Raw genomic sequence first — 46,068 nt, 5'->3', positions numbered from 1 at the left:
AGAAAACCCCTTATCAAAAACAGCCCATTTAGCCCCGATGGAAACGGAAATCCTTTTTGGGAAGGCATTCGGCCGCAAAAGTTGGAGCCGATAGAGGGAAACGGCCCTTGTTTATTATTAAAACTTAAGGTTTCGCATCTGCCCATGATCATATTCCATACTTATATTATATGTACAAAAGCAAACCCGACGGCTTTTCAAAAACTGTCGGGTTTGATATTACGATTTTACTTTTTACTTAATCGAAGCGAATTGCTTTTACTGGGGATATTTTGGTTATTATATAAGAGGGAATTAATAGCACCAAAAAACAAACACCAACAGTAAGCAGATTTAATAAGAGTATATAAAGCCAATTTAGATAAACAGGAGCTTGATTTACATAATAGTTTTCAGGGTTTAACTGAATTACTCCGAATTGTTGCTGAATCAACAGAATTGAAATCCCTATTAAATTTCCCCAAAATAGTCCTCTTAAAATTAAATAAAAAGCATTATATAAAAAGATTTTACGAACTGACCAGTTATTTGCTCCCATCGATTTTAGAATTCCAATCATTTGAGTTCTTTCTAAAATAAGAACTAGCAATGCTACCACCATATTAATGGTAGCAACTAGAATCATGACTCCTAGGATGATTACAATATTAAAATCGAACAACTGAAGCCAATCGAAAATATAACTGTATTTTTCTACAATGGTTTTCGTATCCAGATTAGATGATGTTTCTTCGTAGATTTTATTTCCTATTGATTTAATTTCATTAAAATCTTTGACAAAAACCTCAAACGCTCCAACTTCGTTTTCGTTCCATTTATTAATTCTCTGAATATGTCGGATGTCGCCAATAATATATGTTGCATCAAAATCTTGAAATCCTGAATTAAATATGGCTGCGATTTTAAACCGACGACTGTTTGGAAGCTTACCTTGCTCCTCTTTAATAAAAAAAGTATTGAATTGATCTCCGATTTTCAAATTTAAGCGATCAGCAAGAAATCTCGAGATGATAACATCTTCATTCAATGCTTTTGTAAAATCTGGCACTTTACCATCTACGATATATTCTTTAATATTATTCCAATCGTAATCTGCACCAACTCCTTTGAATATTATTCCTTCAAAAGCATTTTCGGTTCTAATTATTCCCGCTTTGCTAGCTACAGCTTGAATATGACTTACTTCTGGAACTGATTTAAAATTAGGATAGAAATCTTGCTTCTTCGAAATTGGAACTGTTGTAACTTCTGAATTGTTATTATCGTAATTAGAAATTATAATCTGGCCATTAAAAGCAGAAACTTTTTCGCGAATTTTTTTCTGCAAACCAATTCCAGTCGCTACAGAAACCATCATCATGATAATTCCGATTGCGATTGCCGAAATAGCAATTTTTATAATGGGTGCCGATATACTGCTTTTATAATCTTTTGCAGTAATAAGTCTTTTGGCTATGAAATATTCTAAATTCAAATTACGAGTTTTCTTTATGTTGTTTAATTATTCCTTTCCCAAAAATACACCTTAAAAAAGGAAATCAATATATTCTCAGAAACAATTACTTGTTTTTATCTATAATGGCAATTTCTTTTTCATTTCTTCTACAATATTAAATGCCGCTGGACATATTTCGACATTTTTCAAAGTTAAGTTTGAAATCTGGTAAAATTTGTTTCGATCTGTATGAGGAAACTCTCTACAAGCTTTTGGGCGAACATCATAAATCATACAATAGTTTTCGTTATCCAAAAATGTACATGGAACGCTTTGCAAAACATAATCTTTATCCTCATCAATTCGTAAATACTGATCGATAAACTGTTGCGGCTTTTGTCTAAAATGTTTTGAAATTCGCTCAATATCTGCCAAAGTAAATAATGGTCCTGTTGTTTTACAGCAATTAGCGCACTTTAAGCAATCCGTTCTTTTAAATTCAGCATCGTGCAAATCTTGCATAATGTAATCTAAATTTTTAGGCGGTTTCTTTTTAAGCTTATCGAAATACTTTTTATTCTCGTTATGCTTATCTTTGGCTAACTTACTTAAGTTATTTAAAATCTGTTTCAAGTTTACTGTTTAAAGTTGATTTGCAAAATTAAACAACTTTGAACTTGAAACCTTAAACTTTGAACTAAAACAATGAAAGATCTTTTTGGGAAGGCGATATTTGATTTTTACACCAAAAACTCACCTGAAGACATTATCACCGAAACTTCAATCTCTGAAGAAGACGAAATGAGTGTTGAATATCTTTTCCGCACTTATAACGAAATGCCTAAAATTGAGCAAAAAGCTTTACAATTGGCTAAAGGAAAAATATTAGATGTAGGATGTGGCGCGGGAAGCCATACTTTATCGCTACAAAATGAACGCAATTTAGAAGTAACCGCTATTGATATTTCAAAAAAAGCAATTGAAACCTGTCGCCTTAGAGGAATAAAAAATGCTAAAGTTGAAAATGTTTTAGATTTTGAAGGAGAAAAATTTGACACGATCCTGCTCTTAATGAATGGCACAGGTATTTTTGGCCAGTTAAAAAACTGCAACAAATACTTATCTAAATTAAAATCTCTTTTAAATCCTGGCGGACAAATTTTAATTGACAGCTCCGACATCATTTATATGTTTGATGAAGATGAAGACGGCGGCAAATGGATTCCGTCTGAGAACGATTATTACGGTGAATTAGTTTTTAATATTAGTTACAAAGGAGAGAAGGAAGAATCTTTTGACTGGTTGTATTTGGATTATAATACGCTTCAAAATGCAGCAATTGCTAATGGTTTAAATTGTGAACTAGTCCTTGAAGGTGAACATTATGATTATTTAGCTAAGCTTTCAATTTAAAACAAACCATAAAAAACCATGAAAGAATTAGATTTAGAGAAGTTAAAATATCCTATTGGAAAATTTATTATCCCTCAAGATTACACAAAAGAATATCTATCTGAAAAAATTAAAGAAATTGAAACTCTTCCAGAAAGATTAGCAAAAGAAACTATTCACTTAACCGACGAACAATTAGACACCCCATATCGTCCTGGCGGTTGGACCGTAAGGCAAGTCATTCATCATTGTGCCGAAAGCCACATGAACTTTTACGTCAGAATTAAATGGACATTAACCGAAAACAATCCCGTTATTAAAGCTTATGATGAAGTTCTTTGGTCTGAATTAAACGACAATTTGACAATGCCTATTCAACCAACACTAGATTTATTAAAGGGACTTCACTTTCGATTGGGCTATATTATGAGAAATTTATCTGAATCTGATTTAGAAAAAACTTTTATACATCCTGCAGATAATTCAGAAAACAAACTCAAAAAAATTATTGGAATGTATGCTTGGCATGGAAATCATCACTTAGCACATATTATAGCTTTAAAAAAATACAAAAACTGGAAGTAATCGAATGTTTACTTTTTACACAGTTGTATACTTATAAAAACAAAAAAATCTCTTCGCGTGAAGAGATTTTTTGTTTTATGGAATATTAAGATATTTATGCGTTTGTAATGAAACTCTCCATTTTGGATTATTCATAACATAATCAACAATCAGCGGAGTCATTTCTTCTTTTTTACTCCATTCTGGTTGCAAGAATAAAATCGCATTATCATTTACTAATTCTGCTTGTTCTTCTGCAAAAATAAAATCGTGTTTGTTATAGATAATCACTTTTAATTCGTGCGCATTATCATATACTGTTTGAGTAGGCAACTTATTCTTTTTTGGCGAAAGACAAATCCAGTCCCAAGTTCCCGACAATGGAAAAGCTCCAGAAGTTTCAATATGTACCTTTAGATTTTTTTCTTTTAAACGTTTTGTCAAAAGCGTCATATCCCAAGATAAAGGCTCTCCACCAGTTACAACAACTGTATCAGCATACTTCGCAGCATTCTCTACAATTAAATCTACACTTGTTGGCGGATGAAGCTCAGCATTCCAGCTTTCTTTTACATCGCACCAATGGCATCCCACATCACATCCTCCAATTCTAATAAAATAAGCAGCTCGTCCCGTATGAGAACCTTCTCCTTGAATGGTATAAAACTCTTCCATCAAAGGAAGCATTGCTCCTTTATTTACTTCTAATTGTATTTCTTTTGGTAACATTTTAATATTTTAAGAGTGCAAAGATAGTCAATAATATACGGAACAAAAAAACCGATAGTTTTTTGAACTATCGGTTTTTATATATTCCTTAAAATCCTCTAATTATTTTAAAGCTTTTATAGATTGTGTCGCATATGAGTTTGCTGGATCTAATACTAAAGTTTTATTGAAATACTCAATAGCTTTAGCTTTATCTGTGTTAGCATAAGCAGCAGCAATACCATTGTAAGCTTCAACAAATTTCTTAGCTACAGCTGGCTTAGCTACTTCTTCAGCGCCTTTTGCAGAAATTTTAGCAACATACTCTTCGTAGTTTTTAATGATCAAATCATCTTTGTCTAATAAAGAGTTGATTCTAGCTTTGTACAAGTATGCTTCATCATAACTAGGAGCAGTAGTTAAAATTTTATCAAAAACTGCATCTGCTTTTCCTAAAGCAACAGCATCACGGCTTTCTTTTGGTTTACTAGCATTACCATAGTATAAAGAAATTCCATAATAAACACTGTCATCTAAATAATTTTTAGATTCTGGATTACTTGCTCCAAGTTCAAAAATAGCTGCAGCTTGCGCATACTGTTTTTTACTGAATAATTCTTTTCCAAAATCTGCAAATTCTTCTACTACTAAAGGCTCTAATTCAACCGCTTTTTTAATATCAGCCAAACCTGAATCAAAAGCAGCTTGATCTACTGTACCATCAGCAGCAGTTCCTTTTTTAATTTTAGCCAAACCTAGGTAGTAGTAGTCTCTTCCGATAACTTTGTTTCCTGGAGCTTTAATAAAATCTTCGATAGATTTAATAGCAACATCAACATTTCCGTTTTCGTAAGCAGCATATCCTAAATATCTGTAAATTCTAGGATTTACTTTATCCTGAGCAATCATTTTGTTTGCAACAGTTTCTAATTGTTTGTAATCTTTAACCAAGATCAAGAAATCTGCATGACGCATTTTAGAATCAAGAGAGTAATCTGTCAAACTTAAATACTTCTCATAGTTTGTAATTGCATTTTGCAAGTTAACTTTAGCTGTAGAAGGTTTGTTTCTTGCCCATTTGTAATATGTTTCAGCAAGCTCTCTGTAAACTGGTCCGTAGTTTGCATCTAAAGCGATAACCTCATTAAAAGATTTAATTGCTTCATCATAAGATTTAGCACCTTTTAATAAAACTCCTAATTGCATTTTTGCTCTCAATAAAGTATTATCAGCTGTAAAAGCATCACGATAAGCTTTGTAAGCATCATTTTGATTGTTTGCTCCATAGTACGCATCTCCAATAGCCAATAATGCTTGTGCATTTTGAGGATCAACTAATAAAGCTCTTTTTAAAATATCAGTTGCACTTTTATAGTCTGGATTATCAGAATTCATGTAAGCTCTAGCAATGTAAATAAATTCATTTACATCCTTTTTCTTCATGTCTTTAGTCGCTAAAGTAAAATTAGCTTGAGCTGCAGCTGTGTTTTTAGCATCAAGATCTAATTGACCCAAACCAATATAGCTTAAGTTTTTCTTGTCTGAAGCTTGTAATCCATTATTGTAATAGATTTTTGCAGAATCGATAACAGATTGATTCAAATAAACATTTCCTAAAACAAAATTTGCTTCACCGTCTGAAGGTTTAGCTTTGATGATTGATTTAAGGATAGTTTTTGCCTTGTCAAATTGTTCAGCATCGATTGCCTTCTTTGCTTGGTTGATATCCTGCGCTTTAGTTGCCGTAGCCGACACAACTAATGCAAGACTAAAAATTTTAAATTTATTCATCTTTATTGTAATTAATTTATTCTTTATCTTTTATAATTTCACTTCTAATTTTCAGTTTTCGTCCTGGAGTTTTGTATGGCAACAATCCTGATTTCAAAACTATGCGTTGTCCAATATCTCCAGCAATGAATGAAGCAAAGCCCATTCCTAGTCCAGAATAACCTTGACAATTGACAATAAACAAATCACGTGCCAAAGGATATTTCCCTATTTCTAAGTCGTTTTGGGTAGGACTATAATATTCATTACTATCCAAACCTTTAACATAAAGGACATTTATTTTATTAATTGTCTCTTTCATATCAGGTGTTGGCTGATAAAACCAATTAACGCCAATAACACCAATCATACCGTCGTTTTCAGAAACAAATTTGATCACTTCATTATTTGTTTTAAATGAGAAAACACCAGATTTAGGTATTTCATTCACTTTCGCTAATTCTTTCATGTAACGAACCGTGCTTGAATTAGGATTATCGAAAACAAGGCCTTTAATTTTGCCATCCGTTTTACCCTGCATGAAATCAATCACACTTTTCAACGCAATTAATGTATCATTATTGTTTTTATTAGAAATAAAAGCAATAGCATCATGAGCAAAAGGAGTTACTCTTGGTTTAATTTTGCTTTTGTCAAAGCGAGCAATTTCTTCAGGAGTCAAATCTCGCGTTGTAATTGCAACTTTAGCTTTTTGATTTAATAAATCATTAATTACTTCAGCTTCAGATTTTGGTTTTACTGTAATTTTTGCATCATAGTAAGTACCTTCAAAAACAGCAACCTGATCGTCTACAATTTGCTCTACCGTCTCATCAACCGCAATATCAAGTGATCCTTTTAAAATGGTTTCTTTTTCAGTTTCACTTTTGCTTTTTTGGTTGCACATGGCAAACAAAAAGACAAAAACAACCAAACCTAAAGCCTTACTATATTTCAACATAATTATTCTTCTTTTGAATTAATTAATCTTAAAAATCTTATTCCAGAATATACAATCAGTAATCCACCAAAGGCATATCTATATTTCGGTTCCATGTTAAGTGGAAGTTTTTCCCAAAACATAATCATTAAACCGAGTACAAGATATATTAAAAAAAACAGTATTCCTAAAACAAGAAGAAATCGCTCTTTGAGCGATTTCTTCTGAATATTATTAAGCATATCTTTTAACATTATTCTGCAGATTGAATAGTAATAGGAAGAGAGTATAATACCCTAACTTTTTTACCATTTTGCTCGCCGGGAGTCCATTTTGGACATTTTTTAAGAACACGAATTGCTTCTGCTCCTGTACCATAACCGATATCTCTTAAAACTTTAATATCTGTTAATGACCCGTCTTTTTCAACTACAAACGTAACGTAAACTTTACCTTTTAAACCTTCTTCTTCTGGAGTTTTGTAGTTGTTTCCTACGAATTTGTAGAATTTCTCAATACCTCCTGGGAAGTCTGGTTTTACTTCGATACCGGCTGTATTATATACAGTGTTATCTTCTTGTACCACCTCTGCTACTGGTCCTTTTCCAACTGGTTCATCAACAGTTAAAACTGCATCTGGATCTCCTTTGATAGTCTCAGCACCAACTTTTTTGTCTTTTAATTCAACAATTTTTGGTGGGTCTTCAGTTACTTCTTCCGCTTTTGCAACCACAGGTTTAACGAATTTAACCTGATCCACTTTTGGTGGTGGTGGCGGTGGTGGTGGCATGTTAGGCTTAATTTCCTCTTTTTTAGGAGGCAATTTTACCGCAGCCATCTTAACCTCTTTAACCTCTTCTTCTTCTGTTGAGTCTGGTAACAAACTCGCGATAAGAGGAGCAGCAACAGCAGCACTAAAGATAAGAGAACCAATAACAAGTGCTTTCACAGTTGTTTTTCCGTTTGATTTTCTCAGCTCGTATGCTCCATATATCTTATTACGTCCTTCGAATACGATATCAAGCCACTGATTTTTTATAATATCTAATTTCATACTTCTTGATTTTTAAGTCGACAAAACTTAAGATTGCTCTTATTTTTTATCTATCACTTTTGCTTCTTCTGGTGTAAACTCAGGAACAATTGCATACGTCTCAACTCCAGTGATAGCCATTTCGTCCAAGATATCAACCAAATTACGGTAATTTGATTTTTTCGTTGGTTTAATGATCACAATGATTCCGTTTTTAGGTTTCCCTAAAGCAGCAGAATAAGCTAAAACATTTTTCTTTTGTTTTAACAATTCTCTACGGATTCCATCTTTACCATATGCAATATCTTTTGGCCCCACTTTTGGTGTTGCCAATAACCCCATATAGTAAACCATTTTGTTATCGCCACCTAACATTACTGTCATAGTACGATTCTCGTCTACTTTGGTATCCTCAGTTTTCTTATTTGGATCATCATCTTTATTTGGCAATGACAAATCCATCGATTGAGGTTTTGACAACGAAGTAGTTAACATAAAGAATGTAATCAATAAGAATGCCAAATCCACCATCGCTGTTAAATCGACTTTCGAATTCTGCTTTTTACTTCTTACTTTACCACCTTTACCACCACCGCCGTCGCCGGTATTTAATTCAGCCATCTTAGTGTATATTTTTTAATTAAAAGTCTCTTCCTCTTTTACCTGTAACTAAGTTAAAGGAATTGATTTTCTGATCTTGCAAAATATCCATAATTTTTCTAATTCTTGGATATTCTTCTTTAGCATCTCCTTTAATCGCAATCTGCAATTCTTTGTCATCCAAATCAATTGTAGCTCTTCTAGAGATTAGAAGCCATTCTTTTAATTGATTATCTAATGAATCCAAAGGAATTCCAGGCTGGTTTGCTTTGGTTCTATCCGCCGCTTTCATATCAATGATTTGCTTTAAACCTGTAATTGGCACACCAAAATCGTCCATAAGAGCAAATTTGGTTTTATCTTCTTCTGAAAATTCAATACCATATTTTGCACCCATTCCTTCAAGAGTTCTTTTACGAACTTCTCTTCCTTTGATGTCAAAAAATACTTTCCCTTTTCCTATTGTAATAATAGCCAAATCGGTATCTGGCAGTTTACTTATTGCAACGGAAGCAGGCATATCTACAGGTAATGCCTCTGGCACTTTAGCAGTAGCGGTTAAGATAAAGAACGTAAGCAAAAGGAACGCTACGTCACACATCGCAGTCATATCTGTCGATGTAGACTTCTTTTTCATTTTAATTTTAGCCATTATCTTTTATTTTATTTTTTTGATAAAAAATCAAAAATTAATTATTGTCTTAAACTTCCTCTGAATTTTCTGTAAGTATTCACGATTGTAGTACCAGCCTCATCGATAGAGTAAGTTAAATCGTCAATTTTAGCAGTAAAGAAGTTGTAAGAGATAATTGCTAAGATAGAAGTAGAGATACCTGTTGCAGTGTTGATAAGTGCCTCAGAAATACCTGTTGCAAGAGCAGCTTGGTCAGGAGTACCAGCAGAAGCTAACGCACCAAACGCTTTAATCATACCAGATACAGTTCCTAATAATCCTCCTAATGTACCTAAAGATACTAAAGTAGAGATAATAGTCATGTTTTTCTCTAACATTGGCATTTCTAATGAAGTTGCCTCTTCAATTTCTTTGTGGATTACTTCTGAAGCTTCTTCGCTGTTGAATCCTTCTTTTTTAACATCTTGGTATTTTACTAAAGCTGATTTAATTGCGTTTGCAACTGAACCTTGTTGTTTGTCGCAAGAAGCAATAGCAGCTTCGATGTTTCCTTCTTTAATACTACCTTGAACGCTTTTCATGAATTTGTCAAGGTTAGTTTTTCCTGCAGCTTTACCGATAACAATAAATCTTTCAATAGAAAAAACAACAACCATTAAAAACATACCTAATAATACTGGTACGATGAAACCTCCTTTATATACTTGTCCTAATGTATTGATTGGATGTCCTGTTTCTGGATTACCTCCTTCGAAGTTCGCAGAATCCCCCATGATTACTTTCCAAATAAACACCCCTACTAAGATACACGCTACAATAATGATTCCAGTGATCATTCCTCCGCCATTTGAAGTGCTTTCTTTTTTAACTTTAACGTTTGCCATTTTTTTTAATTTTAATAGTTTTAAATAATTTTTATTTTTTAGTTATATTTAACTTGTAGAGGAGCAAATTTATACGTTTAGTTTAAATAAAAAAACTTTTTTTAATTTAATTGACCGAAATTTAACTTCAAATTAAAAAATATCTCATTAAATTGCCATCATCATTTTTTAGATAAAACAAAAAAAAGGACGATAATTAGAAAAATTACAACGTTTTAGTAAATATTCAAAGATTCCTTTGATATCTTCTTAAAAAGCTGCGAATTTTTTTTTTATTAAATTTTCAATCAAAAAAAGCTTTTTCTTACTAAAAAAAACCACATAAAAAGTGCCCAAAAACAAAGCAATACTCATATAACAATCTAAATTACAAATAAAAACATGAATAAAAAAGAGAATTTTATTGCTGATATAAATACGGGGTATTCCTCGAAGGGAGACAGCATTATACTTGGAGGCGCAATGCTTGATGGTGAGCCAATTGCAGAGGCACATGTCAAAATTCCGCTGAAAACTTTAAATCGTCATGGATTAATTGCCGGTGCAACCGGAACAGGAAAAACCAAAACAATTCAGGTTTTTTCGGAGCAGCTTTCTAATGCTGGAATTCCTGTTTTAATGATGGATATTAAGGGCGATTTTAGTGGTATAGCCAAAGAAGGTAAAGAAGAAGGTTTTATTACAGAACGTCATGCTAAAATAAATATACCTTATAATGTAGCCGCATTTCCTGTTGAACTAATGTCTTTATCTAAACAGAATGGAGTTCGTCTGCGTGCAACGGTTTCTGAGTTTGGACCAGTTCTTTTTTCGCGAATTCTAGATTTAAACGATACACAGGCTGGAGTTGTTGCAGTTATTTTCAAATATTGTGACGATAATCAAATGCCTTTATTAGACTTAAAAGACATTAAAAAAGTAATTAATTATATTACTGAGGAAGGTAAAGATGAAATTGCTGCTAGTTATGGAAAAATTTCAACTGCTACAACAGGCACAATTCTTAGAAAAATTATAGAATTGGAACAACAAGGCGGAGATTTGTTTTTTGGCGAATTGTCTTTTGAAACCGACGATTTAATGCGAATTGATGAAAATGGCAAAGGTTATGTTAATATCATACGTCTGACAGATATTCAAGATAAACCAAAATTGTTCTCGACTTTTATGTTAAGTCTTTTGGCTGAAATTTACCAGAAAATGCCTGAAAAAGGAGATGCTGGCCAACCCGAATTGGTTATCTTTATTGACGAAGCGCATTTAATTTTTAATGAAGCTAGTAAAGCGCTTTTGGAGCAAATAGAAACAATAGTAAAATTAATTCGTTCTAAAGGTGTCGGACTTTATTTTGTTACTCAAAACCCTATGGATGTACCTAGTGGAGTCTTGGCTCAATTAGGATTAAAAATTCAGCACGCGTTGAGAGCCTTTACAGCAAACGATCGTCAGGCAATTAAAAAAACAGCGGATAACTATCCTACTTCTCCTTATTATAAGACTGATGAATTATTAACGAGTTTAGGAATTGGAGAAGCTTTGGTAACTGCTCTTAATGAAAAAGGTATACCAACTCCTCTTGTGGCCACAATGATGCGTGCGCCAATGAGCCGAATGGATGTTTTGTCTGCTGAAGAAATTGACGAGATAAACGGTAAATCGAAATTAGTAAAGAAATACGCTGAAGAAATTGACCGTGAAAGTGCTTTTGAAATTTTAAACAAGAAGCTGGCACAAGCTTCTGAAGCCGCAGCAAAACAAGAAGAGCAAGCTCCTGCGAAATCATCAAAAGCAGAACCGAGCACTACAGAGGTCGTTACCAAATCTGTTTTGAAAGTGGTAACAAGCGCTACTTTTATAAGAGGTGTTTTTGGAGTTTTATCAAAATTCTTAAAAAAGTAAAAAATAAACCCGACAGGTTTTAAAATCTGTCGGGTTTTCTTTATGACAAAGGTTAATTTTACTTATTCAAATACGGTCTAGAAAAAACTTAAGCCTGTTCTAATAAAGCGAGAATTTTATTTTCTACTTCTGGACCGTTCCAAATATTTTCGATATTTTCCATTCGAAGCACTTCTTCCATAATTCCGTTTTGATAATCTCCAATTGCTAAAGCTTCGGCATACGGACGATCGCTGAAAGTAACTCGACTGTAAAGCGGAATCCATTTGTCTGGATGCTTGTCTGAAAAGATTTTCTCAATTTTCTTTTGCAACAAGAATTTTTCATCTGCTGTTTTGGTACTCATTTCTAAGAAATTTCGATACGAAAGCTCTGCAATTGCATCTGCGTTTGGTTTTCTTGAGATCTGATATTCAGCAAATATTTTCTTCCAATCGTCTTGGTACTTTTCAATCATTTCGTTTAAAACGGTAATATCTTCAAAACCTGCATTCATTCCTTGTCCGTAAAATGGAACTATCGCATGGCAAGCGTCTCCAATCAAAGCAACTTTGTTTTCGTAAGTCCATGGAAAGCACTTCATCGTAACTAGAGTACTTGTTGGGTTTTTAAAGAAATCATTTGCCAATTCTGGAATAACTTCAATAGAATCTGGAAAATTTTTCTCGAAGAAATCTTCGACCATCTTGCGGTCTGTTAACGATTCAAAAGAGTTTTCTCCTTCAAAAGGCATAAATAAAGTACAGGTAAAACTTCCGTCAAGATTAGGAAGCGCAATTAACATGTACTCGCCTCTGGGCCAAATATGAAATGAATTTTTATCTAATTTATGTGTTCCGTCTGGATTTGCTGGAATATTCAATTCTTTATATCCCATATTCAAAAATTCTTGAGAATAATTGAACATGCTCTGGCGCTGCATTCTGTGGCGAATTCTAGAGAAAGCTCCATCGGCACCAAAAACCATATCAAACTTTCTTTCTTCCCACTCTCCTCTTTCGCTTTCTCCAATATGAAGTGTGGCATCGTTCAAAGTAACGTCCCAAACTTTTTGTTCAAAATGGAATTCAGCTCCGGCTTCTTCAGCAAGATCGATCATTTTTCTGTTTAATTTTCCTCTTGAAATAGAATAAATAGATTCGCCTTCCTGACCGTAATTCTGAAAGTTCAGTTTATCTACCAAATGTATGGCACGTTTATCCATCGGAATCGCGATTTCTCGAACCGCATCGCCAACACCTACTGCATCTAAAGCTTTCCAGCCACGGTTAGACATTGCTAAATTAATAGAACGTCCAGAAAAATTTATTTTTCGAATATCGGGACTACGATCATAAACATGAACAGAGTGACCCGCTTTTTTAAGATAAATTGCCAGAAGCGACCCTACAAGTCCAGAACCAACAACAGCAATTTTTAATGAAGTTTGCATCGAGGAAAATCTAATATTGGGTCGTAAAAATAACTAATAATAATACATGAGCCGTAAAATAAATGAACAAATTGTTCGCAAATAGTAATTTGAAAAGGCTATTTCAGTTTTCTTGATTTTAAAAATATAACAAATTGTTATTTTATTTAGTTTATTTGAAAAAATTAAACAACTAATTTCGTTTTCTATCTAATTCATTCAATAAAAACAAAATTCATGAACAGCGAAATTTTACAATCGGAGATTATTTTAGAAAATGAAAAAGCTCTTTTAATTCCTTTTGAAAGTGAAAGAAATATCGAACTCAAAAAAATTATTTTTGATGATGCTATCTGGAAATATATGGGAATGTATGTTCGAAACGATCAAGATTTTGAAAACTATATTTCAAGTACATTAAAACAAAAAGCGGACGGAATTTGTTATCCTTTTTTAATTATTGATAAAGCTACAGGCAAAGTTGCAGGAAGCACACGATACGGTTACTTAAATCACGCGAGCCAAAAATGCGAAATTGGTTGGACTTGGTACGGAAAAGAGTTTCAAGGAACGGGCTTAAATCAAGCGTGTAAATTTGAACTGCTTAATTTTGGTTTCGAACAAATTCAATTTAGAAGAATACAATTTAGCGCAGATCTAGAGAATAAAAGATCACAGAAAGCTATTGAAAAATTGGGAGCTGTTAAAGAAGGAATTTTCAGAAATAATTATGTTGACTCTGAAGGAAAAAGTAAAGATGACGTTTATTTTAGTATTATATTGGAGGAGTGGGCGAAAACTAAAGAAGACAATTTCTCACACCTTATCTAAAAAAACAGGAGCCGACTTTTAAAGTCGGCTCCTGTTTTTGAGTTAATTTATCTTTTAAAAATAGATTACTTTATTTCTTCAAAATCTCCTGGTTTCCAACTTCCATCAAAAGCAGCTTTTTCTGGTCCATAAATACGTATGTAAACAAACCAACCTTTATTTGGAATTGTTTTTATCCATTGTCCTTCTTTGCCTGCAGGTGCTTTTGGTCCAAAATACAAATCAACTGTTTTGCCTCCTATTTTATCTTTAAGCTCAAACATAGAACGAAGTGCTGCTTTATTTTGGTTTGTAGCAATCTGGCTTCTCGTTTCGGCATCATAAACTGTAGCAGACCAGAAAAGTTTTGCTGGTACAGGTGTAGGAAGTGTAAGTTTATAGGTCTTACTTCCATCAACATATTTTCCTGTATTGTCTTTCAATCCTAACCAATATAAAGATCCTGAACCTTCCTGACGTCTAAACATAGCTGGAGAAGCACCAATTGCCTGGTAGAACCAAGTTTCTCTCGCATCTATATCAACATAATTCTCGGTATTAAAATCTCCATTTTCAGGGCGAAGCCCAACCCATTCCCATTGGCGATCTTTCCAAACTATACGATCTGGACGGCGATCGGCAAACGATTGCACACGCATTTGAGCATTAGCAATTTTTGCTGCTTTTGAAAGTATACTTTTCATACGCTCATCTGGCGTAAAAGGCTTTCTTTTTGCAATTCCAAGCACTGCCAATTCTCCATAATAATTGCGATATCCATCATAAGATGGTTCACGATCGATAATTTCTTTTAAAACTTCCCAATACTTAAAAGTGGTCTCATATTTTAACGGTGTACTATTTTGCGGTTTGTCAGTCAATTGAAGCCATGTTGGTTCTTTCCAATCAGAAGTTTTATTGAACGGATAAACTTTTACTGTTGTTAAGCGTTCTAAAGCTCCTTTTACATCTCCACCAACAGGAAGCGAACGCACGCCAACAGTTAGATTATCAGATGAAGCATGCCAAATATAATATCCAGATGATGGAATTGGCCCTTTATAACCAAATGGAAGAATTAAATGCTTGCCTCCTTTTCCTGCATCTGGCCCAGGAATTCCCATATCGGCAACCCAACGCTGATTAACATCCATGGCAACAACAATAAGCGGACCTGTAGGAATATCGACAACCATAGGACCTTTGGATAAATCTAAAACTACTGGTGCATAAGGTGTATCTGAATTTAATGTATACCCTATTTGACCTGGTTTTGTATCTAATGTTCCAAAAACGGAATTAGCCTTTACTCCTATTTCAAGATTTCCTAGACCAATTGCTGCGCCAGAAACGGTTGGGTAGAAAAATTTATAGGTTTGAATCGCACGATTAAGATCGGCATCATCGTATGCTTTTTGTATAGTTGCCTCTGTTGGATATCCACCAACAAACTCATAGCCGACTACACTTGAAGAATCTGCAGAAACGCTTTCATTATTTACTTTGATTTCTTTCTTGCAGGCCGTTGCGAGAAGAAATAATGAAAACAAACAAGGAATGATTTTTTTCATAATAATTAGATTTAAACTTGAATTAGGGGTAAAATACCAATCAAATTTAAATCTAGTTCATACAAAATTAGCCACTTGCCATCTTCAAATAGGTTTCAAGTTATAAAATGAAACCTGTTTTTTATGGGTATTCATTTTTGCATCATTCTCTTTTTAACCTAAATTTGAAATCAAATTGACAAATCAATCTAAAAAAAATGCAGCTATATTCAGAACATTATGTAACCGTAAAAGCGGAACGGTTTGTCAATAAAGTTTGGTGTCTCGATAATAGCGTCGGCGAAAGCCTAATCGAAAACAAACTTGTTCTGCCAAATGGCTGTTTTAATCTAGCTCTTATAACCGGAAATTCTATTGAAGTTCATACCAGTAAAGCCAAATATCAAATGAACGAAGGTGTTTACTTTTGTTCGCAAATGACTAATAAAGTTTTGGTCAATATACATCCTAAAACTAAAGTTACCATTATTCAGCTTCACACTTGGGCGCTTTCAATGTTTCCAAAATACGATTTAAGCAATTTTACAGACTCAATTATTAAAATTGATGCTACAGAACTTCCTTTTAAAATTCAGACCAATTCTAACATCGAAATTGTATTAAATACAATAAATACCTACTTTGAAACTTTGTCTGATTTAAATTCGGAAAAAAATACCATTGAAAAAATTTGCGAGATAATACGACTTCGTGAAGATGAAATTTCAGTTTCTGAAATCAGTACAGCATTAAAATCTTCACAACGATTGCTTCAGATTAAGTTTAAAACTGCAACTGGATTAACGATTAAAAAATATATTCAGATTTTGAAATTTAGAAAATCGGTAGATCAAATGGTAAATTCGGATTTAGAAAAACTAAAACTGACTGATATTGCGCTTTACAATAAATATTTTGATCAGTCGCATTTTATCAAAAAGTTTAAAGACGTAACTAAAACTACTCCAAAAACTTTCGATCCCGATTCTTATTTTCTTTCTCATAAAAGATAAGTTTTTCGCATTTGTACAATTTTACGAGTTTTGATTGCTTTACTTTTGCTGTATCATCAATCAATATCAATTACAAATGAAAATCAATCAATCTTTTTTTCAGTTAAAATATCTCTTAGTTGGAATTTTATTTATCCAAATTCAATTTGGATTTTCTCAAGAAGCTAAAAATTCTGCTTTATACAAAACCATTATGTCAAAAGACAGTCTTCTTTTCAATATTGGCTTTAATACCTGCGATATAAAACAATTTGAAAATCTTTACACAGAAGATTTTGAATTTTATCACGACAAAGACAGCATTTCCGACAAAGCACGATTTTTAAAAACATTTCAAAGCGGAATCTGTTCTCCAACAAGAAAATATAATTATCGAAGAGAATTAATAGACGGAAGTACTGAGATTTATCCTTTATACAAAAACGGCATTTTATACGGTGCGATTCAAATGGGAACGCATCGTTTTTATGAAAGCTCTGCTGGAAATCCAGAACAAGCAGGAAGTTTTGCCAAATTTACCCATTTATGGCTTTTAAAAAATAAAGAATGGAAATTAGCAAGATCGCTTAGTTACAATCATCAAATAACAAGTTCTACCGCTGGCATATCAAATCTTTTTGACAATGATCTGGAAACCGAAAAATGGCTGAAAGAAAATAATATTCCAGCTTTGGGAATTGGAATTATTGCAGACGGAAAACTAAAACAGGTAAAAGTTTTTGGCGAACTCAAAAAAGGCGTTTCAGCACCATATAATACAATTTGGAATGTAGCTTCGTTAACCAAACCTGTAACTGCCATAACTGTTTTAAAATTAGTAAGCGCCGGTAAATGGGATTTGGATGAACCGCTTTATAAATATTGGATCGATCCTGATATTGCGAAAGATCCTAATTTAAAATTACTAACCACGAGAATTGTTTTGAGCCATCAAACGGGTTTTCCTAACTGGAGGTCTTTTAATGAGTCTAAAAAATTAGATTTCAAATTTAAACCCGGAACTCAATACCAGTATTCTGGAGAAGGATTTGAATATCTGCGAAAAGCGGTAGAGAAAAAATTCCACAAAACATTAGATCAATTGGCTTCAGAGTTAGTCTTTGAACCTTTGAAGATGACCGATTCTCAATTAATTTGGAATGATAAAATAGATCTTTCGAGATATGCAGTCAATTTTGACAAAAACGGCAATGCTTATGAACCGACAAAAAATAAATCTGCAAACGCAGCAGACGATTTATTGACCACGATTGAAGATTATGGTAGATTTTTATCGAGCGTAATGAACGGTGAAGGGTTAAGTGAAAAAGTTTTTAAGGACATGATTTCGCATCAAGTTCAGACCAAAAAAAACAAATACTTTGGTTTAGGCTTTGAAATTTATGATTTAGGAAATGAAAACTACGCTCTTTCGCATGGTGGCGCAGATCAAGGTGTTCAGACTATTGTTATTTTACTGCCAAAGACGAAACAAGGTTTAATCATTTTTACCAATGTTGATGATGGTTACAAAGTTTACGAAAATATTGTTGTTCATTATCTTGGAGAAAATGGCAGAAAAATAGTCGATATCGAAACAAAATAATTTTCCACTTCAATCAGATATTAACTTTAATCTGAAAACATGCTAAATTTATTTATCCTTCTGCTAATGTTTATAAGTAAAGTTTTGACATCTTAATATTGCTTGAAAATATTTGTTAGTTATGAGCATAGGCCTACTTTTATAGTACTTGGTCTGTGCTCTACTTTTTTTATTCTGAAAAAAAATAAAAAATTTAGCTAAATCCTGAAACCAAATCGCAAATCATTCGTCTAACATTTTAGAGCCTAAATTTATTTCATGAAAAAAATCGTAATTTCGAGATAACTTTCTGAATATCTTTTAGTTGATAAGCTTCAATCATCAATCAAAAAACGAATCATTCATTAATCTTAAACCATAATCAATCCATTATGAAAAAATCAATCAAACTTGTTGCACTTTTTGTCGCTTTTCAGTTTTCATCCTTTAGCACCTTTGCTCAAGATAAAGCACAGCAAATTGAACAGCTTTTAAACAAATACAACGAATACGGACAATTTAACGGTTCGGCTTTGGTAGCTGAAAACGGAAAAGTAATTTTCAAAAAAGGTTTTGGTTCTGCAAATATGGAATGGAATATTCCGAATCAGCCAGACACCAAATTCAGATTAGGTTCTATCAGCAAACAATTTACGGCACTTTTAGTTGTAAAATTGGCCGAAGAAGGAAAAATAAAATTGGATGTTCCTATTACAACTTATCTTCCAGATTATCCAAAAGAAAATGGCAGTAAAATCACAATCCATAATTTGCTGACTCATACTTCTGGAATTCCAAATTATACTAATGCACCAAACTTTTTTAAAGACAAAGCAAAAAATCCTTATACTCCAGAAGCTTTCGTAAAGACATTTTGGGATTTGCCACTTGAGTTTACTCCTGGCGAAAAATTCAATTACAGCAATTCGGGTTATTTCTTGTTAGGTTATATTATCGAAAAAATCACAGGTAAGACATATGAGCAGAACTTACAGGAAACTATTTTCACACCTTTAAAAATGGTTAATTCTGGTTACGATCACAGCGATTTAATTATAAAAAACAGAGCTGCTGGATATGAGAAGGAAGGAAATAAAATTGTGAATGCTGCTTATATCGACATGAGTATTCCGTACGCTGCTGGATCTTTGTATTCTACTGTAGAAGATTTGTATTTGTGGGATCAAGCACTTTATACCAATAAATTGCTTTCTGCAAAAAGTATGGAATTGTTATACAAACCATACATAAAAGCTTGGAATGGTTTTTACGGATACGGATGGTCAACTTATGAAATTCTGAACGGAAATGATAAATTAACCGTTATTGAACACGGAGGTGGCATCAACGGATTTAACACAATCATCTCGCGCATTCCGGCAAATAAAATTCTTATTGTTTTATTGAATAATACTGGTGGAACTCTTTTAGGCGAAATGAATACGGCAATTCGTTCTATTTTGTACAATCAGCCTTTTAATCAGCCGAAAAAATCATTGGCTCTTGATTTATTAGATGTTTACACAGAAAAAGGTGCCGTTGCAGGAACTGATGCTTTTAAAAAGCTAAAAAATGATCCTACTTATGCAATTAAAGAAGGTGATATGAACCGAGTTGGATATCAATTATTGCAAACTGGAAAAAAGAAAGAAGCTATTGAGGTTTTCAAAATCAACGTAGAAGCTTTTCCTAAATCTGGAAATGTTTACGATAGTTTAGGCGAAGCTTATTTAGCAGACGGAGACAAAAAAATGGCAATTGCTAATTATAAGAAATCTGTTGAATTGGACCCAACCAACGAAAGCGGTAAAAAAGTTTTAGAAGAACTTTCTAAAAAATAAACTGAGAATACTTTTATCTAAAAAAAATTCTCAAACGACTCCGATAAAGTAGAATCAAAATCTATTTTATCGGAGTTTTTTGTTACAACTTGGAACACTCAAATTTGGCAATTTATTTTTTAAAATACTATTTTAGCCCTACCCAAAACAACTGAATAACCTATGAAAAATCTAAAAAACTACAGTTTTCTTTCTGTATTGCTATGCCTTTTTATTTCTTCTAAATCTTTCTCGCAAAACAATCAGCCATTGATGCCAACCCAGCAAAATAAAATTATAATTGATAAAATTATCGAAGCTGCTCATTATAAAAATTATGTAATTGATTTTTGCTTAGTGAAAATAAATGAAGCTTCTGCAAAAGAAGGCTGGAACGATCAAAAAGCAATGGAAATTACTGAAAGCATAAATTATAAAAATTTCAGAGATGCGATTTATAATATTTTTGCTAGACACAATGAAGTCGAATTGGAAACTATTTTAAAAGCTTACGAAAAAGACACGGCTTATCAATCTCAAAATTTCATGACGACAAGTAAAGTTCTTTCTAATAATCTGAACATTTTTGCTAATGATATTGTTAAGGGAAAATATCTTTTGAAGTAAGGTTTAGAGAGACAAAGAGACAAAGGTTCAAAGTTTTTTATTTGCAAACAGATCTTTGTCAAAGTTTGAAACTTTGACAAAGATTATCGAACCTATGATTTGAAATCTGAAACCTGAAATAAAATTTAATTCTTCGGTTTTAAAACCAATTTAGTAGAAGTTTTTATAATCTCTTCTTTGTTCAATTTCATTTTTCTGAACTTTCCTTCGTTGTACATTTCAGCTTGATCGCTATAATGTTTACTGAAAGGATTTCCAGATTGTCCTGTCGGCAAAATACTCCAACTGTTTTCTACATCGGAAAAATCAACAATTCTTCTTGTTGAAGGTCCGCCTTTGGTATAATATTTTCCTTCGTCATTAAATCCGAAAAATAAATTATTAATCACTTCATTTGAACCAGGAGAATTAAAAGGCCCAACATTAAATAATCCGCGAAGTGCTTTGACTTTTCCTAATGGATGTTCATGTTCTACTGTATGCACTTTTCCCCAATTCCATTCTGAAATATTTTGCCCTAACTGATTTTGTAAAGCAATAACAGCATCATGAAATGATTTCGAAACAATCTCGGTTCTAGTTTCTTTTACATTTTTCGTTTTGATATTATCCCACCAAACCGAATTTTCATTTTTTATCTGATTGGCAATAACTTGTTTACCAAGAGAAATTCCCAAGAATAAATTGAAATTATCTTTTCCCATTTCATCTTCAAATGTATTTTTTAGGTATAGATAAATCCATTTGTTGTAAATCGTTGGCGCAACATCTTCTAAATTGGTTGTTCCTTTCCAAGATTTTAAAACGTTCAAGACTTCTTTTTCGTTATTCGAAAGCGGTTTATTATCTAAAGTTGCAATTAAATTTTTTGTCGTTTCAACAGCAACATCAGAAGTATTATCATAAATCATTTTACTGATGGCTTCTTTATCCCAATCAGATTTTGCATCTAGAATTCCTGAAATTCTTTTAGCGCGATCTTCTGGCAAATAATATCCTGGATACAAATAACCATTATCAATAGCTTCTGGCTGATTATTGGCCGAATAAACATATCCCCATGCTGGATTTTCTGCTGATGGATTTTTTTCGAAATCTAAAAACTTCGTAATATCGTCTTTTCCGCTTGAACCGTCTAGAATCAAATGCGTATTAACGCCTTCATTATGTCTATATAATTTTCCACTTGCCCACCAAGCTACATTACCTTTTGCATCACCATACATTACGTTTAATCCTGGCGCTGCAATTAAAGACACAGCCTTTTTAAATTCGTTTGTATTTTTGGCATGCGAAAGTCCGTAAGCAGCGTCTAGAATCAAGATTGGTTCTCTAGTATAAGTCCACGACATTGCAATTGGATTTTTCTTATCTAAACGATCTATAAAATCATTCATAATTGGTCCGTGGCGAGTAATTTTAACCGTCAAGACAACATCCGAAGAATCTTTTACTTTTATCGTTTTTTTTCTGATTTCATATTTATCGAAACCAGTTGGCGTTTGATATTGCGAAACATCGTTTGCTTTATTTTTTTCTTGATAAAAATCGATGTCATCATTTTCAAACATGGTCAAACCATATGCATAATCTCTGTTATGTGCCAAAAGCGGGAACGGAGTTCCTGCCAAATAACAGCCGTACAATTCATGTTTTGGTGTTACAATATGCGCTTCATACCAAGTTGCAGGCTGCGAAAATCCAATATGCGGATCATTAGCAAAAATAACTTTTCCCGTTTTTGATTTATGTGGCCCAACAACCCAGCTATTACTTCCAACAAATGGAGGAATTGGAGATTGATCCAACATGGCAGTTATAGATTTTGAAATCTCAGTATACTCTTCCGTTTTCTCTTTTGAGATTTTAATTCTTGTATTATTAAATTCTCCTTCAATTCCTAAATCTTTCAAATAAGTGGCTCCATATTTATTTTTTATATCGGTCAATAACGGATCTGTTTTCTGTGCCATGGCAAAACTGAAAGACATATATCCAAAAATATTATAAACATCTTTTATAGTAAATTTTTGCTTCTTTACACCCACCAAAGTAAACTCGATTGGCGTTACTCCTTCTTCTAGATATTGATTGATTCCATCTAAATACGCTTGAGTCAATTTATAACTTTCGCTGTTTTTATCCAATTTTGCAATGGCTTTTGCCGAAGCTTCTTCGATTCCGATTCCCGCAAAAAACTTATCGTTTTTAAGCGCGACACCTCCAAAAATTTCAGAAAGACGTCCTGGAGCAATTCGGCGTAACAATTCCATTTGCCATAATCTTTCCTGCGCATGTACATAACCTAAGGCGGTCATCGCATCTTTTTCAGAATCTGCATAAATATGAGGCACTCCAAAATCATCAAAATAGACCGTGGTTTCTTTTTCGAGATTTTTTAATTGTACTGAACCTTCATATTTCGGTTTTAAATGAAAAATATAAGCACACAAACCAATCGCAAGAATCACCACAAGAACCAATACGGTTAACAAGATTTTTTTAATTATTCTCATATTCTAAAAAAGGATAAAAATTCAAAATGATATAACTTTTCTGTAAAATTTTATAAGAAACAAAGCTCTTTTAAAGTCTAAATTTATGTATTTAAAATTAATACTATAAATGTCAATCTATAAAAAAATAGCGATTGTTGTAATTTCTCTGTTTGCAATTGTAATTCTTGCGAATGTTGGCTTGAATTATTGGATCAAAAAACAACTTCCGATTATTATTCACGAAAAAAACAAAACGGCTTATAATATCAATTACGAAAAAATTGAAGTCTCTCTTTTTTCTAGAAATATTAACGCACAGACTTTATTGGTTAGTCCGAAAAATGAACCGAAAGACAGCAAAAATGGACTTTTTTCTAAAATTGAATCTATCACTATAAAACATTTCAATATTTGGGATTTGGCTTTTCGCGATATCATTCAGGCAGAAAGTATAATTATCAATAAACCGCGAATCATTTTATACAAAAAAGGCGAAAAATTAATCAATAACAGCAAAAGCATTGAAAAAGAAATTATTGATCCGTTTCGAAAAATTATTGCAGTTTCTAATATTTACCTCAACGAAGGATCGGTTGATGTTGTTTCTTTAGATACAGATAAACCGATTTTTAGTATAAAAAAAATACTTTTAAAACTGGAAGGCATTTTAATTACCGATGCTACTTTAAAAGAAAAAATTCCGATTCAATATAAAAAATACGCTCTCGTTTGCGACAGTTTGTTTTACAGACCAAATGGTTTTTATTACATCAATATTGGAAAAATAAGCACCGAAAAGAATTTCTTAAAGATTAATAATTTCTCTAATCTTCCTCAATTTGAGCGTAGAGAATTTCTAAAACGTCTTGAAAAAGAAAAAGATATTTACAATTTAAAATTCGATTCGGCTCAAGTCGCAAAAATGGACTGGGGTTTCAAAAATAACCAGTTTTATTTCAAAGCGAATTCACTGGTCATTCACCATTTTGATGCTAATATTTACCGCGGAAAAATGTTGAAAGACGATCCAAGCAAAAAATATCTGTACAATCATTTATTGCGAAATCTAAAATTTCCGCTTCAAGTTGACACTTTACAAGTTTTGAAATCGAAATTGGTTTACGAAGAAGAACTCGATTTTGCTAAAGGTCCGGGAGTTTTAACTTTCGATAAATTCAATCTGCAAGCAACTAATTTGAGAAGTGGTCTTGGTTTGAAAAAAACAGATGATGTAAAAATCAAAGTCAAATGCATTTTCATGAAAAATTCCCCTCTTGATGTCGATTGGAGTTTTAATGTTTTAGACAAAAGTGACGGATTTCATATTCAAGGTGTGATTTCAAATTTTGATGTTGGAGCTATGACAAGATTCACTAAACCCTATATCAACAGTACTTTTACCGGAACTTTCAATAAATACCGTTTTAATTTTTATGGAAACGACAACGGATCGAAAGGAAATGCCTCTTTAGATTATGAAGATCTGAAAGTCAAATTATACAAAAAGAAAAATCCTGAAAAAGAGGCAAAACTTAAAACGGCTGTTGCTAATTTACTGGTAAAAAACGATTCGAAAGACGGAGCCAAAACTGCAGAAATCGAAGTAGAAAGACTTCAAGACAGATCGTTCTACAACCTTTTATGGAGAAGTATTGCAGAATCTTTGAAAAAGATTTTGATTTAGGATATTATTCTTTAGCCACGAATTGCACAAATTGACACTAATTTTTTATCCGTATTGTGAAAAAAAGAAAAATTCGAGAAAATTTGTGCAATTCGCAGCAATCTTTTTGCAGTATCCGCAATCCCTTTCAAACCTGACATTTATCAGGTTTTAGGAGGAAATATTTTTTTTCATTTGCTTCTATTTTAATCCGAATACAAATGACAAAAAAAAATCTGCATACTTTTCATATTCCGGTAATGGGATTGGCTTATACGATAGATAGTCCGATTAGAGTCGCGCAGTATGGAATTTCATCGGTTGTGGCTCTCGCAGACGATGATTTAATTGAAAAGATGCGTAATTTTTACAGCACAAAATTCAACATTCCTTACGAAGAAATCACTCAAAAATTTCATGATTACCGTGCTGAGAGAATTACCTCTTATTTAAATTTAGTCGATAAAATTGTAAAAGAGAAATTCGAAAACTTCAAAACAGAATTGGCAGAAAGCAAAACGGCTTTAGAAAATTTCGTATCGATGCTGCCAAATACTTCTGATATTAAAAAAGGATTTCAGAATTTATTAGATGATGGAATTGCTTTTAAAGAAAACATTCAAAATTACATTGAAACACATCTTTTTCCTGGTGAAATCGATGTGAATATCATGACAAAATTGGACAAGGATAATTTCATCAAAAATGAACAGCTTCCAATTGAATTTAATGATGCTCATGCCGCTTTAAGAGGTTTTGCAAATAGTAATTTGGAATCTTCTGTTGTACTTTCTGCAGGAATGAATCCGAGATTGTTTGGTTATTTTGAAAACTTCAAAGATTTTTTTCCAAATGAAAATAATGAACTAAAGAAGAAAATCATCTTAAAAGTAAGCGATTTTAGATCGGCTATGATTCAGGGAAATTTCTTAGCAAAAAAAGGACTTTGGGTTTCTGAATATCGAATTGAATCGGGATTAAATTGTGGCGGACATGCCTTTGCAACTGACGGGCTCTTATTAGGTACCATTTTAGAGGAATTCAAGCAGAAAAAAGATCAATTGATACAATCTGCCCACGAATTAATGATTAAAGCTTTACAGGCAAAAAATCAGCCTATTCCTGAAAATCCTTTAGAATTAAAAATTACCGTTCAAGGCGGAGTTGGAACAGCAGCAGAACATGAGTTTTTACTAGACGAATATAATGTTGATTCTGTAGGTTGGGGTTCGCCATTTTTATTAGTTCCCGAAGCAACATCAGTAGATCAAGAAACTCGTAATTTATTGATGAAAGCCAAAGAAGATGATTTTTACTTAAGTAATATTTCACCTTTGGGAGTTCCATTCAACACTTTGAAAGGAACTACAAACGAATTCTTAAAACAAAAACGAATTCACGAAAATAAAGCAGGCAGTTCATGTCCGAAGAAATTTTTAGCTTTAAGTAAAGAATACGATCCACATGGAATTTGCACGGCATCAAAAAAATATCAGGATATTAAACTGGAAGAATTAGAAGCAAAAAAGGATTCAATATCTAATGATGAATTTGAGAAGAGTAAAATCAAAATCACCGAAAAATCATGTTTATGTGTTGGTCTGGCCAATGCTTCTTATCTAGAAAATGATATAAAAATAAAAGGTCAAGCGCAAGGCGTTGTAATTTGTCCAGGCCCAAACTTAGCTTATTTTGATCAAGAAGTTTCTTTAAAAGATATGATTCATCATATTTATCAAGGAAAATCGATCATTAGAACCGAGCGCCCAAACTTGTTTATAAAAGAGCTTAAAATGTATGTCACTTATTTTAGAAACGAAATTCAATCTGTTTCTGGAGAACTTACAACAGCTCAACTTAAAAAATGGAATTCTTTTAAATCTAATCTGTTAGATGGAATTGAATATTATAAAAATTTATTTGAATCGACAACAGTCTTTAAAGGTCATATAGAGCAACTCGATTTTTGTAAATCAGAATTAGTTGGTATTAAAATTCCCGTTTCAGAGTTGGTTTAAAATTGAAAACCCCAAATTATTTCTAATTTGGGGTTTGTTTTTATTTCTAAAATACAATTATTCTTTCTTCTTGTTTTTGCTATCAATAACAGCTCCAGTTCCAGTTCCGACTGCAGCTCCAGCTAAACCACCAATAATGGCGCCTTCGCCTTTTTTCTTACTGACAATTGCTCCAGTTGCTGCACCAACTCCTGCACCAATTACAGCACCTTTAGCCGTTGCACTCCAGCCTTTCTTTTTAGGTGTCGCCGCCGGCGCTGCTGCACTATTTGCTTGTTGATGTACTACTATAACTTTTTCTTTTTGAGCTTCGATTTTCTCCTCATTTAATTTCGCCATTTCAGTCTTCATCGAATCGATAACACGCTGTTTGTTAATTTCAACTTTCATTGAATCAATGCTGGCTTGCTTGGCTTTATTTACATCTTCTTTGCTCTGATTTTGGCAAGAAGTTAAAAATATCACGGTTAATAAAATATATAAGCCTTTCATGATCATAAGTTTTAAAAAATTATACATTACAAAGTTCTTAATATCTGCTATAATGATTATTACAGAATTTTTTGGAAAGTTTATAAGATTTGAAGTTTTTGAGGTTTCTCACTGCGTTTTAGTTTTCAAGCTGAATGAAATTAATCTCACAAAGGCGCGAAGACGCAAAGTTTTATATCTTTTAAATTTAATAGCGTTCAGCTTTAGCTGGATGAAAAAGTAATCAAAAGAAAAAGACTTTAGTCAAACTGCACTAGTTTGGCTAAAGCCCCTTTAACTTCATCTTTAATACCCCCAGCTAAAGCTGAAGGCTATTGAGAAAAAAATCTTTTTTAATCCTTTTAATCTGTGGCTTCAAAAAACTTTGCGCCTTCGCCCCCGATAGCTATCGGGATTGCCAAATTATTTTTTATTTCCCTAAAATCCCTTTTTTTAGAATTTGCCCAAAATCATACATGTCTTCATAAGAACAATACAAAGGAACAGGCGCCAGACGAATTACGTTTGGTTCACGCCAATCTGTAATAACTCCGTTTTTCATTAAATAATCAAATAAAGCTCTTCCTTCTCCGTGCAAAAATACCGATAATTGAGAAGCTCTTTCTTCTGGATTTGAAGGCGTGATAATTTCAAAAGTACTTTCTACTTCTTTATCAATTTCATGAAGAATAAACTCTAGATAAGAAGTAATATGATCACGTTTTTTGATTAATGCATCCATTCCAACCTCAGCAAACATTTCTACTGAAGCTAAATATGGCGCTAAAGACAGAACTGGAAGATTACTAATCTGCCATCCATCTGCTCCGTGAACTGGATCAAAAGTTGGTTCCATTTTAAAACGGCGTTCTTTATTGTGTCCCCACCAACCTGCAAATCTTGGCAAATCTGAGTTATGATGTTTTTCATGAACAAAACAACCCGAAGCATTTCCTGGACCCGAATTCATATATTTATAACTGCACCAAGCAGCAAAATCTACATTCCAATCGTGAAGTTCTAATTTGATATTTCCAGCAGCGTGAGCCAAATCCCAACCTACTTTTGCTCCAACTTTTTGTCCTGCAGCAGTTATGGTTTTAATATCAAAAACTTGCCCTGTATAATAGTTCACTCCACCAATTAAAACCAAAGCCAATTCATCCCCAACTTCTTCAATTTTGGCTAAAACATCTTCCAGACGAATATTATGTTCTCCTTCTCTACGTTTAATTTCTACAATTGCATCTTCTGGTTTGTATCCGTGAAAATTCACCTGACTTTGAAACATATATTGATCTGATGGAAAAGCTTTTTCTTCACAGATAATTTTATAACGTTTCCCTTTTGGCTGATAAAAAGAAACCATTAATAAATGAAGATTTACAGTCAAAGTATTCATCACCGTAACTTCTGATGGAAGTGCACCCACAATTTTACTCAATGGTTCAGCAAATCTTTCTTGATAATCCCACCAAGGTTTTTCAGCATAAAAATGACCTTCGACAGCTAGCTCTGCCCAATCATTCATTACTTCATCTATATAAGCTTTGGTACGTTTTGGTTGTAATCCTAAAGAGTTTCCAGTAAAATAGATTACTCGTTTATCATTTACTTTAGGAAAAATAAATTGTTCTTGATAATCGTTTAATGCGTCTTTCGAATCTAGCTCTCGTGCAAATTCGCGTGTATTTTGAAAAGTCATTGTCTTTTTTGTTTTGTCTGCTAAAATAACAAAAATTGTTTGTTTTGTTTCAGGTTTAAGATTTCAAGTTGAAATGCGTTGTGTTTTTTTTTAACCGCAAAGTTCGCAAGGATTTTTTATCAAGGTTAACGTTTATAAGCGTTAAGTTCGTAAAGCTTTGCGTTCTTTTGCATTTGGCAAGCATAGGCTCAATAAAAAGTCCTTGTCTCTTTGTTATTTAACCGCAAAGTTCGCAAGGATTTTTTATCAAGGCTATTGGTTACAAACGCTAAGTTCGCAAAGCTTTGCGTTCTTTTGCATTTGGCAAGCACAAACTGAGCAAAAAAACCTTGCGAACTTTGCGGTTAAAAAAAACACTAAGTATATCAACTTGAAACCAGAAACTTGAAACCATTAAAAAACAGAAAACCCGACAGCTTCTTAAAAACTGTCGGGTCTTCTTTATAATATAAATTCTAATTAAAGAATCAACATCGCGTCTCCGTAAGAATAGAATTTGTATCCTTCTTTGATTGCTTCGTCGTATGCTTTTTTCATTAAATCGTGTCCACAGAAAGCAGAAATCATCATTAATAATGTTGATTTTGGTGTGTGGAAGTTTGTAATCATACAGTTTGCAATACTGAAATCGTGAGGAGGGAAAATAAATTTATTCGTCCACCCTTCGTATGGATTCAAAGTATTTGCAGAAGAAACAGAACTTTCAATTGCGCGCATAGAAGTTGTTCCTACAGCACAAATACGTTTTTTCTTTGCTTTTCCTTCGTTTACAATATCACAAGCTTCTTGAGTAATAATCAATTCCTCAGAATCCATTTTGTGTTTAGATAAATCTTCAACCTCAACTGGGTTAAAAGTTCCTAAACCTACGTGTAAAGTTACTTCAGCAAAGTTCACTCCTTTGATTTCTAATTTTTTCAAAAGGTGCTTAGAAAAGTGTAAACCAGCAGTTGGCGCCGCTACAGCTCCTTCTTCTTTTGCATAGATTGTTTGGTATCTTTCTGCATCTTCTGGAGTAACGTCTCTATTGATGTATTTAGGAATTGGAGTTTCTCCAAGTTCTGTCAATTTGTTTCTGAATTCTTCATAAGAACCATCGTATAAGAAACGTAATGTTCTACCACGAGAAGTTGTATTGTCGATTACCTCAGCAACTAATGAATCGTCATCACCAAAATAAAGTTTATTACCAATACGGATTTTTCTAGCTGGATCTACTAAAACGTCCCAAAGGCGTTGCTCTGAATTTAATTCTCTTAATAAGAAAACTTCAATTCTAGCTCCAGTTTTTTCTTTGTTTCCGTACAAACGTGCAGGAAAAACTTTTGTATTATTTAGAATTAAAACGTCTCCGTCATCAAAATAGTTGATAACGTCTTTAAACATTTTATGTTCGATAGTGTTTTTTTTACGGTCAATTACCATTAAACGAGATTCATCTCTATTTTCTGCTGGGAATTCAGCCAAAAGTTCTTTCGGTAAATTGAAATTGAAGTGTGATAATTTCATATTTGAATTGTTGATTTTAGAGTGTCGTTTTTAGATTTGTTTATCTAAAATTTTAAATCGGTTGCAAATATACGATTGTGAGATAGGCGTTGTCAAGTGTTTTGACGTTTATTTTCAAAAGTCCTTGATTTTGTGAGGTTTCGAGATGCGTTAAAAGTGCTTTTTTTCTATAAAAAAGATTTTCAACATATTATTGTCATTTCGACGAAGGAGAAATCTTAGTAAGTAACTCCATTCCAATAAGCTAATCTTTGTAGAGCTTCTTGTGGAGATTTCTCCTTCGTCGAAATGACAAACTTTATGAGTACAATCAAATTCACAAATAAAAAAGCCTCTGGTTAAAACCAGAGGCTATGTTTTATCGAACTTTAATTTAAATGAATTTATATGGTTCAAAAATTACAATTCTGAAATTTGAAAGTTCAAGGCTTTTAAATCATTCCAAAAATCTGGGTATGATTTAGAAACTACTTCGGCATCATCAATAATAATTGGAACTTTTATTGCTAAAGGTGCAAAAGCCATTGCCATACGGTGATCATTATAAGTTGCAATGTGAATATCGTGCTTTATATTATCAGACTTTACTAAAGTCAAACTGTCATTAGTAACAGAAATATTAGCTCCTAATTTTGTAAGCTCAATTTTTAAAGCTTCTAGTCGGTCTGTTTCTTTGATTTTTAAAGTATGAAGTCCTGTTAGGTGACATCCGATTCCTAAACCTAAACAAGTCACAACAATAGTTTGAGCGATATCTGGCGTATTATTCAATTCGAAATTTACATCTTGATAATTAAATCCAGCTACTTTCTCCAAAGTCATTTTATTGTTTTGGAAAGTCGTTTTCACTCCCATTTTTTCGTAAAGAGAAACTAATTCTGAATCTCCTTGAAGGCTATTTTCTTTATAACTGCTTAAAGTTATTTTTGCAGCATCTGCCAAAGCTACAAGACTAAAGAAATAAGAAGCCGAACTCCAGTCAGATTCTACAACCATTTCTTTAGATTCAACTGCTTCTTTCGGGAAAACTTTAATTACGTTTCCTTCAAAGCTTGTTTTAATATCTAAATCATTAAGCAATGCCAAAGTCATTTTGATATACGGAATCGAAGTAATTTCTCCTTCTAGAGTCAATTCTAAACCATTATCTAATTTTGAAGCCACTAATAAAAGAGCCGAAATATATTGGCTGCTCACATTTGCTGCCAAGTTTACTTTTGAAGCCGTAACTTTTTTTCCTTTAATTCGAATTGGCGGATATCCTTCTTCTTTTTCATAAGAAATCTCAACACCCAATTGTCTTAAAGTATCAACCAAAATTTTAATTGGACGCTCCTGCATTCTGCTAGAACCTGTCAAGACTACTTCTCTTCCTTCGTTAACCGAAAAATAAGCAGTTAAGAAACGCATTGCAGTTCCAGCGTGATGAATATCTACAATTTCGTCATTTCCTGCTAAAGCTTTTTGCATCACTTCGCTGTCATCAGAGTTTGAAGTATTGGCTAAAGTGATATTTGGAAATAATGCTTTTAATAACAATAAACGGTTCGTTTCACTTTTTGAACCTGTAATATTTAGTTGCGAATCATCAATAGTAAATATTGAATTCGTGCTTAGTTTTAAATTCATTTTTTTTATTGTAAGTTGTGACTTATGAATTATGAATAATTAGAAACATAATTCAGCCACGCAATTTACCACTCCCCATTCATAATTCAAAATTCAAAACTCATAATTCAAAACTTATGAGCGATATTTCACAATTATTTCAATTTATCATTGTTTTTATGACGATCTTTATCTCTAACCGATTTTAGATCCATTTTTTTATCAAAAGCAGCCTGTAAATCTATTCCTGTCTGATTTGCCAAACACAGCACAACAAAAACAACATCTGCTAATTCTTCTCCTAAATCTTTGTTTTTATCGCTTTCTTTTTCAGATTGTTCTCCATAACGGCGGGCAATAATTCTGGCAACTTCACCAACTTCTTCTGTTAGCTGTGCCATATTGGTCAATTCGTTAAAGTAACGAACTCCGTGTTCTTTTATCCAAGTATCAACATCTAACTGTGCATTTTTCAAATCCATCTTTTATATCTTTTTAAGAATTATTTTTTCATTTTGGCTTACGATCATCTTCTGAAAAAACTCTTTTATCATTCCGTAATCCTCAGCTGCAAAAATACTACTGTTGATTTCTTTTTGGCTCACAATTTGAATTTTGTTTTCTGTAGCCGAAAAATTTAAGATAAAGGACATCTTCTTGTCCTCTGATGTTATTCTGACTGGTTTTGGAAGTGATTCTACAGTATAACCTTGCGGTATTTCAATATTAAAATTGAACTTTTCTAAGTTTTTATATCCAAAATAGACAGGCATTTGTCTTTTTTCCTGATTGAACGGATTTTTACCTTGAGTAAAAAACAATAGAGGATTTACGAAAATCTTCCCTTCAATAATATCTGAACGGCTGCTTGAATCAAAAGAAAAAGTCTCTATAACCGATTGATCTAAATTTGACTTCTGATTTTCTATTTTATAATTTGAGACAGACAAACCTCCCAATCTATTTTCAAATTTTTCAAGATAAGCATCTTCTGATTTTGCATTGTTTTCTACTCTAAAGCTGTAAGCATCGTAGTCTGTATGTTGAATCCTGCCTTGGCCATTCATTTTACCATCAGGATGTATTTTAACTATAAGACTATAAATTTCTTTAGATAGTATTATTGGATCTAATTCGATTTCCTCAGAAGCTCCATCTTTTTTGATCAGCCTTCCTTTCCAATTTAATACATTTAATGGTAAAATATTGGGAGCTGTGAGTTTATGAGATGCATCTAGAAGAATTCTTTTACCATCAATTTCGGCTGCTGCTATAACATAATTAAATCCTGTTCTTGTTGGATAAACCGGAAGTCCGTTTTGAATTGTGCTTACCAAAACAGGATTGGCTTCTATACCAGCCGCACGAAGCATATTTATCAAAATAAAATTAATTTCAGCAACATTTCCTGTCTGATCTTTATACGCTTTTTCGACTCCTTTTTCTGTGTAGCAACTATTAATCTCATTCCAATTCATTCGATTTTTGACATAAGTAAAAATGAGATTTAATCTTTCATTTTTATCCTCTACATTTGGCAGCAATTTATTTAAGTCATCTGAAAATAAAGAGGCTTGATTAAGCTGTTTACCAAAACTATCATCTTTAAAAATAGTTTTTGCAACCCCTTCCCATGTTAAACTGTAATCTTTTATAGGCTGATCTGGAAGTCGAACTCTCTCTAGTTCTTGCTGAATGCTTCCGCGATAATTTTCGAGATTATTAATGTATGGTTCCTCTTTTAAAGTGGGAACATCTTTTCCTGTATAAAAGGTTTCAATTTGTTTATAGCTAAATGAGCTTGTCTGACTATAAGCGTTATCAAAACTCTGACTGCCATTTGTGAATTTAGATTCTGTTTCGAGTGGAATTCCTCCAATTAAAATTGGTTTATAAATATAAAATTCTGGAATTTGAGTTTTATAATAAAAATAGTCTACCGGAATATTAAACTGAATATCAAAATCTGGAAATTTCCCAAGATTCTCAGATCTTAAAACATACTTGTATTCTATAACAGAACCTACTTTTACATTTGGCAATGTAATAGTCTTTTCTTTCCAGTATTGATTAATTTTATTTTTGAATGTGCCTTGATTGTCTAATTTAGTTTTTACAATGTTTTCGTTTTCCAAATTATATGTAACCGCTTCAGAAAATTCTAAACGGTCCTCATTTAATTTTTCATAACCAATATAAAAACGCACTTTCTGGTCGGCCCAGCTTAAACCTTCTTTTTTATAAATTTTGATTTTTACCTCACAGACATGATTGGCATAAAACCCAACATCTTTGTTATAACCAAAATAAGTCCTTCCTTTTTTAAACAAGATAGCGGCGGGTGCGCTGCTATCTTTAGGATGAACTTTCTCTTTTAATTCTGCAATTGTTACTTTGCCTAATTCATAATTTTGAGCTTGAATTGTCATTGTACTCCAAAAAAAGGGAATACAAACTAGGAGAAATCGCAACATAATTAAATACGTTTTAAAACTATTTTTTCAGTCTGTTTTGTGATCATTTCTTTGTAGTAATCTTTCAGAATTCCGTATTGTTCTCTAGATATTATAGAGGAGTTAATTTGATGTGACACTAATAATTGCAGTACATTGTCGTTGACTGCAATATTGTATCTAAAAACTCCAAGATCTTCCTCCATAACCAATACGCCTGCAAGAGGAACTGTTTCTAGAGTATATCCTTCTGGAATTCGAATACTAATATTGTACTTTTCTAAAAAAGGAAATCCAAAATCTACGGGATATTCTCTTGTTTCTTGCTTAAACGGATTTTTTGTACTAGCAAAAAAAAGCATTGGCTTAACGTATATTTTATCTCCAATTACCTCGCACAAATTGGTGCTTGTAAACGAAAAGCTTTCTACTGCAGGCAGCAAAACATCTTTTTCATTTGTACGGCTGTAATCGCTTATTTCAATTTTATCATATTTATTTTCAAGATTGTCTAGATAAGCGTCTTCTTTAAGGTTTTCAAAACTATTTCTGCAGTTCATCGCTTTGTGCTCTGTGTACTGACATCTTACTTATCCGTTTATTCTTCCTCCCGCTTCAATTGTATAATCGACTGCAATATTATCTGCAGCAAATTTTTTAGGTGCTAAATCAATACTTTCTGACGTTCCGTCTTTACGAATCAATCTTCCTATCCAATTTAAATCTCTTAAAGGAAGAACGTTTGGAGTTGAATATGGATCGGTTGCATCGAGCAATATCATTTCGTCTCCAGTTTCAACTGCGGCAATCACATAATTGAAAGCATTTAAATTTGGAAAATAAGCAATCCCATTAGAGCGTGTACTAATTAAAACAGGATTCGCAGTAAGTTTAGCAGCTCGAAGCATTGCTGTAAGCATCAAATTAATATCTGCGCTATTTCCTGTTTTTTCTTTGTAGGCTTTTCGAACTCCTTTTTCGCAAGAATATCCATTATGCTGATTCCATTTTACATTTGATTTTACATATTCTAAAATCGCTGTAATTTTTGCATCAGGTTTAACTTTTCCTTCTAATACAACTTTCAGGTCATCTTCAAAATAGCCAGATTTGTTCAGTTCTACTCCAAAAGAATCAAAATCATAAATTGTTTTGGCAACACTTGTCCAGTCTGATGAAAATGTTTTATAAAACTGTCCAGGAACAGCAATTCTTTCTAACTCTAAAGAAATTCCAGTTCTATAATTGTCCATATTATTTACAAAAGCTTCTTCGCGCATTGCTGGAAGATTCTGAAAAACATAAGTGGTTTCTGTTGCAATATAATTGTAAGTGTTCGCTATTTTTGAAGTTATTTTAGGAGGAAAAAAACCTTTCAGATTTCTTTTAAACTCAAAAGCATCTGGAAGAGTTGTTTTTAGTTCAGAATAATTAACTGGAATATTTTCCTGAATATTCCAATGATAAAGACTTGAAAACCCTCCTTCTTCTGTAAATTGATACTCTATAATAGAACCTTCTTTAACTTCTGGAAAAGCTATTTTTTTGATCCAATAACTACTGTTCGTTTTTTCGATAAACTCGTTTTCAGGTTTCAGTTTTGTCTTTACAATTTTTCCGTCTACCAAATTGTAGGTATAAGCGCTTACTATATTTACGTAATTAAGTTTTCCGGCAGCAAAATAAATCTGGACGTTTGACAAATTATATCCTTCACTTTTATAGATCTTAACTTTCTTTGTAGTTGTCTTTTGGGAGTTTCCATTTGCATTAAGATCAATAGCAATATTGCTATACAATATAGCAGCAACAGCGGCAGAATCTTTAGGATGCCTTTTTTCTTCTAACTGCGCTATTGTAACATTTCCTAAAGAAGCGTTTTGCGCATTCATTTTCAAAAATGCGCAAAATAGAAGAATAGAAATTAAGAAAGTTCTCATTTTAAATACGTTTTAAAACGATTTTTTCTGTTTCTTTTGCAATCATTGTTTTATAATATTCCTTCAACATTTCGTATTTTTCAGCAGATACAATTGCTTCATTTATCTGATGTAAAATAGACAGCTGTAAGATATTTCCATTAGCCAATATATTAAATTTAAAAGCTCCCAGATTGTTCTCCATCGATACAGCGGCTGGGGCAGGTAATGTTTCAACCGCAAAACCATCTGGAATTTTAATTGTAATATTATATTTATCTGCAAAAGGATAGCTAAAATCTACCGGATACTCTCTTAACTCCTGCTTAAAAGGATTTTTATCGTTGGTAAAAAACAACATCGGACTTACATAAATTTTCTCTCCAATAAGCTCACATAAATTATTTCCAGTAAATGAATAAGTTTCAACCATAGGAAGCAATATATCATTCTCATTAGTTTTAGAATATTCACTTATTTCTATTTTATTATTTCCATTTTCAAGTTTTTCTAAATATTCTTCTTCTTTAAGATTGCTTATTTTGCTTCTTGTAATCATGGCATTATAATCTACAGACTGTCTTCTGGTTTTTCCTGTTACTTTCCCATCGGCTTCAATATTGTAAGTCATAAAAACATTATCAGAAGATGTTTTTTCCGGCATTAAATTAATCTCTTCAGATGTTCCATCTTTTCGTATTAATCTTCCTGACCAGTTTAGAACTCTAAGAGGCAAAATATTTGGTGTAGAAAATTTTTCTGATGCATCTAATAAAATATATCCATTAGGAGTTTCTACTGCCGCAATTACGTAATTGAATGCCGTTCTGTTTGGAAACAAAGCAATTCCGTTTGAACGCGTACTAACTAAAACCGGATTTGCAGTTAAACCCGAGTAGCGTAACATTGCTGTCAGCATCAAATTGATATCAGCAATATTTCCTGTTTTTTCTTTGTACGCTTTTTTAACTCCGTTGTCACATCCATAACCAAAATAGTTATTCCATTTAACGTTCGATTTTACATGATTAAAAATAGTCCATATTTTCTCTTCTTGCGTTTTCGAGTCTACGAGCAGTTTTTTCAAATCTTCTTCAAAATATCCTGTTTTATTTAATTCAGGTCCAAAATCGTCATAATCATAGATTGTTTTTACCACCGAATTCCAATCTGTAGAAAAGGTCTTAAATGGTGAATTAGGATATTTTGTCATTGATAATTCTTGACTTAGACTTACAGTATAATTATCAATATTATTGACATAATTTTCATCTTTTAACGCTGGCAAGTTTTCTGCAATATAAGCAGTTCTTGTTTCTATAAAATCCAATTTTTCTTGTGAAGCACTTCCGCTCACAACTCCATTTCGGCCTTCTCTGTATGTATATTGGATTGATCTATTGTTTTTTTCTTCAATAATTTTCGGACTTACATATCCTTTAAAATTTCTATTATAAACAAAATATTCTGGAACATACATTTTAAACTCCGAATAATTTACAGGAATTGTGCTTTGAAAATTCCAATCTCTTGGACTTCCAATACTGTTATTTTTTATTATATATTTAAATTCAACAATAGAACCTTCTTTAACATTTGGCATAGTAAAAACCTTCTGAGCCCAATATTTATTGATTGCTTCATCAAATTCCGCTTCACCTTTTAATTTAGTTTTCTCAATTTTTCCGTTAACTAAATTATATGTTGTCGCGTCAGAAATAAGAACTTTCTCTTTAGATCCGTTTCCTGCTATATAATATCTTATTTTTTTTGTGGCCCAATCGTAGCCTTCTTTTTTATAGATTTTAATTTTAGCTGTTACCTCCAACTGCATTGTAAAACCATTGTCTTGATCGTAGTCGAAAACATTTTGTCCTTTCTCAAAAAGTATGGCCGCAACTGCCGAAGAATCTTTCGGATGCACCTTTTGTTCAAGTTCGGCAACAGTTACTTTTCCTAGCTTGAATTCCTGCGAAATTATTTTGGGAGAAAATAATAAAATCGCAGATAACGTAAATAGTTTAATGATTTTCATTGGTAATTTTTGGTTGGTTTTGGGTTATAATTGTTAGTTTTTGGTCAATATTATTTTGGCATTATCGTTTCTAGAAATTTGTTCCATAAACAAGCGGTACTCATCATATTCTTTGTTAGAATATTTTCCTTTGTTTAACAACATAGATCTTTTGTAGGTTAGCTTGCTATTGTCTTTCTTAATGATTTCGGTTTTATATTCTCCAAATTTTCCTTTTAACTCATAATTTGAAGGTAGAAATTCGATGCTAAAACCTTCTGGAAGATTGATTTCAATTTCATCTGTATCTAAATAACCACGCTGAATTTGAAATGGATTTTTACGGTTTCTAATTCGTTTTACACTTCCTGTATATTGATTAAAAGCATCAACTACAAACATCATTTTATTGCCCGAAAGCGTTCCATAATTTGTTGCGCTTAATTGAACATCTTCGGTAAAACGAATATTTTCTTTATCATTTGTAAAAGTGATTTTACCTAATTTTAAATTGTTAATATTATCCCAGTAATCTTTATAATATTCTTCTTTTTCATTTGGTGGCATCGTTTCTACTCGAGATTTAGAAGCATATACACTTCCTTGTGATGCAATTTTTAAAACACCAGAAAAATTACCAGCCTGATCGATTGTGTAAACTCCTTTTCCATCTTGTATATTTCCTTTATCATCATAGATTTTAGTTCTTACAATCTCACCGCCTTCTGGTTTTACAACCAAAACATTACGATCATCTGTAAAAGTTCCTTGATATCCAAAAGGATCATCTTGACTAGTACATTCTAACCAGATGTAATTATCTTTATTAGGAATTGCCAGAATCATATGATTTCCTTGCATCGACACAAAATCAGTTTGAATATCTTCCTTGTAACGGTCACCATATAAAATCGTGTTGTACGATGGAACGTCTACAACCTGCAAAAGTGCCTTTGTATAATTTGATAATGCTTTACAATCTCCATATCCTAAGCGATCAACGTCGTTGGCCAACATCGGTTTCCAGCCGCCAATTCCAATTGCAATATTCACATATCGTGATTTTTTCTGCATGTAATCGTAAATTATTTTAGCCTTCTTAACCGGGTCTTTTTCATCGCCAACCAAAGCTTTGATTTTTGTTTTTGTCTCCTCTGTTAAAACAGTTGTACCGCTTAAGATTTTATCACCATACCATTTACCAAATGCTTCCCAAGTAGTTGCATTTCCGTCAACTCCCTCTAAGTGGAAATTTTCTAACCCCATCATAACTTTAGGAAAAAGATCTGAAGGGGAAGGGCTAAGATCTTCTTGTTTTTGAGCTACAATATTTGTCGCTAAGTAACTTAAATTGGTTTCTGTGTCTGCTGTCTTTTTTATATTGAAGTCATCAAATCGGAACTCCTTTTTCTTAAAGCCCAATCCTTTTGGAAAAGTAACATTCAGCAAGCATTTTTCTATACTTACATTATAACCACCAACAAAATACCATTTTGGTATAAATGCAGTATTTGAAGTTTCGACTTCGCACGTAAAAGCAACCGTAAAAGGATACGAAATAGGAGTATAATCTAAATAAAGCACTCTGCTATCTGAAAAAAGAGTACTTCCTCCTACCGCGCTTTGATCTTTAAAGTCTTTTCTTTTGATTTTTTTTATCTCATTCCCTAATGCATCATAAACGACAGCTTCAATATTTTTTGCCGAAGTTGTTTTATCATAATGATTGTAGGCATTGATGTCTCTTAATCCTTTTTCATTTAAAACAGAAACAACTCTTTGGATCTTGATATTCATACTTCTTTGTGAAGCAATAACAATATCCATTTGGTCTAAACGAAGAACTGCATTTGCATTCTGTTTTAAACTATCTGGAATAGAAAGAATAGGATAAGTGCTCTTTTGAGCGAATGAAGTAAGGTTTATTAAGAGTAAAAATAATGCGGAAAAAAGGATTTTCATTAGTAAGGATTTTCGTCAAATATATATTATTTTCAGAAATCCTTAACAAATGTTTAATAATATTTTTACTCCCTGTTTTTGCTATCCATTACAATGGTAACTGGTCCGTCGTTTAGAAGATTTACTTTCATATCTGCACCAAAAATCCCTGTTTGCACTTTCTTGCCAAACTCTTTTTCTATTGTTTGAACAAACTTCTCGTAGATAGGAATTGCAAAATCTGGTTTTGAAGCTTTTATATACGATGGACGGTTTCCTTTTTTTGTTGATGCGTGAAGCGTAAACTGACTAACAACAATAATATCGCCGTCAATATCCTGAACTGAGCAGTTCATAACATCGTTTTCGTCTCCAAAAATTCTCATTTTAATGATTTTACCCGCAAGCCAATCAATGTCTTCTTGCGTGTCGGCATCTTCTATTCCGACTAAAACCAATAAACCCTTTTTAATATCTGCTGTTTTTTGACTATCAACTGTTACAGATGCCTGAGAAACTCTTTGAACAACTACTCTCATAATTAATTGTGAATGATAAATTGTGAATTATGTCGTGCTTAGCTTTTGTTTCGAGGTTATAATAATTGAAGCTAAAATTTTATTTATTTCTACAATATCAGACTTTATAGATTGAAATTGAATCTCATTTAAATAATTGGATTGAAAAAGCAATTCTAACCAATAATCTGTTTCGTTTGCTTCTTTTTGTGCAATTGCAAGTTTATGAATAAAATCTCTTTTGCTTTCCGCCTGCTCAGATTCTCTAATTAATGCGCCCATTGCTGTTCCACTGCGAAGTAATTGCTTACTCAAAACATATTCCCTTTTATCATCTTCTAAGAATTGAAAAAGTTTAATAATTCTAAGCGCAAAATTAAAAGACTTCGTTTTTATTACGTTATCAGCCATAATTCACAATTCATAATTTACAATTTACAATTACTTACGCGTTTCATCACTCGCAGCACGATCTTCTCCATAAGTATCAGTTCGATAATGTTCTTCGTCGCCTTCAAGAATTTTCAGATAGCTATTATAGCGCGACCAAGCAATTTCGTCTTTTTCTAAAGCTGCTTTTATGGCACAATGCGGTTCTTCTTTATGCAAACAGTTGTTAAACTTACACTGATCTTTAAGTCTAAAAAATTCTGGAAAATAACCGCTAATTTCTGATGGTTCCATATCAACGATTCCGAAACCTTTAATTCCTGGAGTATCGATAATTCGGGCATCAAAAGATAAATCATACATTTCGGCAAAAGTAGTTGTATGCTGTCCTTGTTTGCTTTGTTCTGAAATGACCGAAGTTTTTAAATGAAGGCTTGGCTCAAGTGCATTTACTAAAGTTGACTTTCCAACGCCTGAGTGGCCAGAAAACATGCTAACTTTACCGATCATCATTTCTTTTAGCTTGTCGACGCCTTTATTTTCTGTTGAAGAAATACGAAGACATTTGTATCCAATTTCAGAATAAATATGCTGCAAATAAAGCTGATCGTCTAAAGTCTGTTCTGTTAAAGTATCAATTTTATTAAAAACAAGTATAGCTTCAATTCCGTATGCTTCAGCTGTAACTAAAAAACGATCAATAAAACTTGTAGTTGTTGGCGGATTATCGATTGTAATCAATAAAAAAACCTGATCGATATTTGAAGCAATAATATGAATCTGCTTAGATAAGTTAACCGATTTACGAACGATATAATTTTTTCTTTCGTGAATATTATGAATCATTCCTGTTACGGCATCAGATGTTTCCTCTAATTCATAATCGACTATATCACCTACAGCAATAGGATTGGTACTTTTAATACCTTTTATTCTGAATTTCCCTTTCATGCGGCATTCGACAAAATCTCCATTTTTCGATTTTACGGTATACCAACTTCCTGTAGATTTATAAACGGTTCCTGTCATTCTTTAATTTTAGATTGCGGACTTTAGATTAAAACTAAATTCTTTGCAAAGATAAATGAATAATTTAAACCATATAAGTTATATAAGTGAATATAAACACAAGCTTTTTTATAACAAAAATCCCCATTACTTTTTTCAAAGCAATAGGGATTTTAAAAAACAATCTAATTTTAAATATGTGATATAATTAAACTCAATAACAAAAATTTTTCAATCTTAAATTATCTTATACCACTTATGTGTTTTAGAAAAAATTATGCATTGAAAATTTTCTCTTGGTGACCAATACTTTCTTGGTGAATTGCTTTAAACATTCTTAAAACGAATTCCTCAGTAAGACCTTTTTTCTCACCTTCTAGAATCATTTTTCCTAAGATTTCGTTCCAACGGTTATTTTGAAGGATCGCAACGTTTGCATCTTTTTTCACTTGACCAATTTCGTCAGCCACTTTCATACGTTTTCCTAACAATTCTAATAAGTTAGCATCTAAAACGTCGATGTTTGCTCTTAGTTTTTTCATTTTTTGGCTGTACTCGTCTGTAGTATCATCCGTTTTTCTGATAGTCAAATCTTTAATGATTTGTTTCAAAGCATCTGGAGTAACTTGCTGAGCTGCATCAGACCAAGCATTATCTGGATCGATGTGTGTTTCGATAATCATACCATCGTAGTTCAAGTCTAAAGCTTCTTGAGTTACTTCGAAAATCATTTTACGATCTCCAGTAATGTGAGATGGATCGATGATTAATGGTAAATCAGGGAATTTATTTTGCAATTCGATAGCAATTTGCCACTCTGGAATGTTTCTGTATTTTGTTTTTTCGTAAGTAGAGAAACCTCTGTGAATAACACCTAATTTCTCGATACCTGCCATGTGTAAACGCTCAACACCACCTAACCATAAAGCTAAATCTGGGTTTACAGGATTTTTAACCAAAACAATTTTATCTGTTCCTTTTAGTGTATCAGCAATTTCTTGAACTGCGAAAGGGTTTGCAGTTGTACGTGCTCCAACCCATAAAACGTCGATATCGTATTCTAAAGCTAATTTACAGTGAGCTGCAGTTGCTACTTCAGTTCCCATTAATAAACCAGTTTCAGCTTTTGCTTTCTGCAACCATTTTAATCCAATTTCTCCAATACCCTCAAATCCTCCTGGACGAGTTCTTGGTTTCCAGATTCCAGCTCTGAATACGCTTACTTTTGAATCTTTCAATTCGTGAGCGATTTTCAAAACTTGATCTTCAGTTTCTGCACTACAAGGTCCAGCTATCACAAGTGGGTGATTTAAATTGAAATCTTCTAACCACTTTCTCATTTCTTTTTTATTTTCCATCTTAATTCTAATTTACTTTTTAGTTGTTGTTAATCCGTTTAGTATTTCTTTTATTTTATTTGTGCTTTCCATTTCTTCAAAAATGGCATTATAATTTTCATCTTTTAACAAATCTCTAAACCGACTGAGATTTGCAATGTAAGCTTCTAAAGTTTCCAGAACGTGTTCTTTGTTTTGCTTAAAAATCGGTGTCCACATTGCCGGCGAACTTTTTGCTAAACGAACCGTACTTTCAAATCCACTTCCCGCCATGTCAAAAATATCCTGTTCGTCTTTTTCTTTGTTCATTACCGTTTTTCCAAGCATAAACGAACTAATGTGCGATAAATGCGAAACATAAGCAATGTGTTTATCGTGCGAAACGGGATCCATATATCGAATTCTCATTCCAATTGAAGTAAAAAGATTTAATGCTTTTTCCTGTAATTTAAAAGCTGTCTTTTCGACTTCACAGATAATATTTGTCTTTCCTTGAAACAAACCTCTTATTGCTGCCGATGGCCCCGAAAACTCTGTTCCGGCAATTGGGTGCGTTGCAATAAAATTCCTTCTTTTTGGGTGATTGGCCACTGCTTCACAAATTGGTTTTTTAGTAGATCCTACTTCAAAAACAATCGTTTTTTCTCCTACAGCATCCAAAACTTTAGGTAAAACCGTTAGCGCTACATCTACAGGAACCGAAACAATTACAAAATCTGCTTTTTGTAAATCTTCAAAGTTTCCTGCTTCGTCAATAACTCCAAGATCAATTGCTTCCTGCAAATGTTTTTCGTTATTATCGATTCCTAAAATAGTCGCATCAGGATAACGTCCTTTGATGTCTAACACCATTGAACCGCCTATTAACCCTATTCCTATTACGTATACTTTCATATTCTTTCTTTTTCCTGCAAGGTTTTAAAAACCTTGTAGGTTTATAATTAAAGCTTTCAAATTCACACCTACAAGGTTTTTAAAACCTAGCAGGAAATCTTAATACTTAAAATCTATCAATCGCTTCTTGTACTTTTTCTTCTTTTACACACAATGAGAATCTGATATATCCTTCACCGTTACTTCCAAAAATGGTTCCCGGTGTAATGAAAATATGCTTCTCATATAATATTTCGTCAATGAACTTTTCTGCTGATTCAATTCCTTCTGGCAATTTTGCCCAAACAAAAAGACCAACTCCTTCTTTATATACTTTACAGTTTAACTTTTCAGCTAATTTCTCTGTTAATTCTCTTCGGCGTCTGTAAATTTTATTTTGGTCTTCAAACCAAGACTTATCACATTTTAACGCTGCGATTGCGCCTTTTTGAATTCCGTAGTACATTCCGCTGTCCATGTTGCTTTTTACTTTTAGGACTGCATCGATAATTTCAGGATTTCCTAAAACCATTCCGACTCTCCAGCCAGCCATGTTGAATGTTTTACTTAGCGAATTCAATTCTAAAGCCACCTCTTTCGCACCTTCAACCTGCAACAAACTCATCGGATTATCATTCAAAACAAAACTGTACGGATTGTCATTAATCAATAATATGTTGTGTTTTTTTGCAAAAGCAACCAATTTTTCAAATAACGCTAAACTTCCTCTAGCTCCTGTCGGCATGTGTGGATATCCTAGCCACATAATTTTTACTTTCGAAAGATCTAGTTTTTCAAGAGCTTCAAAATCCGGTTCCCATCCATTTTCTTCTTTCAAATCATAATAAACCGGAACTGCTTGAACCAAATTGGTAACCGAAGTATAAGTTGGATAACCTGGATTCGGAATCAAAACGTGATCGCCTTCATTTAAAAAGGCTAACGAAATATGCATAATTCCTTCTTTCGAACCCATAAGAGGTAAAATCTCATTATTCGGATTCACTTCAACACCAAACCGATCACGATAAAAATCTGCCATCGCCTGCCTCATTTCTGGTAATCCCTGATAGCTTTGATAACCATGCCCGTTTTCGTCTTGAATTGCTGCAGCGACTGCTTCAATTACTGCTTTTGACGGACTCAAATCAGGGCTTCCAATTCCCATATTGATGATCGATTTTCCTTCAGACATCAACTGACGAACTTCTCTTAGTTTTGATGAGAAGTAGTATTCTTCAACTGTGTCTAATCGTTTTGCTGTTGTAATCATTGTTTTTAAATTTTGCTATATGCTTTAAGCTTTACGCTATATGCTTTTCTATTTTTGACTTTATGACTTTCGACTTTTCAACTTTATGACTCAGTCAAAGGTTTTGTGTTTTTATATTCTCCCAACACTTTGAAATATTCTGCCATTATGTTTAATAACGCTTTGGCTTTTGCGAAATCTTCGTATTTCTCGAATGTTACGTCTACGAAGAATGAA

General features: G+C 32.9%; 40 protein-coding genes (1 of these 40 cut by a window edge). 10 read left to right on the top strand and 30 right to left on the bottom strand.

What is annotated here, in order from left to right:
- Positions 1-238: 238 nt before the first annotated feature.
- The gene (locus tag JC605_RS07100; protein WP_198855504.1) at positions 239-1,474 is read right to left on the bottom strand and encodes an ABC transporter permease; all 1,236 of its coding nucleotides are present in this window, start codon (positions 1,472-1,474) and stop codon (positions 239-241) included.
- Positions 1,475-1,573: 99 nt separating this feature from the next.
- A complete protein-coding gene (locus JC605_RS07095; RefSeq protein ID WP_198855503.1) occupies positions 1,574-2,068 on the bottom strand; it encodes a YkgJ family cysteine cluster protein in 495 nt (164 codons plus the stop codon).
- A 72-nt stretch (positions 2,069-2,140) separates the two neighbouring features.
- Here JC605_RS07095 and JC605_RS07090 point away from each other — a divergent pair, with 72 nt between their 5' ends.
- Together JC605_RS07090 and JC605_RS07085 are read left to right on the top strand one after the other, a co-directional pair.
- On the top strand, positions 2,141-2,848 hold the full coding sequence (locus JC605_RS07090; RefSeq protein WP_198855502.1) for a bifunctional 2-polyprenyl-6-hydroxyphenol methylase/3-demethylubiquinol 3-O-methyltransferase UbiG: 708 nt from the start codon (positions 2,141-2,143) through the stop codon (positions 2,846-2,848).
- 18 nt (positions 2,849-2,866) lie between these two features.
- The gene (locus tag JC605_RS07085) at positions 2,867-3,412 is read left to right on the top strand and encodes a YfiT family bacillithiol transferase (RefSeq protein ID WP_198855501.1); all 546 of its coding nucleotides are present in this window, start codon (positions 2,867-2,869) and stop codon (positions 3,410-3,412) included.
- A gap of 75 nt (positions 3,413-3,487) precedes the next feature.
- Here JC605_RS07085 and JC605_RS07080 read toward each other — a convergent pair whose 3' ends face one another.
- The 8 genes from JC605_RS07080 to JC605_RS07045 all read right to left on the bottom strand — a co-directional run bounded on the left by JC605_RS07080 (position 3,488) and on the right by JC605_RS07045 (position 9,960).
- The gene (locus tag JC605_RS07080; RefSeq protein WP_198855500.1) at positions 3,488-4,120 is read right to left on the bottom strand and encodes a 7-carboxy-7-deazaguanine synthase QueE; all 633 of its coding nucleotides are present in this window, start codon (positions 4,118-4,120) and stop codon (positions 3,488-3,490) included.
- 102 nt (positions 4,121-4,222) lie between these two features.
- Entirely contained in the window at positions 4,223-5,890 is a 1,668-nt protein-coding gene (locus JC605_RS07075) for a tetratricopeptide repeat protein (protein ID WP_198855499.1), read from the bottom strand.
- A 16-nt stretch (positions 5,891-5,906) separates the two neighbouring features.
- Positions 5,907-6,830, bottom strand: coding sequence for a PstS family phosphate ABC transporter substrate-binding protein (locus JC605_RS07070; RefSeq protein ID WP_198855498.1), 924 nt, complete (start codon positions 6,828-6,830; stop codon positions 5,907-5,909).
- A 2-nt stretch (positions 6,831-6,832) separates the two neighbouring features.
- Entirely contained in the window at positions 6,833-7,063 is a 231-nt protein-coding gene (locus JC605_RS07065; RefSeq protein WP_111286913.1) for a hypothetical protein, read from the bottom strand.
- Positions 7,063-7,863 carry an energy transducer TonB gene (locus JC605_RS07060; protein WP_095928220.1) on the bottom strand — a complete coding sequence of 267 codons (801 nt, stop codon included), beginning with the start codon at positions 7,861-7,863 and terminating at the stop codon, positions 7,063-7,065. The genes JC605_RS07065 and JC605_RS07060 overlap by 1 nt, the downstream gene beginning before the upstream one ends.
- A 39-nt stretch (positions 7,864-7,902) precedes the next feature.
- Positions 7,903-8,463 (bottom strand): biopolymer transporter ExbD, encoded by a 561-nt coding sequence (locus JC605_RS07055; RefSeq protein ID WP_198855497.1) that lies wholly within the window; start codon positions 8,461-8,463, stop codon positions 7,903-7,905.
- Positions 8,464-8,482: 19 nt separating this feature from the next.
- Positions 8,483-9,094, bottom strand: coding sequence for a biopolymer transporter ExbD (locus tag JC605_RS07050; protein ID WP_095928222.1), 612 nt, complete (start codon positions 9,092-9,094; stop codon positions 8,483-8,485).
- 41 nt (positions 9,095-9,135) lie between these two features.
- Positions 9,136-9,960, bottom strand: a complete 825-nt coding sequence (locus tag JC605_RS07045) for a MotA/TolQ/ExbB proton channel family protein (protein ID WP_198855496.1) — start codon at positions 9,958-9,960, stop codon at positions 9,136-9,138.
- A gap of 381 nt (positions 9,961-10,341) precedes the next feature.
- On the opposite strand from JC605_RS07045, the gene JC605_RS07040 reads away from it, so the two are divergent.
- Positions 10,342-11,859, top strand: coding sequence for a helicase HerA-like domain-containing protein (locus JC605_RS07040; RefSeq protein WP_198855495.1), 1,518 nt, complete (start codon positions 10,342-10,344; stop codon positions 11,857-11,859).
- Positions 11,860-11,947: 88 nt separating this feature from the next.
- On the opposite strand, the gene JC605_RS07035 is transcribed toward JC605_RS07040, so the two are convergent.
- Entirely contained in the window at positions 11,948-13,291 is a 1,344-nt protein-coding gene (locus JC605_RS07035) for an NAD(P)/FAD-dependent oxidoreductase (RefSeq protein WP_198855494.1), read from the bottom strand.
- A gap of 216 nt (positions 13,292-13,507) precedes the next feature.
- On the opposite strand from JC605_RS07035, the gene JC605_RS07030 reads away from it, so the two are divergent.
- Positions 13,508-14,101, top strand: coding sequence for a GNAT family N-acetyltransferase (locus tag JC605_RS07030; RefSeq protein WP_198855493.1), 594 nt, complete (start codon positions 13,508-13,510; stop codon positions 14,099-14,101).
- A gap of 65 nt (positions 14,102-14,166) precedes the next feature.
- On the opposite strand, the gene JC605_RS07025 is transcribed toward JC605_RS07030, so the two are convergent.
- Complete coding sequence (locus JC605_RS07025; protein WP_198855492.1) at positions 14,167-15,651, bottom strand: DUF1254 domain-containing protein; 1,485 nt, start codon at positions 15,649-15,651, stop codon at positions 14,167-14,169.
- 197 nt (positions 15,652-15,848) lie between these two features.
- On the opposite strand from JC605_RS07025, the gene JC605_RS07020 reads away from it, so the two are divergent.
- The 4 genes from JC605_RS07020 (at position 15,849) to JC605_RS07005 (ending at position 20,654) form a co-directional block, all read left to right on the top strand.
- Complete coding sequence (locus tag JC605_RS07020) at positions 15,849-16,643, top strand: AraC family transcriptional regulator (protein WP_198855491.1); 795 nt, start codon at positions 15,849-15,851, stop codon at positions 16,641-16,643.
- 76 nt (positions 16,644-16,719) lie between these two features.
- Positions 16,720-18,228: a serine hydrolase gene (locus JC605_RS07015; protein ID WP_198855490.1), complete on the top strand. Its 1,509-nt coding sequence runs from the start codon at positions 16,720-16,722 to the stop codon at positions 18,226-18,228.
- Positions 18,229-18,599: 371 nt separating this feature from the next.
- Positions 18,600-20,048 (top strand): serine hydrolase domain-containing protein, encoded by a 1,449-nt coding sequence (locus JC605_RS07010; protein ID WP_198855489.1) that lies wholly within the window; start codon positions 18,600-18,602, stop codon positions 20,046-20,048.
- 162 nt (positions 20,049-20,210) lie between these two features.
- Entirely contained in the window at positions 20,211-20,654 is a 444-nt protein-coding gene (locus JC605_RS07005) for a hypothetical protein (protein ID WP_198855488.1), read from the top strand.
- Between the two features lie 125 nt (positions 20,655-20,779).
- Here JC605_RS07005 and JC605_RS07000 read toward each other — a convergent pair whose 3' ends face one another.
- Positions 20,780-23,170: a penicillin acylase family protein gene (locus JC605_RS07000; RefSeq protein WP_198855487.1), complete on the bottom strand. Its 2,391-nt coding sequence runs from the start codon at positions 23,168-23,170 to the stop codon at positions 20,780-20,782.
- Between the two features lie 109 nt (positions 23,171-23,279).
- On the opposite strand from JC605_RS07000, the gene JC605_RS06995 reads away from it, so the two are divergent.
- The gene (locus JC605_RS06995) at positions 23,280-24,836 is read left to right on the top strand and encodes a hypothetical protein (protein ID WP_198855486.1); all 1,557 of its coding nucleotides are present in this window, start codon (positions 23,280-23,282) and stop codon (positions 24,834-24,836) included.
- Between the two features lie 200 nt (positions 24,837-25,036).
- Positions 25,037-26,833: a hypothetical protein gene (locus tag JC605_RS06990; protein ID WP_198855485.1), complete on the top strand. Its 1,797-nt coding sequence runs from the start codon at positions 25,037-25,039 to the stop codon at positions 26,831-26,833.
- A 57-nt stretch (positions 26,834-26,890) separates the two neighbouring features.
- On the opposite strand, the gene JC605_RS06985 is transcribed toward JC605_RS06990, so the two are convergent.
- The 17 genes from JC605_RS06985 to JC605_RS06910 form a co-directional block, all read right to left on the bottom strand.
- Positions 26,891-27,325 (bottom strand): YMGG-like glycine zipper-containing protein, encoded by a 435-nt coding sequence (locus JC605_RS06985; protein ID WP_198855484.1) that lies wholly within the window; start codon positions 27,323-27,325, stop codon positions 26,891-26,893.
- 409 nt (positions 27,326-27,734) lie between these two features.
- Positions 27,735-29,009 carry a kynureninase gene (gene kynU / locus JC605_RS06980; RefSeq protein ID WP_198855483.1) on the bottom strand — a complete coding sequence of 425 codons (1,275 nt, stop codon included), beginning with the start codon at positions 29,007-29,009 and terminating at the stop codon, positions 27,735-27,737.
- 459 nt (positions 29,010-29,468) lie between these two features.
- Positions 29,469-30,518, bottom strand: a complete 1,050-nt coding sequence (gene queA / locus JC605_RS06975; RefSeq protein ID WP_198855482.1) for a tRNA preQ1(34) S-adenosylmethionine ribosyltransferase-isomerase QueA — start codon at positions 30,516-30,518, stop codon at positions 29,469-29,471.
- Between the two features lie 399 nt (positions 30,519-30,917).
- Complete coding sequence (locus JC605_RS06970) at positions 30,918-32,147, bottom strand: 3-phosphoshikimate 1-carboxyvinyltransferase (protein ID WP_198855481.1); 1,230 nt, start codon at positions 32,145-32,147, stop codon at positions 30,918-30,920.
- Positions 32,148-32,281: 134 nt separating this feature from the next.
- Entirely contained in the window at positions 32,282-32,608 is a 327-nt protein-coding gene (locus JC605_RS06965) for a nucleotide pyrophosphohydrolase (protein WP_012022600.1), read from the bottom strand.
- Positions 32,609-32,611: 3 nt separating this feature from the next.
- Positions 32,612-34,555, bottom strand: coding sequence for a DUF3857 domain-containing protein (locus JC605_RS06960; RefSeq protein WP_233074038.1), 1,944 nt, complete (start codon positions 34,553-34,555; stop codon positions 32,612-32,614).
- Between the two features lie 47 nt (positions 34,556-34,602).
- The gene (locus JC605_RS23690; RefSeq protein ID WP_233074037.1) at positions 34,603-35,139 is read right to left on the bottom strand and encodes a hypothetical protein; all 537 of its coding nucleotides are present in this window, start codon (positions 35,137-35,139) and stop codon (positions 34,603-34,605) included.
- Between the two features lie 30 nt (positions 35,140-35,169).
- Entirely contained in the window at positions 35,170-36,519 is a 1,350-nt protein-coding gene (locus JC605_RS06955; protein ID WP_233074036.1) for a DUF3857 domain-containing protein, read from the bottom strand.
- Between the two features lies 1 nt (position 36,520).
- Complete coding sequence (locus tag JC605_RS06950; protein ID WP_198855479.1) at positions 36,521-38,533, bottom strand: DUF3857 domain-containing protein; 2,013 nt, start codon at positions 38,531-38,533, stop codon at positions 36,521-36,523.
- Between the two features lie 33 nt (positions 38,534-38,566).
- A complete protein-coding gene (locus tag JC605_RS06945; protein ID WP_198855478.1) occupies positions 38,567-40,474 on the bottom strand; it encodes a DUF3857 domain-containing protein in 1,908 nt (635 codons plus the stop codon).
- 65 nt (positions 40,475-40,539) lie between these two features.
- Positions 40,540-40,992, bottom strand: a complete 453-nt coding sequence (dtd, locus tag JC605_RS06940) for a D-aminoacyl-tRNA deacylase (protein ID WP_198855477.1) — start codon at positions 40,990-40,992, stop codon at positions 40,540-40,542.
- Between the two features lie 27 nt (positions 40,993-41,019).
- Complete coding sequence (locus JC605_RS06935; RefSeq protein ID WP_198855476.1) at positions 41,020-41,382, bottom strand: four helix bundle protein; 363 nt, start codon at positions 41,380-41,382, stop codon at positions 41,020-41,022.
- A 30-nt stretch (positions 41,383-41,412) separates the two neighbouring features.
- Positions 41,413-42,390, bottom strand: coding sequence for a ribosome small subunit-dependent GTPase A (gene rsgA, locus JC605_RS06930; RefSeq protein ID WP_198855475.1), 978 nt, complete (start codon positions 42,388-42,390; stop codon positions 41,413-41,415).
- 254 nt (positions 42,391-42,644) lie between these two features.
- Positions 42,645-43,727 (bottom strand): bifunctional 3-deoxy-7-phosphoheptulonate synthase/chorismate mutase type II, encoded by a 1,083-nt coding sequence (locus tag JC605_RS06925; RefSeq protein WP_091494827.1) that lies wholly within the window; start codon positions 43,725-43,727, stop codon positions 42,645-42,647.
- A gap of 12 nt (positions 43,728-43,739) precedes the next feature.
- Complete coding sequence (locus JC605_RS06920; protein WP_198855474.1) at positions 43,740-44,600, bottom strand: prephenate dehydrogenase; 861 nt, start codon at positions 44,598-44,600, stop codon at positions 43,740-43,742.
- Between the two features lie 106 nt (positions 44,601-44,706).
- Positions 44,707-45,852: a pyridoxal phosphate-dependent aminotransferase gene (locus tag JC605_RS06915; protein ID WP_198855473.1), complete on the bottom strand. Its 1,146-nt coding sequence runs from the start codon at positions 45,850-45,852 to the stop codon at positions 44,707-44,709.
- Positions 45,853-45,935: 83 nt separating this feature from the next.
- Positions 45,936-46,068, bottom strand: the 3' end of a protein-coding gene (locus JC605_RS06910) for a prephenate dehydratase (protein ID WP_111425077.1). It continues 707 nt past the right edge of the window; only the last 133 of its 840 coding nucleotides appear in the window; its start codon lies beyond the right edge, outside the window; its stop codon occupies positions 45,936-45,938.

The sequence above is a fragment of the Flavobacterium sp. IB48 genome (genome assembly GCF_016405855.1).
In the GTDB taxonomy this organism is placed as follows: domain Bacteria; phylum Bacteroidota; class Bacteroidia; order Flavobacteriales; family Flavobacteriaceae; genus Flavobacterium; species Flavobacterium ginsengisoli.
The sequence above is the reverse complement of the archived record's forward strand: the minus strand, read 5'-3'. Positions and strand labels throughout refer to the sequence as shown.

What these genes read in the sequence shown, in the direction of transcription:
- dtd (WP_198855477.1), bottom strand. Translation starts at nt 40,992, where the DNA reads ATGAGAGTAGTTGTTCAAAGAGTTTCTCAGGCATCTGTAACAGTTGAT.
- JC605_RS06965 (WP_012022600.1), bottom strand. Translation starts at nt 32,608, where the DNA reads ATGGATTTGAAAAATGCACAGTTAGATGTTGATACTTGGATAAAAGAA.
- JC605_RS23690 (WP_233074037.1), bottom strand. Translation starts at nt 35,139, where the DNA reads ATGAACTGCAGAAATAGTTTTGAAAACCTTAAAGAAGACGCTTATCTA.
- JC605_RS07085 (WP_198855501.1), top strand. Translation starts at nt 2,867, where the DNA reads ATGAAAGAATTAGATTTAGAGAAGTTAAAATATCCTATTGGAAAATTT.
- JC605_RS06970 (WP_198855481.1), bottom strand. Translation starts at nt 32,147, where the DNA reads ATGAATTTAAAACTAAGCACGAATTCAATATTTACTATTGATGATTCG.
- JC605_RS07000 (WP_198855487.1), bottom strand. Translation starts at nt 23,170, where the DNA reads ATGAGAATAATTAAAAAAATCTTGTTAACCGTATTGGTTCTTGTGGTG.
- JC605_RS06935 (WP_198855476.1), bottom strand. Translation starts at nt 41,382, where the DNA reads ATGGCTGATAACGTAATAAAAACGAAGTCTTTTAATTTTGCGCTTAGA.
- JC605_RS07025 (WP_198855492.1), bottom strand. Translation starts at nt 15,651, where the DNA reads ATGAAAAAAATCATTCCTTGTTTGTTTTCATTATTTCTTCTCGCAACG.
- JC605_RS06955 (WP_233074036.1), bottom strand. Translation starts at nt 36,519, where the DNA reads ATGAGAACTTTCTTAATTTCTATTCTTCTATTTTGCGCATTTTTGAAA.
- rsgA (WP_198855475.1), bottom strand. Translation starts at nt 42,390, where the DNA reads ATGACAGGAACCGTTTATAAATCTACAGGAAGTTGGTATACCGTAAAA.
- JC605_RS07070 (WP_198855498.1), bottom strand. Translation starts at nt 6,830, where the DNA reads ATGTTGAAATATAGTAAGGCTTTAGGTTTGGTTGTTTTTGTCTTTTTG.
- JC605_RS07015 (WP_198855490.1), top strand. Translation starts at nt 16,720, where the DNA reads ATGAAAATCAATCAATCTTTTTTTCAGTTAAAATATCTCTTAGTTGGA.
- JC605_RS06950 (WP_198855479.1), bottom strand. Translation starts at nt 38,533, where the DNA reads ATGAAAATCATTAAACTATTTACGTTATCTGCGATTTTATTATTTTCT.
- JC605_RS07010 (WP_198855489.1), top strand. Translation starts at nt 18,600, where the DNA reads ATGAAAAAATCAATCAAACTTGTTGCACTTTTTGTCGCTTTTCAGTTT.
- JC605_RS06990 (WP_198855485.1), top strand. Translation starts at nt 25,037, where the DNA reads ATGACAAAAAAAAATCTGCATACTTTTCATATTCCGGTAATGGGATTG.
- JC605_RS06960 (WP_233074038.1), bottom strand. Translation starts at nt 34,555, where the DNA reads ATGACAATTCAAGCTCAAAATTATGAATTAGGCAAAGTAACAATTGCA.
- JC605_RS07055 (WP_198855497.1), bottom strand. Translation starts at nt 8,463, where the DNA reads ATGGCTGAATTAAATACCGGCGACGGCGGTGGTGGTAAAGGTGGTAAA.
- JC605_RS07060 (WP_095928220.1), bottom strand. Translation starts at nt 7,863, where the DNA reads ATGAAATTAGATATTATAAAAAATCAGTGGCTTGATATCGTATTCGAA.
- JC605_RS07050 (WP_095928222.1), bottom strand. Translation starts at nt 9,094, where the DNA reads ATGGCTAAAATTAAAATGAAAAAGAAGTCTACATCGACAGATATGACT.
- JC605_RS07065 (WP_111286913.1), bottom strand. Translation starts at nt 7,063, where the DNA reads ATGTTAAAAGATATGCTTAATAATATTCAGAAGAAATCGCTCAAAGAG.
- JC605_RS07080 (WP_198855500.1), bottom strand. Translation starts at nt 4,120, where the DNA reads ATGTTACCAAAAGAAATACAATTAGAAGTAAATAAAGGAGCAATGCTT.
- JC605_RS06915 (WP_198855473.1), bottom strand. Translation starts at nt 45,852, where the DNA reads ATGATTACAACAGCAAAACGATTAGACACAGTTGAAGAATACTACTTC.
- JC605_RS06925 (WP_091494827.1), bottom strand. Translation starts at nt 43,727, where the DNA reads ATGGAAAATAAAAAAGAAATGAGAAAGTGGTTAGAAGATTTCAATTTA.
- JC605_RS07090 (WP_198855502.1), top strand. Translation starts at nt 2,141, where the DNA reads ATGAAAGATCTTTTTGGGAAGGCGATATTTGATTTTTACACCAAAAAC.
- JC605_RS07075 (WP_198855499.1), bottom strand. Translation starts at nt 5,890, where the DNA reads ATGAATAAATTTAAAATTTTTAGTCTTGCATTAGTTGTGTCGGCTACG.
- JC605_RS06945 (WP_198855478.1), bottom strand. Translation starts at nt 40,474, where the DNA reads ATGAAAATCCTTTTTTCCGCATTATTTTTACTCTTAATAAACCTTACT.
- kynU (WP_198855483.1), bottom strand. Translation starts at nt 29,009, where the DNA reads ATGACTTTTCAAAATACACGCGAATTTGCACGAGAGCTAGATTCGAAA.
- JC605_RS07020 (WP_198855491.1), top strand. Translation starts at nt 15,849, where the DNA reads ATGCAGCTATATTCAGAACATTATGTAACCGTAAAAGCGGAACGGTTT.
- JC605_RS07030 (WP_198855493.1), top strand. Translation starts at nt 13,508, where the DNA reads ATGAACAGCGAAATTTTACAATCGGAGATTATTTTAGAAAATGAAAAA.
- JC605_RS06920 (WP_198855474.1), bottom strand. Translation starts at nt 44,600, where the DNA reads ATGAAAGTATACGTAATAGGAATAGGGTTAATAGGCGGTTCAATGGTG.
- JC605_RS07045 (WP_198855496.1), bottom strand. Translation starts at nt 9,960, where the DNA reads ATGGCAAACGTTAAAGTTAAAAAAGAAAGCACTTCAAATGGCGGAGGA.
- JC605_RS06985 (WP_198855484.1), bottom strand. Translation starts at nt 27,325, where the DNA reads ATGAAAGGCTTATATATTTTATTAACCGTGATATTTTTAACTTCTTGC.
- JC605_RS07040 (WP_198855495.1), top strand. Translation starts at nt 10,342, where the DNA reads ATGAATAAAAAAGAGAATTTTATTGCTGATATAAATACGGGGTATTCC.
- JC605_RS07005 (WP_198855488.1), top strand. Translation starts at nt 20,211, where the DNA reads ATGAAAAATCTAAAAAACTACAGTTTTCTTTCTGTATTGCTATGCCTT.
- JC605_RS07035 (WP_198855494.1), bottom strand. Translation starts at nt 13,291, where the DNA reads ATGCAAACTTCATTAAAAATTGCTGTTGTTGGTTCTGGACTTGTAGGG.
- queA (WP_198855482.1), bottom strand. Translation starts at nt 30,518, where the DNA reads ATGAAATTATCACACTTCAATTTCAATTTACCGAAAGAACTTTTGGCT.
- JC605_RS06995 (WP_198855486.1), top strand. Translation starts at nt 23,280, where the DNA reads ATGTCAATCTATAAAAAAATAGCGATTGTTGTAATTTCTCTGTTTGCA.